The sequence below is a fragment of the Lentibacillus jeotgali genome, from assembly GCF_000224785.1.
GTDB lineage: Bacteria > Bacillota > Bacilli > Bacillales > Amphibacillaceae > Lentibacillus > Lentibacillus jeotgali.
In genome coordinates this window covers 1-57,671 of sequence record NZ_AGAV01000016.1, presented here as the reverse complement: position 1 = coordinate 57,671, position 57,671 = coordinate 1, and the positions used below count along the sequence as shown (strand labels likewise).

Here is a 57,671-nt window from a genome sequence, read left to right as displayed (position 1 = left end):
AAATAATTTTAGTAAAAATTCTATATATCTATATAATACCACAAGATTCGCCAAATAATAGCAATTTCCTTCGACAAATTTCGCATTAATGATAGAATTGTCCTTAAAAATCAGAAACCTTAGTTACCAAAAAATAACCCCAGTTGAATGCCAACTAGGGTTATTGCATAATAGATGAAACGTATTGTCATGTGGGAGACGAAGCAAATATATTTTCATCTCCCGCATCGCTCACTCATTGCCTGGTTGTGATACATCATTTGAAGCGTCATCCTGATTGCTGTCTTTACTTCCGTCAGATTCCGAGTTGCTGTTTTCTGACGAGTCAGATTCAGCATTGTCATTGTTAGATGAGCCGGATTCGCTTTCTTCTGCACCTTCAGAGTCTGCACCTTCCTCTTCAGATCCCTCAGAGTCAGTGTTTTCCTCCTGAGAGCCCTCAGAGTCTGGGCTTTCCTCTTGTGCACCATCGGAGTTGGATTCAGTATTTTCCTCTTCTGTTGCTTCAGATTGCTCACTCTCGTGCTCGCTTCCATCAGACGCCGCATTTTCGCCATCCGCTTTCTCTTCCTCAGTTGATACTTCATCAAGCGCGCTTAAAGGCTGATTAAAGAAGTCTTCTGGATTAACGTCTTCTCCATCTTTTCTGATTTCGAAATGGAGATGTGTCCCGTTGTCTTTACCGAATAGGTTTTCTCCAGCGGTTCCAATCGTATCTCCCTGATTGATTTCCTGATCAGCAGAAACCTCAACGTCTCCAAGGCTGGCATAATGCGTTGTGACACCATTAGCGTGTTTCAGTGTTACGACATTTCCCAGCATCGGATCTTCCTTGACTTCGCTTACTGTTCCACTCAATGACGCCAACACATCAAATGTTTCACCGTCAGCAGATGCAATATCAATGCCTGTGCTTTGATAGTAGCGGTCGTTGAATACGACGATTGCATTCTCCTGAGCTTCCTGGTCTGCGTTGTAGTCATAGTATTTAGTTACGATTTCTGCTTGATCCATGCTTTCGACGGGCGTTTGAATGACTTCCTGCTGATCCATGACCGGCTGTGCCTCTTCATCATGTTCGACTGGTGCGTATTCTTCTGTATTTTCTTCCTGGCTTTGGTCAATCTGGTTGCCTAGATTCTGGTACCATACCACCAGTGATAGAAGAAGTGCAGCTACTGTTAGATAGACTGCCGGAAAGAACCATTTTTTCCGGAAAATTCGACTCCATTTATTTTTTGGAGTGCCGTTGTTTTCTTCTTTCATGTCTCATCACCTCAACAACCATTCTGAGCAGAAAAATGGGAAACTATACATTTTAATCAAAAAAATTCCCGGTTTCGTGCATTTTTTCGGAAATCCGGGATAAAGTAAGGGGTTAATATGGTTGTTGATGGTGACGTTGACAGATTTTAAGATGGGGGATTTTGAGTAATTGGCACTTCAATCAGTGGGAGTTTTCTTTATCCCCCACTGATTGTTAGTTGACCAGAATCGGGCATTTACTGGCAGTTGCCCCCTACTTATCGTCTTTGTTTTCACCTCATCTCCGTAAAGTGGGGTCTTACTGACAGTTAGATGCGGAATAAGAATACCCGGGGCTTCCCGGGCATGATTTTGAACGATTTATTTCACGACTAATTTCGGTGCGGTGTCGGATACGGTGCTGATTTCGACTCCCTGATAATAATGCTTCACAATTTCCTTATATGTTTTTCCATCCTGCGCCATGCCGTTTGCACCGAACTGACTCATACCGATACCGTGACCGAACCCTTTTGTTGTGAAAATCAGATGGCCATTGTTTTTCTCGATGGAAAAGTCACTTGATCTTAATCCCAGCTCTTCGCGAACTTTCCGCCCTGAATAGGAATTATCGCCAATCTTGAGCTGATCGACACGCTGGCCTTCCGTCCTGGTGATTTCCATTGACAGTTGATCAAGCGACGGTAGATCCGCGCCGAGTGCGTCTTCCATTTCTTTTACCGTCAGCACTTTTTGATCCATGAATTTTTGTGTATTTTTATCCCACGGGCTTTCCACACTGCGCAAATACGGGACTTTATTTTCCCAGTAATCCTCCGAGTTCTCCGTATAGCCATTGCTGGTGGAAAAATAGGCGGCTGTAATGGGATTATTGTCATAAGTTAAAATTTCACCTTGAGTGGCTGCGACCGCTTTTTTGATTTTGGTCATTTCTTCATCGTAGTTGCTTCCCATTGTCTTTTTGAGTTCCTGTTCATTATGGTATACTTGATCACTTGTTGTGTCCGTCACATCAGGCTGATCTGAATTGTTTTGATGGAGCATGCGGTTGACGATAAACGTTCGTGCGGCGAGGGATTGCGCCTTTAGGGCTTCCATTTCAAATTCGGCCGGCGTTTCCGAGGCAACCACACGGGAAACATACGTCTCAAGCGGTACTCTTTCAACCTGTTCGGAGTTCGCCCGCATGACTTCGACTGCAAACGGGGAATCACCCATCGCAATCTCCACATCCTCACCGCTTTTTTCAACGGCTTCTTCCTGGTCGCCCGAGCTGGACATGAACGGCACAACGATTAATGTCGGAACCACCAAAATGAGCGTCATCATGCAAGACAAAAACAATATGGTGGATGCTTTCCATGATGCCGGAGACTTGTTGAGTGACACCGGGTTTTTATTTTTTTGCAGCAGCTGCAGGGATTGTGCCTGGCGTTTTTTCCGCTTTTTCCTGATTTGTGCTATGATGTTGTTTTTTCTCATGTACTGCCTCCTTAACCTGATAAAATTAATTGGTACAGCCTCTAGTATTCCTACTATTAAATTTATACAGTTGAGGAAAACAATAGAACCAGAGATTATGAAAAACAATCCTGCAGTCACACAAATTCGAAATAAGCCTGTGCGTTATGACCGCACAGGCTTATGATTGATTGTTATGTCCGGTTGATCCGCTTCATTTAACGTTTCATCATACAAGTGGCATGCAACATAGTGGTCTTTTTCCACCTCAAGCCACCCGGGTCTTTTCTCGGCACAAACATCCATCGCAAACGGACAGCGGGTGCGGAATACACAGCCGCTCGGCGGATCGATCGGACTTGGTAGCTCGCCTTCCAGGATAATCCGCTCTCGTGTATCCTCGATATCGGGATCTGGAATCGGGATGGCCGACAGTAGTGCCTGTGTATACGGATGGAGCGGGTTTTCATAAAGTGAATCACTCGAGGTCAGTTCCACCAGATTGCCTAAATACATCACACCGATCCGGTCAGAAATCTGTTTGACCATTGATAAATCATGGGCAATAAATAAAAAGGTCAAGCCTTTTTCCTCTTGAAGATTTTTTAATAGATTTACAACCTGTGCCTGGACGGATACATCTAATGCGGAAATCGGCTCATCGGCAATGATAAAATCCGGATCGAGCGCAAGCGCCCGCGCAATACCAATCCGCTGCCGCTGTCCGCCACTGAATTCATGGGGATAACGGTTGGCATGGTCACGGTTCAGCCCAACCTCTTCCAGCAGCTGTATCACCCTGTCCAATTGTTCCTTTTTATTTGGATAAAGCCGATGGACGTCCATCGGCTCGGAGATGACTTCCTTAACCGTCGAACGCGGGTTCAATGACGCATATGGGTCCTGGAAAATCATTTGCATCTGCCGGTAAAAATTGAACGTTTCTTTATCGTCCAGTTCGTGCACATTTTGATCATCATAAAAAACATCACCTGATGTCTTGTCATAGAGGCCCATAATCGTGCGGCCGACAGTTGTTTTGCCGCAGCCAGACTCCCCGACGAGGCCGAATGTTTCCCCTTTATTGATATGAAACGTTACATCATTGACAGCCTGCAGTACTTGCCCTTTTCGCATATTGAAATGTTTGGTCAGGTTGCTTAGCTGTAATATTTTCTCCGCCATTATGATTGCTCCTCTGCTTCTTGCCAGTATCTCGTTACAGCACAAAGCTCACTTTCATATTTTGTGCCTTTCAGTTCAATCAGCTCAATACCGCGTCCGGTTTGCGGCGAGTGCAGCATGTTGCCTTTACCATAGTAAAATCCGACATGATGTAATTTGCCTTTTCCTTCTTCATAGGCAAAAAACAGCAGATCACCCGGCTCCATCTGGTCATATGGAATGCTTTGCCCGGAGTTCGCCTGATCGCCGGCATCGCGCGGGATCTGATAGCCATTTGCTTTATGCATGGCATAGGTAAAGCCTGAGCAGTCATAGCCGAACGAACTCATGCCGCCCCAGAAATAATCCAGACCGACGTACGCCTCACCAGCCTTTAACAACTCAGTGCCCGGCTGCTTTTTCAAACCTTGATCGGAGCGAAAAATCGTTACATCATTTTTCTGTAAATAATTATAGCCATGAGGTGTGTTCACTTTAACACGGCTACCCGCTTTCGTTTCAACCGGCAAAATCGTCATATAACTGAGTTTCATGATGCTTTCGCCCTCCTCACCCTCCAGCCAGGCATGCGGTGAGATGACGGCAGCTGATTCCCCGCGTTGCCAGTCCTGCTTATTCACCTGTTTCAGCTGGTCGAGTGGCATCCAGCCGGGGTACCCGCGCTCATCTTTTACCGAGACCTGTGTCGGGATGACAACATGCGCCCAGTCACCCTTTGTTTCGGTAACGGTGACCGCTTCTCCATATAATGTTTGGGTCTGAATACGATTTTCATCGGACAGCGCGACAGTTGATTCATAATCGAGACTGCTAACCCAGCCGTCGATGTCAGTCGGATGACTGAGCCCATGTTCATCAATTGTCCGTGGCGACGCTGGCGACGTCCATATTGTTGCGACCTGAACTGCTGTCACCCAAACTTCTGCAGTATATGGACCAAACGTTTGTTTAACCATCAGATACACCCCCTCTTAATGCTTATCAAGCTGATTAGTGCTATCTTTGTAAAACTTATCCCCAAACCTCGCCTCAATATTTGAGGGGGGATCAGGAAAAATATCCACAATAACAGCTCGCCCTATAGGATTCTGTTCAGCTATCGCACGCCTGCTTCGACTGTCAGTGTTTTATCCGCTGTGTTTATGACGGCTGTTTCTCCCAATGGTACGGAAAAATGCGGGAAGCAGTGACCGATTTTAAATCCGGACATAACCGGACACGACAGACCGGAAAAATAATCATAAAAGACCTGCTCCAGGGAAAGTGATGATTTCCCTTCCGGCGGATCCGCTTCAGCAAAATCCCCGATCACGATTCCTGCTGCCGCATTCAATTTGCCGGCGAGCTTAAGCTGATTGAGCATGGAATCGACGCGGTACGGCTCCTCCCCGATATCCTCAATCAAAAGCAATTTTCCGTATGTCTCGATTTCGTATGGTGTGCCCATTGAACTGATTAAGAGTGACAGATTTCCACCGACAAGCTCCCCGTTTGCTTTTCCCGGTACGATGACATTCAGCAGCGAAATATGTTCTGAATAGTACAATGTGACAGGTTCGAACAGCTGCTGAAACATGCTTGCAGACAGTCTATCAAAATCACTATCCGCTATATCCGAAGCCGGCATCGGGCCATGGAACGTCGTCAGTCCGGTTCTTTGGCGGATGGCTGTATGCAGATAAGTGATATCGCTGTAGCCCCATATTATTTTGGGATTCTGCCGTACGAGCTGATAATCTATATCATCAGCGATGCGTGCCGTCCCATAGCCGCCGCGGGCAAAAAAGACCGCTTTGATTGAGTCGTCTGCCATCATCTGATGGAAATCAAAAAGCCGCTCTGCATCAGTTCCGGCTAAATAGCCGTGCTTTAGGCCAAGTGTCCTGCCGAGCTTGACACGTAGTCCCAAGTGTTCAAAAAATGGGATTGTTTCTTTCACACGTTTTACCTCAGCAGGGCTGGCCGGTGCTGTTATGCCAATTGTATCACCTTTTGTTAAACGCTTTGGTTTCATTCTGATCCATTCCTTTGAATACGCCCTATTATGTATAGAAGTGAAAGAAGAGGGCGGGACAAAAGTGCTTTGATGAAAAAGAAAATCCAAACTAAATAGAAAATATGATTGGTGATATAACCCGCTTCGGAAATATACTTCGCTTTCCGCGGGCGGCTGGTGAGCCTCCTCGCGCTTCGCACTCCGGGGTCTCACCTATGCCTCTTCTCCCGCAGGAGTCTACGTATATTTCCTACGCTAAGGCAGTATATTGTTCGTCTTTAGAGTTGGTTGTTTTAATTATGTCCCAGCCCGTTTAGCACTTCAGATTGGGTTGCACGGATTATTGCCGTGCTCGCGCGAATTTGGGCCTTTGTCGCGCGATTTCCCGCTATTTCCGCGCGATTCAGTGGCGTTCCCGCGCGATTAGCCGTCTTAACAAAATTGACAAAGAGAAGATTTCGGCAACTGCCGAAATCAGCTCTTTTTACTGCTGGATATCTGCCCATTTCAGCTCGAGGTAGCCGACCGGGTGGCGGACAATATCTTTTACGTCATCTTTGTAAATATAAACCTGGTTGTAATAATGAATTGGGAAAATCGGCATTTCCTCCGCCAGTATCTTTTCCGCTTCATACATCATTTCCCAGCGTTTTTCTTCATCCGTTTCCTGTTTCGCCTGTGAAATCAGATTATCATATGCTTCATTTGACCAGCCTGTGCGATTCATTGAAGAATCTGTAACAAAGCTTTCCAGGAAGTTAATCGGATCACCATAGTCAAAGATGAAAGAGCTTCTGGAGAACTGCAGATTCAGTGACTTTTGGTCTTCCAAGAAGACGTTCCACTCCGTATTGGCCAATTCAACATCCACGCCAAGATTTTCACTGAACATATTTTGCATCGTTTCTGCAATAGCTTTATGCTGTTCATCCGTATTGTATGTCAATGTGACCGGCGGCAGTTCATCATAGCCTTCCTCTTCCATGCCTTCTTCCAGCAACTGTTTTGCCCGCTCCGGATCGAAGTTTACCAAGTCACCGTTCACATCACGGAAATCCTCTCCCGATGGGGTGGTGAAGCCTGGTGATACAAATGCCTTGGCTGCTTTCTCTTTGTTTTTGGTAACATAATTAACGATATCTTCCTGGTTGATGGCCAAAGCGAATGCTTTCCGGATTTTTTTGTTCTGGAATGGTTCCTGTGTCACATTAAATCGGTAGAAATAAAGTCCTGCTTGTTCTTCAATGACAACATTATCCCCGTCAATCAGCTGATCAGCCATATCGGACGGAATCTCGGTTACATCCAGTTCATCGCTTTCAAACATCTGATACTCGGTATTGACATCGTTAACCATTGCCCAGTGAACTTTATCAAGACTTACGGTGTCGCTGTCCCAGTATTCTTCGTTCTTGGCAAACACCATTTCCTTATCGTGTGTCCATGATTCCAGCTTGAATGGACCATTTGCAACAAATGAATCTGCCTCTGCATACCATTCCGGATTTTCTTCAGCAACTTCCTTATTAACCGGGAAGAATGCCGGATTGGACACGACATGCAGGAAATAATTTGTTGGCGAGGTCAATGTAACTTCAAACGTCTTTTCATCGACAGCTTGAACTGCTACATCATCCACTGAACCATTGCCTGAGTTGTACGCTTCCCCGCCTTCAATAAAATAACCGAGAAATGCTGCAGACGAACCCGTTTCAGGATTCAGCAGCTGTTTCCATGCATACACAAAGTCTTCAGCCGTTACCGGATCACCATTGGACCAGTTGGCGTCTTCCCGAAGTTTGAAGGTGTAAGTTTTTCCATCATCGGATACTTCCCAATCCTCTGCCATCGCAGGCTGCGGCATGTCATCCTTGCCAAGTCGCGTCAACCCTTCCATCAGGTTATTCAGCACATTCCATGAAACAGAGTCAAAGCCGACCGGCGGATTCAATGACGTTGGCTCTTCGCCATTATTCATGCGCAATACTTTTTCACCGCCATTTTCTTCCGTTGCTTCCGCCTCTGAGTCTGAATTTTCCCCCTCGCTGCCTTCATTGCCAGTTGATGTCGTACATGCCGCCAGCACTAGCATGAAGGCTGTAAACATGATCAGCCATAAGCTTTTTTTCTTCATGTTCGTTATCCCCCCTTGTCAGTATTTATCGGCTGTTGCAGCCAAAAGCTGTTTAGCCCGGTCATCCTGGAGCCAGCAATCCACTTTGTGTGTCTCGCTAAGTTCCGTTTGGAGCGGGTAAACTTTATTACACACCTCCATGGCCATCGGGCACCGCGCTGTAAACGGGCACCCTTGGGGAGGTGAGAATAAATCCGGTGGTGTGCCATCAATCGGGATCAGTTTCTCTCCCTTAATGTCGAGTCGCGGCACGGATTTCAATAAGCCCCTTGTATACGGATGCTGCGGTTCGTAAAATACTTCTTTCCGTGTGCCTTCCTCGATAATTTTGCCTGCATACATGACAACGATGCGGTCAGCTATTTTTGCGACAACCCCGAGATCATGCGTGATTAAAATAATCGACACGCCGGTTTGCTCCTGTATGCGCTCGAACAATTCCAGTATCTGTGCCTGGATGGTCACATCAAGTGCTGTCGTCGGCTCGTCGGCAATCAGCAGCTCCGGTTCACAGATTAAGGCGATGGCAATCACAATCCGCTGCCGCATGCCGCCACTGAATTGGTGCGGGTACTGTTTGAATCGCTCCCTGGGGTTCGGGATCCCGACAAGATTCATCATCTCCAGTGCTTTCTCTTTTGCCTCGGCCCTTGAGATTTTCCGATGCTCTATTAAGCCCTCTGTCAGCTGTGTACCGATCGTTAATGTCGGATTCAATGCCGTCATCGGATCCTGAAAAATCATCGAAATATCGACACCGCGGATCGCTCGCATTTCTTTTTCAGGAATTGCTGTTAATTCTTTTCCTTTAAACGTGATTGTCCCGTTTGAAATTTTTCCGGGCGGAACGGGAATCAGCTGCATAATTGCATTTGAGGTGACGCTTTTTCCACAGCCGGACTCCCCGACGATTGCTAATGTTTCGCCTCGGTGCAGATCAAAACTGACACCTCTTACTGCTTTGACCGTTCCGCCATATGTTGTAAAGGTTACGTGCAGGTCATTTACATCCAGTATTTTTTCCATCGCTTCACCTACTCCCTCAGCTTCGGATCCAGTGCATCCTGAAGCCCGTCACCTAATACGTTAAATGCAAACATTGTAAATGAAATAAAGAAAGCCGGGAAAAACAACGTCCACCAGTATCCTGATAGAATGGCGCCCAATGCATCATTAGCCATCACACCCCAGCTCGCAAACGGCGACTGAATGCCCAATCCCAAGAAGCTCAGAAATGCTTCAGCAAAAATCGCATTCGGTACGGTCAGCGTCATTTGAACGATGATCGGCCCCATTGTATTTGGGAGCAAATTTTTCCTGATGATCCTTGGTGTTTTTGTGCCAAATGATTTCGATGCCAGCACAAATTCAAAGTTTTTGATTTGCAGAACCTGTCCCCTGACAATCCTGGCCATTCCGACCCAGCCGGTGACAGACAAGGCGATAATAATCGTCGTCAGGCTCGGTCCCATGACGACTAGGAGCAAAATGACGACCAATAAATAAGGCAGACCGTACAGAACCTCGATGATCCGCATCATGATACTGTCAGTGCGGCCGCCTTTATAGCCGGAAATGCCCCCGTAGATAACCCCGACGAAAAAGTCAATCAGGGCGGCCATTAACCCGACAAACAGTGAGATTCTGGCACCGTACCATGTGCGGGTGAAGACATCGCGTCCTAGTGCGTCTGTGCCAAACCAGTGATCCGCTGAGGGCGGCAGGAACTGGTTCGGGCGGTTCTGGTCTGTTACCGTATATGGTGATATCATTGGACCAATAACCGCGAGGATTCCCAACAAAATCAGGAAGGCGAACCCTGCCATGGCCAGTTTATTTTTCTTAAGACGCTTCCATGCATCTTTCCAGTACGAAAGCGATGGACGCGACACAGTCTCAGCCGCTTTTAAATCTTTATCGCGCCATTTAAACCAATCATCCGGTATATCGGCAGGAGAATGGACATGTTTTGTTTCATCGGTTGCAGACATATTATTCTCCTCCCTTGTTATGCAGTTTAATTCTCGGATCAAGCAGACCATAGGCAACATCGACCAAAAACAGCATCAGTATCAGAAAGGCACTATAAAAAACGGTAGTCCCCATAATCACCGGATAATCCCGCTGATTGATGCTTTCGACAAAGTATTTGCCCATGCCCGGTATGCCGAAGATCTGCTCAATAACAAATGTTCCCGTCAAAATGCCGGCGAGCAGGGTCCCCGTGATTGTTACCACAGGCATTAGCGCATTTTTGAGAGCATGCTTAATGATGACTTTCCAGGGTTTCAGTCCTTTGGCACGTGCCATTTTAATATAATCCTGTGTCAGCACTTCAAGCATGGTCGAACGCGTGAGACGAGCAATAATAGCCATTGGGCCCGTTGCCAGTGCAATGGTCGGCATAATCATATGTACCGGGCTTGACCAGGTGGCCGCTGGGAGAATGCCCCAATAGACTGCAAAGACCTGAATCAGCATTGTCGCAAGGACAAAATTGGGGATCGATATCCCGAGAACAGCAATCGTCATCGCCAGATAATCAATGATGCCGTTGTGTTTGAGAGCTGCAAAAATACCGAGTATGATTCCGGAAATAACGGCAACCACAATTGTGACAATCCCGAGTTCAAATGAAATCGGAAACCCTCGTCCAAGCAAATCGTTCACCGACTCAGTTGGCTGTTTAATCGAAGGACCAAAGTCAAACGTGACAATTGATTTTATGTAAAGCAAATACTGTATATAATATGGTTCATCCAAGTTATAATGTGCTTCAAGGTTAGCCTGAACCGTCTCGTTGGTGGTCCGTTCCTCATTAAGCGGCGACCCGGGTAATGTCACCATCAAGACAAATGTCAGGGTAACAATGATCCAAAGCGTTACAGCCATAATGGCAAATCGTTTTAAGATATAACCGAGCATTCTGCTACCCTCCTATGTCATCCAACTCTACTGTAAGCGATTTCAACTTATTTGATTTAAAGAAAGCAATTTGATAAAGGCATCAGTCTTCTAACTGTTATTTTTAATTTTCTTAAATTTTATCATATTACAATGAAATTGCAACAAAAAATTTGACGGGTGATGAAGACATACCTAGGATAAAAGCAGCTCCAGCCTCAATGTTGGTTCATAAATGAGGTACACTATACTATTATTGAAAACGGCACGCGAAAAAACAGATGGTTGCGCCATCTGTTTTTGCGATATCAATTATTAATTCAATTATAAGTTTAGCTTTCGATTTCAATTGCAACTTCTTCAGAATAAATATCAGTTTGCATAAATGGGTTAACGGCATTTCCGTTTTCATCCACTCGCTCAATGTTGGCTCCTAACCCGGCCAATTTGTCGGCAAAATTAACATAGCCACGGTCAAGATGCTTCAATTCTGTTACACGGGTATAGCCGTCAGCAACCAAACCTGCCAGAATCAGCGCTGCTGCCGCACGCAAATCTGTTGCTGCCACTTCAGCTCCTTGCAGATCGGCAGGGCCTTCAATGATCACACTGCGGCCTTCGATTTTCATTTTAGCATTCATGCGACGGAATTCCTCCACGTGCATAAAGCGGTTCTCAAACACCGTTTCCGTAATAACGCTTGTGCCGTATGCGTTCAGCATCAGAGCCATCATTTGCGATTGCATGTCTGTCGGAAATCCTGGATGCGGCAATGTTTTAATATCGGTTGAATGTAGTTTATCAGGACCAATGACACGGATGCCATCGCCCTGTTCCAAAAATGTCACACCCATTTCTTCCAGCTTGGATATAACGGAACGCAAATGTTCACTCTCTACATTTTCAATCAGAATATCCCCGCCGGTAATGGCGCCCGCAACCATAAATGTGCCGGCTTCTACACGATCCGGAATAATCACATGTTCTGCGCCATTAAGTTCTTCAACACCTTCGATACGGATTGTTTCCGTGCCTGCACCGACTACTTTGGCTCCCATTTTATTAAGGAAGTTGGCCAGGTCTACAATTTCAGGTTCTTTTGCACAATTTTCAATTACGGTTTTGCCTTCCGCGAGTGCTGCTGCCATCATAATATTCTCGGTTGCGCCTACACTTGGCATATCCAAATAAATTTTGGCCCCCTGCAGACGTCCGGCAGCTTCCACTTCCACGTAGCCATTACCAACGTGTACGTGCGCACCCATTGCTTCAAAACCTTTCAAATGCAAATCAATCGGCCGTGATCCGATAGCACACCCTCCAGGCATAGCTACTTTTGCATGCCCATAGCGTGCCAATAAAGGTCCTAGAACCAATACGGAGGCACGCATTTTTCGCACATATTCAAAGGGAGCTTCAGTCAGTAATTGATTAGCCGCATCAACGTAAACAGTATTATTTTCAAAATGTACATTCGCATTCATGTTTCGCAGTACTTCATTAATCGTATACACATCGGCCAGGACGGGAACATCTTTGATGGTGCTTTTTCCTTCGCTGGCCAGTATGCTGGCGGTTATGACCGGCAGCACTGCATTTTTGGCTCCTTCAACCCTCACGGAGCCGCTGAGTCGTTCTCCGCCTTTTACGATGATTTTTTCCATATTCTATTCCCCTTATAATCCAATTTCACTATATTAATATTCATTTATTAGGATAGGTGTGCCTATCGTCAAACGTTTGCTGTTCTGCGCTGCGTTTTGAACCACTATCTGCAGATTCATGGGTTGCTCCATCTGAATCGTTTGCTCCCATAGTGGTGTATACCCGTACATGATATTTTTAACCGCCGATTCTTCCACATTGTCGGTTTGTTCCCGAACATTCGACAGCTGCAGGGTATCTTTTAGTCGATCAAAAAAATAGTCACTACTTATATTACCACCAACTGTAGTGGTTAGACAAGCAAATTTTGTCGACCTTTTTGTGAAATATGTCGTATGTATGTCTTCTAAACGATCAGCGTAGTTAACAGCAGTTTTGTTACTCCATCTATCCCCTTTTAACACGGCAATCAGTTCTGCTTCGTATTTTGGGTTTTTAGGAATGACAACACTATAACTTTCGAAAAAGCCTTCCTGTTTCTGTACGCGCTTAAAAAAATATTTTACTGTGTTTTCATCTTCGGTACTAGAGACCTTATAACTATTTTTGTGCTTCAGTTTTTTCAGGATGCTGTCAATGGCATTTTCGTTCATTTTTTCTTTGATGGTCACCTGCCAACTATCAACGGATAAATCACTGCCAATTACCAAGGATGCCAGATCGGTCATTTCATCACCATCGTTGGCAAAAGCCGTTGTGTTTACGATCATCAATATAAAAATACCTGTTATGAGTACCATTTTACGCATAAAAATTCTCCCCCTTGTTCTGCTATATAATCAGTATGAACAAGGGGGAGCTTAAGCATACGGTTAGAATAATAGTTTTATAGAATAACTCAACTGCATCCTTAATCAGAATAGGTACAGCAAATCCTGTGACCATTGGATAAATTCAAGGAAAAATCTGCTCACACCTGTGCCGATAACGATCGCAATAAACATAATCAGCACTCTGGCTTCTGTTTCGCGGCCTTTTCGGATCAGCGGATCAAAATTGATTGTTGTGATAACCCGCCATGTGATATAAATGAAAATCAAATGCGATATCATACTAATGATTGCGGTTATACCTATTGAAGAAAACATACTTCCACACCTTTATCTGTTATCAAATCGATTACTTGTCTTTTATCAATTGTTACTTTGCCATGTATCAGGGCGTTTGTCAAATTAGGAAGCCCTTCCTAACGCCTTTTCTACTTATCGACAGTTTTTATTATTTCCCGGGAAATATCGACAGAAATATTGACGCATTACCAGACGAATACAAATGGTTCAAAGTCTCTACCGGCGGCGGTTCTGCTGAAAATTGATTTTTTTCTGCTGATAATGGTGGTTAACTGCTGATATTCCTGGCCATCTGCTGATATTACCGATTATCGGCAGATACATAATCCAGCATTTGCAAGTTTCGTTACCATCTCCCAGAGTTCAAACACAAAAAATCTCTTATAACAAGCTGTTACAAGAGATTTCTGCTTACCCCGCATCGACAAAGTGCCTAACACACCAAAGTGTGGCGGCTAAACACCAGTAAATGTCCCATTCGTTTAACTGATAATCAGCTGGAAAAACGTCCCCGTTGATTGGGTATGTTTACCGTGCAATATCCAATCGATTCATTGCGCGGTTGAGTGCTAATTCTGCCCGTTGGAAGTCAATATCGTCCTGCTTGGATTGGAGGCGGCGCTCAGCACGCTGTTTTGCTTCCTGAGCCCGTTCAACATCAATGTCAGCAGGCTTCTCAGCAGTCTGAGCCAGGATCGTCACTTCATCCGGACGCACTTCCAAAAAGCCACCACTAACAGCCAGATTTTTGGTATCATTTTCGAGCTTTAACCGTACCGAACTGATTGTTAATGGCGCAACCATCGGAATATGGCCCGGCAAAATACCAAGTTCGCCATTTTCGGCTTTACAGCTGACCATATCAAAACTGTCTTCCAATACTGGACCATCAGGAGTAACAACACTCACAGTCAGTGTTTTCAATGCAACCCCTCCTTGATACAGGTAAAAACTGGATGAGACCGCAGCGGCTGCTCAAAAAGTGCGATGAAATAACACGTTAACTGTCTTTTGAACATGTACCGGTACAATTTCAGGTTCATCTCATTGAAACTGAAGCTACTTTCACCCAGTATTACGTCTGCATGATTATTCCATATCTTTTCCTTTTTCAACAACTTCTTCAATACGTCCCACCAGACGGAATGCATCCTCCGGCAGATCGTCGTGTTTACCGTCCAGGATTTCCCGGAAGCCTTTAACTGTTTCACTTACAGGTACATATGATCCCGGTTGTCCGGTGAACTGTTCAGCAACGTGGAAGTTCTGAGATAGGAAAAATTGAATACGGCGTGCACGGGAAACCGTCAATTTATCCTCATCTGATAGCTCATCCATACCAAGAATGGCGATAATATCCTGCAATTCTTTATATTTCTGAAGTGTTTGCTGAACTTCACGAGCCACATCGTAGTGATCTTCACCGACGATCTCTGGGTCAAGAGCACGAGATGTTGATGCCAGCGGGTCCACTGCTGGATAAATACCTTGCTCAGATAATCCACGGTCAAGGTTGGTTGTTGCGTCCAAGTGTGCGAATGTGGTCGCCGGCGCAGGGTCCGTGTAGTCATCGGCAGGGACGTAAATAGCCTGGATTGATGTAACAGATCCTTTATCTGTGGTGGTAATACGTTCCTGCAGTTGTCCCATTTCAGTTGCAAGTGTCGGCTGATAACCAACAGCAGATGGCATACGGCCGAGCAACGCTGATACTTCCATACCGGCCTGAGTGAAACGGAAAATATTATCGATAAATAACAGAACGTCCTGTCCTTCTTCATCACGGAAGTATTCTGCCATCGTCAAACCTGTCAAGGCTACACGCATACGAGCACCCGGCGGTTCGTTCATCTGACCGAACACCATGGCTGTTTTAGAAATAACACCTGAGTCTTTCATTTCATAATACAGGTCGTTACCTTCACGTGTACGTTCTCCGACACCGGCGAATACGGAAATACCGCCGTGCTCCTGGGCAACGTTGTTAATCAGTTCCTGAATGAGTACGGTTTTACCAACTCCGGCACCCCCGAACAGACCGATTTTTCCACCTTTTGTATATGGTGCAAGAAGGTCAACAACTTTGATGCCTGTTTCCAGAATTTCCGTGTCGGTCGTCAGATTTTCAAATTCCGGCGGCTGACGGTGGATCGGATCCCGTCGAGTGTCTGCCGGTACCGGTTCATCAAGGTCAATGTTGTCACCAAGGACGTTGAAGACACGGCCAAGAGTGGCTTCACCGACAGGCACTGAGATCGCCGCGCCTGTATCTTCAATTGTCATGTTACGTTTCAGACCATCTGTAGAGTCCATCGCAATCGTACGAACTGCATTATCCCCAAGATGAAGCGCAACTTCGAGTGTCAGATCGATGTCGATATCATCTTCTTCGGGGCGGACAACTAATGCATTATTAATATCAGGGAGCTGGCCTTCGTCAAATTTAACGTCGACAACAGGTCCCATGACTTGTGTAATGTGTCCTTTGCTCATTGATTTCCCTCCTATCCTACTATCGAACTCCTCTAAGAGCTATTCAAGTGCTGCTACACCGCCGATGATTTCATTAATCTCCTGTGTGATTGCTGCCTGGCGCGCACGGTTATATGATAAAGTCAAGTCGTCGATAAGGTCGTTAGCATTATCAGTCGCATTGCGCATCGCAGTCATCCGTGCTGCATGCTCACTCGCTTTGCCGTCAAGCAATGCGCCATATAGTAAACTTTCAGCATACTGGGGTAAAAGCACTTTGAGAATCTGCTCCTGATCCGGCTCATATTCATACTGACTGGTGCTTGAAGAGCCTGCCATTTCTTCGATGTCGGTCAGCGGCAATAACTGCTTTGCCGTCACTATCTGTGAAATGGCACTCTTATAATGATTGTAATACATGGTCAGTTCATCAATTTCCTCATCTGCAAACATTTGAACTGTTTCAGAAGCAAGCTCTTTGATATCATTAAAATTCGGCTGGTCCGCCATTCCCAGAATACTTTTGGATACCGGCATACCACGTTTTTGGAAAAATTCATAGCCAACACGTCCCACAACGATGATCGTATATTCATCTGTGGATTGATGCCTTTTCTGAATGGTTTCATAAACCTTTTTTAGAACGCCGCTGTTATAGGCACCTGCCAATCCGCGATCAGAGGTGATCACAAAGTAGCCGGACTTTTTAACCTCGCGCTGTTCAAGCATCGGGTGTGCAGTATCCATGTTGCTATTTGCAATATGGGCGACAACTTCCTGAATCTTTTCGCTGTAAGGAACGAATGATTTGGCGTTTTCCTCAGCTTTGCTCATTTTAGAAGCCGAGACCATCTCCATTGCCTTCGTAATCTGTTTTGTCTTGGATGTCGAATCGATCCGTTTTTGAATATCTCTAAGTGATGCCAAGCATTTCACCACCCTTCCTTTACAGAGGTTGGAGGTTAGATGACAGAGCCAGGCAGACTTAAGCCAAAGCCCTTAATCCAAACTCTTTTATTGTGGTTGTTCAAAAAAGTCCGGTAAAAAAGACACGTCGAATTTCTTCATTGGCTTGATTCTCCGTTGCTCATGTATCTAAAAGCATACATTACGCTACTCGAAACTACGCCGCCTCGAACTTCTCGGTCCTTTTTAGCTTCCTTTTTGAACACGCTCTATTGCCTGATCATTTATTGGTCACTTGGTAAGAAAGTTTTCTTGAACGCTTCAACTGCTTCATTCATATCTTCTGCTTCAGCAAGTTTGCCAGTTTCACGGATGGTTGAAAGCAGTTCTTTGCGGTTTTCATCAAGCCATGTATGCATTTCTGACTCAAACCGGGTAATATCTTCAACCGGAACATCATCAAGATATCCTTTTGTCAGGGCATAAATAATCATGACCTGTTTTTCAACAGCCAGCGGTTTATGCAATCCTTGTTTCAGAATTTCCACTGTCCGAGCACCACGGTCAAGTTTTGCTTTTGTCGATTTATCAAGGTCTGAACCGAATTGTGCGAATGATTCCAGTTCACGGAACGATGCCAGGTCAAGACGCAATGTACCGGCAACTTTCTTCATCGCTTTCAGCTGTGCCGAGCCACCAACACGTGATACGGAAAGACCTGCGTTAATCGCCGGACGCACACCTGAGAAGAACAAATCAGACTGGAGGAAGATTTGTCCGTCCGTGATGGAAATAACGTTGGTCGGGATATAGGCACCGATATCGCCTGCCTGGGTTTCAACGAACGGCAGTGCTGTCAGTGAGCCGCCACCTTTCGAATCATTAAGCTTTGCTGCACGTTCCAGCAGACGTGAGTGGAGATAGAAAACATCCCCCGGGAATGCTTCACGGCCTGGCGGGCGACGAAGCAGCAAGGAAAGTTCACGATATGCTGCTGCCTGCTTGGTTAAGTCATCATATACTACAAGCACGTGCTTACCGTTGTGCATGAACTCTTCACCCATCGATACACCTGCATATGGAGCCAGGTACAAGAGTGGTGCAGGTTCTGATGCACCAGCAGATACAACAATTGTATTATCCAATGCGCCATAGCGGCGGAACGTTTCAACTGTGCTTCTTACTGTTGATTCCTTCTGCCCAATGGCAACATAAATACAAATCATATCCTGGTCTTTTTGGTTCAAAATCGTATCAACGGCAATTGTCGTTTTACCGGTTTGACGGTCACCGATGATTAACTCACGCTGACCACGTCCAATCGGGACAAGAGCGTCAATTGCTTTGATGCCTGTCTGCAATGGTTCGTTAACTTCCTGACGATCCATAATGGAAGGAGCAGGTGATTCAATCGGACGGTTTTTAGTCGTTTCAATCGCACCCTTGCCGTCAATCGCCTGGCCCAGTGGGTTAACAACACGTCCGAGCAGTTCCTCCCCTACAGGTACTTGCATAACTCTTCCTGTACGGCGAACTTCATCGCCTTCATGAATGTCTGTAAATTCGCCCAAAATGACAATACCGACGTTTCCCTCTTCAAGGTTCTGGGCCATACCCATAACACCGTTGGAGAATTCAAGAAGCTCACCGGCCATGGCGTTATCAAGTCCATGTGCACGCGCGATACCATCACCGACTTCAATAACGGTGCCGACATCTGAGACTTCTAATCCTGAGTCAAAATTCTCGATTTGCTGTTTTATCAGCGAACTGATTTCTTCAGCCTTAATGCTCATACCATTTCACCCCTATCTTCATTAGTCTGCTGTTACAATACGCCGTTCAATCCGTTTTAATTTGCCACTTATCGTACCATCGTAAATGGTGTTGCCGATCCTTAGTTTAAGGCCGCCGATGATTGACGGATCCACAATGGTCTCAAGTTTAACGGCCTGTTTATCAAAACGTTTCGCAAACGTGTTTTCAAGCTGTTCTTTCTCGCTTTCCGACAATTCGCGAACAGTATAAACTTTAGCTTCTGCAATTCCTTTTACATCGTTTACCATCTGGGTAAAATGGTCAGTCACAGCCGGCACGATTCCAATTCGGTGCCGCTCAGTCAAAAGGTACAGCGTGTTCAGAACATCATCTGAAAACCCTTGAAATACATCGTTAATGAATTGTTTTTTCGTTTCATTATCAACACGCGGATGTTCCAGGAATGGCACAAGCTTTTCGTTTTCAACAAAAATCGATTTCAGGACATCCAATTCGCTGGCCAATTGCTCCAGAGTACCTTTTTCATTGCCAATCTGAAAAAGAGCTTCGGCATAACGGCTGGCAACTACTTCACTCATTGCTTTCTCCTGCCTCTTTAATGTATTGATTAATCAGCTCTTCCTGATCCTGTGCACTGATTTCCTTTTCAATCACTTTGCTGGCAATTAGTACAGATAGAGAAGCGACTTTGTCCTGAAGTGTCTGTATCGCTTTTTCTTTTTCATTTTCGATTTCTTCCTGCGCTGATTCTTTGATGCGGTCTGCCTCGAGACGTGCGGATTCAATAATGTCCTGCTCCTGCTTCGCGCCGGCGCTTTTAGCATCTTCAATAATCTGCTGCGCTTCCTGTTTGGTCTGTTTCAATTGTTCAGCTGCTTCCTCACGCGCTTTTTCAGCTTCGGCACGGCTTTTTTCAGCAGCTTCAATTTCGCCTGTCACATATTCTTCACGTTGTTGCATAACGCCCATTAGCGGGCCCCATGCAAATTTACGAACCAATAGTATTAAGACAATAAAGAAGAACAGCTGAGTCAGCATGTCGCCAACCTGAAGTCCGCCGATTGCAGCGTTAATTGTTAACCCGGTGAATGCCTGCACAGAATTCACTCCTTTCACGTTACATATCGAGCTTTCGATTGTTTAGGCCTGAAGTACAAACAACGGCGAAGGGTCTTTGTAAAGATGATCTCCGCCATTATTGTTTTTAGATGTTGTTCAAAAAATTCCGGTAAAAATGACAATTCGAATCTCTTCCCGGTCGTCTTTATCCTCTTTCTTGAACACACATTTTTATTCCATACAGTTACATGACGATTAATGCGATAACAACCGCGATGATCGGCATTGCCTCAACCAGACCGACACCGATGAACATGGTTGTCTGAAGCTGACCTCTCAATTCTGGCTGACGGGCGATCCCTTCAACCGTACGACTAACGATCAAACCGTTACCTACACCGGCACCTAATGCCGCCAAACCTACTGCAATTGCTGCTGCTAGAGCTGACATAATATAAATCCTCCTCAAAAATATTATATTAGTTTTTTAGTAATTTCCTGTTTCAGCAGTCAGCTGCCGAAACGGGTTACTTAACAATAGTTATAAAACCTAGTGATCACTTGAGACTTTGTGCGAGATATAAACCATTGACAACATAGTGAAAATAAATGCCTGGATTGTGCCGATAAACAGGCTGAACCCTTGCCATGCCAACATCGGTATTGCCCCGCCAAAGAATCCTAAGATACTTGATGATGTCAAACCGGCCAACAGAGTCAACAGAACCTCGCCGGCATAAATGTTCCCAAACAAACGAAGCCCCAGTGTCAGGGTGTTTGAAAATTCCTCAATGACTTTGATTGGGAAAAATAATGGGAACGGTCGTAAATAATCTTTTCCATATTCTTTTACCCCGCGCGACTTAATGCCATAAAAATGGCTCATCACGATAACCATTGCCGCTAATGTCAAGGTAAGTCCGGCATCGGATGTCGGTGATTTCCACCACAAATCATGCCCGACGACGCCCAATGTCATGACACCGAGTAGGTTACTCACCAAAATATAAGTGATAAGTGTCAGGGCAAACGGCAGAAATACTTTCCCGGTTTTCCAATCCATCGTGTCACTGATGATGCCTTTTACAAAATCAAGGACCCACTCCATGAAATTCTGTGCACCCGACGGCTTCATTTGAAGCTTTCTCGTGCCAAGAACACACAGGACAAATACGATAAATGATGCAATAGCTATCATCAGTACGTTGGATAAGTTAAAATCAAGCCATGAAATCCCGAACACATCATGTACAATTGGTGCTTCATGATCCACTTTGCTTCACCCCTCTCCAAGCATTATTCTTCAGATTTAGACATAAAAAAATCTATCACAATGACCAGATAGGATGTCATTAATCCAACTATAACAAAAATCATGTCGAAATATTCCGGATAACGAAATGCAATAATGACAGCCAAAACGGCTGATGCCATCCTGGAAAGCGTTCCGATCCCTGTTGCCCGTTTGTTCTTTTGAGCCGACTCTGCAAACGCTTCTATTTTACGCTGCAGCAGCCATAAGTTGTAAAAACTTGCAACACCGCCTAAAAGAAGCCCCAGGAAAATACGCGGGTAAGGGGTAAAACCTGCCCCCAGCACAAATGCGGCGAGAAAGTAGAACATCCACTTGCGTTGCCTGTTAATCGTCATTCCATAATACGACATGATTTGACTCTTCTCCCAAAAATTCCGAGCATGATAAGTGTCCCCTGTATCAGCTCACGTAGCGGGAATGAGCCTTTGTAACAGAAGTGAGGTAAATCACAGCTAATGCGGAATATACATCCTATAATCTATGTAAGGTATTGTCTGCACGGGTATCTGTAACACCCACTGCACCCCTTACCATTCCCACTACGCTAGTTTACATTAGCCATACCCCATTGTCAATTAGTATATTGATGAAAAGGAATACCATCTGCTGCCAGTTTTACAGGCTCCGGATAAGCCATTTTTGCAGCGATTTTTCACCTTCTTCTTCATATTATATAGGAAGACTCAGACCGTTTCTATGAACATTATGTGAACAAAATTGTCGAGAGTCAGCCTGGCGATTGTGACCTTGGTATAAAAATTTTAGTCTGATAACCAGCCATCCTGCCATCATTGAGTTTCACATTGATGACAGCCAGATATTGGCCTGGCTCGCCCAGTTCTGACTGTTCAAGCTGTCCTTCATTTAGGCCAACCTTCACATCATCACGCCTCAGCAAAGTCCGCTCATACATCAGTGTGTCCGGATTGTAGAGTGTGACAGCAACACTTTCCGCCTTTTCAGAAAGGTAAAACTGATAAGTGTACATGTCATCGGAAAATGGCTTCAGTGAGAACTGGAAGCCCATTGCTCTCGGATAATCCGCTGTTTTATTGATGAACAGATATGGCAGATGAAACTTCTGATTTTCACCGTTTAATGTCAGCCAGCCCTGGTGGAGTCCTTCCTCAATCTGTCTGCTGTTAACGTCCAATTCGACCTGGAGCTTCTTGGTTTCCCCTTTTTCCAGTGTAAAGCTTTGCGGCAGTCTCCATGTCATACCTTTCTGTTTTTCCGGGATGGAAAATGTATAGGTCTGCTTCTGATCTGATTGATTCTCGATGGTCACATGTTGCGTTTTCGTTTTGTTATTGTCAGTGACCTTGCCGAATGACAGGAGCGACTTATCGATAATGGTCTTTGTATTAATTGCCTTTTCTGGCTGAATTTCACCTGCCCCCTGAATAATTGGCGCGAACGGTTCACCCTGTTTATTCCTGATGCGTTTGGCTGTTGTTTTCAAAGCACCAGTCAGTTGTTTGACCGACCAATTCGGATGCGCCTCCATCAGAAGTGCCATCGCACCTGTTACATGCGGTGCTGCCATGCTCGTTCCCTGCAGTTCCTGGTAACCTCCCGGGACTGTACTTAAAATATTGGTTCCCGGTGCGCTCACTCCGGGCTTCAAGTCCCAGTTTACGGTAACCGGGCCGCGTGAGCTGAAATCGGCAATCGTCTGTTTCGTTGTTGCCTCTTTCGTTTCCATGTACAGGTTTTTGTTTTGAGTGTTTTGCATGAGCCATTCACCAGCCTGCTTTGAAATCGATGCAATAGGGATATTAATCGACTTTTTATTATTGGAAATCCTCCCCCGGAAAAGCCCTTTTTCATTATTATAAATGACTGCAGCGACCGCGCCGGCTTCCTCTGCCTGTTTGGCCAGCTCGGAAAAAGGCGTTTTACCGCGTTTCATGAGCGCAATTTTCCCCTGAACATTTTGTCCCTTAAAAACAGCCATGTCATAGCTTTTACCAAGATCCCATGGTTTCGACCCATCCATTTCTGTCAGCGGGATTTTCTTGTTGCTCAGCGAATCAAACAGATATGGAACAGTTTGCGGATTGGATGTAGCACCAACAGAAAGCGCGTCGGCTGCTGTTGCCGGGGAACCAATCGTCCAGTTCTCTGGACCATTATTGCCGTTAGCGATCACAACCGGCACACCTAGGTCCTGTGCCCGGTTTACGGCAGCACTTGTCGGAAAATCCGGTCCATTGACACTGTTTCCTAACGAAAGATTGATGACATCCGCCCCGTCATCAACCGCCTGCTCCAAAGCAGCAATCACCTGGACTGAGGTCCCCCTTCCGCCGGGCCCAAGCGCACGGTAGGCGTAAATATCCGCATCAGGCGCAACTCCCTGCAATTTGCCATCAGCAGCAATAATACCCGCCACATGGGTTCCATGCTGTGTTGGCAATCCCTCTTCAGCGGTGGTTTCCATCGGATCATCGTCTAGGTCGACCAGATCATACCCGCCGGCGTAATTTTCAGCGAGATCAGGATGCTCGTAGTCGATTCCTGTATCGATCACAGCAACCTGAACCCCCTTTCCCGTGTAGGATGTATCATTAAGGGCAGCCGGAATAACACTGTTTTCATTTTGATTCAAAGGTTCAACCTGTTCACTCTGCGTTTCATATTCAGCAACAGGGTGCACCGCTTTTATAAACTCAAGTGACTCGATCTGCTCAAATCGATCCGGTTTCGCTTTCAGTGCCAGACCATTGAACAGCGTGTCATATGTATGTACCACTTCGATATAGGGATGATAGGTGTTAAAGTATGACTTATGCTCGCTCGGATTACCGTCTACTTCAATGATGACGGCTTCTTTTTCTGTCTTATTGCCTCCGGATTCAGCAGCTGCAGGCACGGCTGTGAGCATAATAAGAGCAATGATGCTAATCAAGACACGATACATGGCGGGTACTCCTTTTTGAATAAGTATATACCTAGCATTTGGAAAAGAGAGGGTAAACATACATGTGAAGAGATTTGCCTCAGGAAGAGGACGCACGGGAGAAGTTTCTGTTTTCGGGCTGATGTTCTTGCTCTCGAGCTGAAGTTTCTGCGCTCGGGATGAAGTTTCTGCGCTCGAGCTGAAGTTCCTGCTCTCGAGCCGAAGTTCCCTGTGCTCGGGCTGAAGTTCCTGCTCTCGAGCTGAAGTTTCTGCTCTCGGGATGAAGTTCTTGCTCTCGAGCTGAAGTTTCTGCTCTCGGGATGAAGTTACCACTTTCCATTCAAACAGAAAGGATCCGGCCGCTGCCGGATCCTGATCCTTATAACTCAGTTATTAAAATACGTCATAATCGCATCGGCTATTTTGCCTGACGCTTCACCATCGCCATACGGATTGGATGCTTTTGCCATGACTTCATGGGCAGCATCATCGCTTAATAATTCATCAGCCAGATTAAAAATATTATCCTCATCAGTACCGGCCAGCTTCAGTGTTCCTGCCTCAATGCCTTCCGGACGCTCAGTCGTATTACGCAGGACAAGGACAGGCACACCTAATGACGGCGCTTCTTCCTGCACACCGCCGGAATCCGTCATAATTAAATGGGACTTCGCAGCGAAATTATGAAAATCAATTACATCAAGCGGTTCAATCAGCGTAATACGGTCATCGTCACCTAAAATGCCGGTCGCTGTCTCTTGAACAATCGGATTCAGATGGACCGGGTAAATAACCTGAACATCGCCATGTTTATCAACAAGTCGCTTGATGGCCCTAAACATTTGCTCCATGTTGCTTCCCAGATTCTCGCGGCGGTGGGCGGTCACAAGCACAAGCCGCCGATCAACGATTTCATCGAGCACCGGACTTGTATATGCGTCATCAACCGTTGTTTTCAACGCGTCGATCGCCGTATTCCCGGTCACAACAATGCGGTCAGACGGTTTATTTTCGTCCAGAAGATTCTTCCTGGACTTGTCTGTCGGAGCAAAATGCATATCAGCCATGACACCTGTCAGCTGCCGGTTCACTTCTTCCGGATAAGGCGAATACTTGTCCCATGTCCGCAAGCCTGCTTCAACATGTCCCACTGCAATCTGGTTGTAGTAAGCCGCTAGCGACGCGGCAAATGTTGTCGTTGTATCACCATGCACCAGCACCATATCAGGCGCTGTTTCTTTCATGACTTCATCAAGACCTTCAAGTGCGCGCGTTGTGATTTGGGCAAGTGATTGTTTCTTTTTCATGATATTCAAATCAAAGTCAGGGGTGATACCGAAAATGGCCAGCACCTGATCAAGCATTTCACGATGCTGTGCCGTGACCGTTACAATCGGTTCAAAGTTTTTAGGACGTTTTTTTAATTCCAGAACGAGCGGAGCCATTTTGATGGCTTCTGGCCTTGTTCCAAAAATTGCCATCACCTTGATTGGCCTGTCCATCTTGCTTCGACTCCACCCATTATTTAGTTCCATACAGCCGATCGCCGGCGTCACCGAGTCCCGGTATTATATAACCGTGATCATTTAATTTTTCATCGAGCGCGGCAAGGAAAATATCAACGTCAGGGTGTTCATTTTGAATAACTTCAACGCCTTCTGGTGCCGCAACAAGGCACATCAGACGAATCTGCTTTGCCCCGCGTTTTTTCAAAGAATGAATCGCATCATTGGCCGAACCGCCTGTAGCCAGCATCGGATCGATGACGATCAATTCGCGCTCTTCGATATCAGAAGGCAGTTTAATGTAATATTCATGCGGCTTGAACGTTTCCGGATCCCGATAAAGACCCACATGTCCGACACGGGCTGCCGGAATCAGCTTCAGCATACCGTCAACCATACCAAGTCCCGCCCGGAGAATCGGGATCAGTCCGATTTTTTTACCGGCAAGCACTTGGGTTTGTGACTCCATTACCGGTGTTTCGATTGTCTTTTCCTGCAATGGCAGATTGCGTGTGATTTCAAATGCCATCAGCATCGCAACTTCGTCAACAAGCTCACGGAATTCCTTTGTTCCGGTATGTTTATCACGTATGTATGTCAGCTTGTGTTGAATTAATGGATGATCCAGCACGTGTACTTTTCCCATTTTTACCGATCACTCCTTGTCATTAGTGGCATCTTTAAAATTGTACTGAAAAATGGACGAGCTTTCAAGTGGCGTTGGGACTGATTATTAAAATGAAGATTTTTAGCAGCGGCCAAAAATCACGGTTATTGTTGTTTACCAGAACTACTTACCGCCTATGTGAATTCATACGCTGTTGCACGATTATGCAGACATTGCGCGAATTCGGGTCGGAGTCGCGCGATTTTTATAGGCCTCGCGCGAAATCATGACATTGCCGCGCGATTTTCCGCTGGTGATGCGCGATTTCAACAACTTTCCGCGCGAAATGAGCCGCTCTCGCCCAGCGAAAAAAGGACACCCCACCAAGGGGCATCCTTTTTGACTATGCATATATTGCAAAATTACCGGTCAGCGTCTGGACACGCTCTTCTGCTTCACGCAATACGTTTTCATCTTCATGATTTTTCAAAACCAATGCAATGATTGATGCAATTTCTTTCATTTCCGGCTCTTTAAAACCGCGAGTTGTCACGGCCGCCGTACCCATGCGCATACCGCTCGTGACAAACGGGCTCTCTTGGTCAAATGGAATGGTATTCTTGTTAGCAGTAATGCCGATATTATCCAGGACGTTTTCAGCAACTTTTCCGGTCAAATTCAATGGCGTCACATCAAGCAGCAGCAAATGATTGTCTGTTCCGCCTGAAACAACACGGAGGCCTTCGTTCGTCAGGGCATCACTTAACGCTTTTGCATTTTGGATGATCTGTTTCGCATAAGTTTTAAAGTCGTCAGTCAACGCTTCCTTAAACGAAACGGCTTTGGCAGCAATCACGTGCATTAGCGGGCCGCCCTGCATTCTTGGAAACACGTTTTTATCGATGAGTTTTGCATGCTCTTCTTTGCATAAAATCATGCCCCCGCGTGGTCCGCGCAAGGTTTTATGCGTTGTTGTCGTTACGAAATCAGCATGTTCGACAGGATTTTGGTGGAGTCCAGCTGCAACAAGCCCAGCAATATGGGCCATGTCAACCAGCAGATAAGCCCCAACTTCATCAGCGATTTCCCGGAATTTGGAAAAGTCAATTTCACGGGAATAGGCACTCGCACCGGCGATGATTAATTTCGGCTGTTCTTCCTTAGCCCGTTCGAGCACAGCATCATAATCCAGTTTCTCCGTTTCATCATCAACACCGTAATCCACAACGTTATACAGTTTCCCGCTGAAATTCACCGGACTGCCATGGGTCAAATGGCCGCCATGGTTCAAATTCATGCCGAGAATGGTATCTCCAGGATTCAATACGGAAAAGTACACGGCCATATTTGCCTGAGCACCGGAATGCGGCTGAACATTCGCATGATCTGCACCGAACAGTTCCTTTGCCCGGTCGCGTGCCAGATTTTCCACGACGTCCACGTGTTCACAGCCCCCATAATAGCGCTTACTCGGGTAGCCTTCCGCATATTTATTCGTCATCACAGAGCCCATTGCTTCCATGACTGCTTCGGATACAAAATTTTCAGATGCAATCAGTTCAATTTTGTCCTGCTGGCGTGTTTTTTCATCCTGGATTGCTTCAAACACTTCATGATCTGTTTGCTTTAGATGGTCCACTTGTTAATTCCTCCTTGTTTAACGGTGTAGAATTTTATATGCTCAACCAGATTTTCTGAGATGTCAACCTGATCTCCGCGATATTCATCAATTATCGCTGCCTGAACAGTGAAAATCGCTCAGTCGCCATTTATACCGGCCGTTTCACGATCATACACTGCACGCTTTCCGCCGATCAGTTTTGGTCGGGAGCGTGCTGCAGTGGTGCGGGCATTTCCGATCATCCGCTGGTCAAACCTGAGCGGCACGGCGACCGGCTTCAGATGCATGCCAATCATTGTTTCGCCAATATCTATGCCGCAATCTGCTTTGATAGCCTCGACAACCACCGGATTTTTCATCGTTTTATAGGCAAATGACGCCATCGCTCCGCCTGCACGCGGAACCGGAATTACCGAAACTTGATCAAGACCCAGGCGCTGCATTGTTTCTCTCTCCACAACAAGCGCGCGGTTCAGATGTTCGCAGCACTGAAACGCAATCAACACACCGGCCTCCGATCGCAGCGTCTCCAGCTCTTCAAACAGAATAGATGCGATATCTTCGCTCCCGGATGTGCCAATCCGTTCCCCGGCCACTTCGCTGGTTGAACAGCCGACGACAAATACGTCGCCCTCATTTAAGTGGCCGCTTCTCCGCCACTCATTGGACAAAGCTTCAATATTCTGTCTGACCTGCCCTTTGAAACTCATCACAGCTCACCTGCCTCTTGCTTTGATTGATGTGTTTCATACGCTGTCACTTTTTCAATCCGGTCCGCATGCCGGCCGCCGTCAAATTCGGTTTCCAGCCACGTCCTGGCGATTTCACGGGCGAGTCCCGGACCGATAACCCTCTCACCCAACGCCAATACGTTGGAATCATTGTGCCGGCGTGTCAATTCAGCACTATAGACATCACTTACCAGCGCACAGCGGATGCCCCTCACCTTGTTCGCTGAAATCGACATGCCAATGCCTGTTCCGCAAATAAAAATACCACGATCAAATTCCCCGCTGGCAACCTGCTCTGCTGCCGGGAGCGCATAGTCGGGATAATCGACCGAGTGCTCGCAGGAGCATCCTGCATCCTCATATTCAATATTCAATTCATCAAGCAACTTTATCACTTCATTCCGAATTGTCATGCCTGCATGGTCACCTGTTATCAATACTTTCATCGTCTGCACCTCCCCCGTTCAAAAACGTCAAGAATTTTTACTAGCTTAACATATTGCCATCACTTGTCATACAGTTTTCTAGACAATTCGTTTATATGTTTTTTCAGCTCTTCCAGTGTCTGTTTATATATTTCCACGCTTCCGCCAAACGGGTCCGAAATATCATAATTAATCAGACTGGCCTCAAGTTTTTGGATCTTTTCCCAATCATTCTGCAGATTGTTCTTAAGTTTCTGGTGGAGTGTATACTGATCCATCTTGTGCTGATTTTGCTGGATGAACTGGGAACGCTTTTCTTCATAATCAGCATACCGTTGTGTCAACTCATTCCAGATCTGCCTGTCAGCATGCGAAACATATTCTTTTAACGTAAAATATTTTTCCTGGAAATCAGGAAACTCGAGAATGAGTGACTGCTTATGCTGGGTTGTCATCGTCAACACCAGATCCGCCCAATCCAACAATTCTTTGGTGACGGGCTGGGACGTTGTATCAAGGGTTACTCCTTGATGGTTCAATGCTTCCACAGCATGGTCGTTGGGACGCTGGTGGTTTACAGCAAAAATCCCTGCCGACTGCACATCAGCTTCGGGCACTTTATATTTTAACAGCGCCTCTGCCATCGGGCTTCGGCATGTATTTCCAGTACAAACGAACAATATCTTCATTGGGTTGAACCTCCGATACCCCTGTGTAGTGAAACAGGAAATTCTTGCCTATTCTTGGGCGGGAACAATGTATGTGACATCTATCCAAACTATACCATAGAATTTTTGCATTGTCAGAAAAAATTCATTTCTGCTGTTTGAACTCTATTAAGCTAGATTTAAGTTTATAACATTATATTTAAGTGTTTGTAAATTTGCCCATTTACATTAAAAATTATGTTTAAATTGCTAGGAACACGGAAATAGACACCGTAAGCTCGTCACTTTTATGTTAATTAATTTGAAATAATTCGAAAGTTTTACAAAGCATTACCAAAATTTGCAAAAAGTAAATGGCGTTGATTTATCATCGTGGAGGTATCAGCTTGGATTCAATTACATCTTTTATTTATAATTTCAACACGATTATGTTTATATTATTTACAGTGATGTATGCCTATCAGATCGTGTACATGTTTGTCACAATTAAAGCCAAAAAGGCCTATAAATCGGGACCCGGGCTCAATAAGGGGCCTCTCAACAAATACGCAGTCATCATAGCTGCCCGAAATGAAGAACTCGTCATTGGACAACTGATAAAAAGTATAAAGCAACAGAACTATCCCGAAGATCTGATTGATATTTTCGTAGTAGCAGACAATTGTACAGATAATACATTCCAGGTAGCAGAACAGGCAGGGGCTATTGTCCGGGAGCGCTTCAATAAGACGTTGGTTGGAAAAGGATACGCCCTCGATTATATGTTTAAAACGATCAAGAAAGAATATTCATCCCGAAATTATGCAGGATATTTCGTCTTTGATGCTGACAATTTGCTTGATGAAAATTATATAACAAGGATGAACCAGACTTTTAATCAAGGATACAGGGTAGTCACCAGTTACAGAAACTCTAAAAACTTTGGCCAGAATTGGATTACTTCAGGCTATGCGCTCTGGTTTTTACATGAAGCTGAATATCTAAACCTTCCAAGAATGTTCCTTAACACCAGTTGTGCAATATCCGGAACAGGATTTCTGGTACATGCCGATTTGATTAAAGAAAATGGCGGCTGGATTCATCATTTACTGACAGAAGACATCGAGTTTTCCGTTTCACAGATTATTAAAGGCGAAAAGATCGGATACTGCAATAAAGCCATATTCTATGACGAGCAGCCTGTCACTTTTAAACAATCCTGGAATCAGAGGTTACGCTGGGCAAAGGGATTTTACCAGGTATTTGGCAGTTATGGCAGGCGTTTATTCAGAGGTATTTTCAAGGGAAAGCGAAACAGTTTTTCCTGCTACGATATGGCCATGACAATTTTGCCGGCTGCGCTTTTTTCATTTCTTAGTATTATAGTCAATGGATCCTTTGTTCTCGCTGGTGTCTTTGAAATAATAGACGGAAAGGCTATTCAGGCTTCCTTTATGGCCTTATTACAGTGCATCAGCTGGATTTATTCGATCCTGTTTATACTTGGTGTTATGACAACCTTGACGGAGTGGAGAAAAGTCCATTGTTCCTGGTGGAAAAAAATCGGTTATACCATCACTTTTCCATTCTTTATGCTAACCTATATTCCAATTGCCATTACAGCCCTGTTCAAGGACGTTAAGTGGAAGCCAATCGCTCACACAGTGGTGAAATCCGTTGATGATGTTCGATAGTTACAGTTGAACCGGTCGGCTGACTGGAATCAGAGGGTGGGACACAAAGTTTCATATACTAAAAATCTGAACAACGATTCGAACCAACTAAAAGGTTTGAATGATTGTTCGGATTTTTGCAGTATAAGGCGGTTTCATCTAAATTAGCGAAAGAAAGATGCGAAGATCCCTGGGAGAGCAGAGGCTCATCCCGGCCTGGTACTGCTGCCTATCCAAATAATATATTCAAGCCAAACCCGCAAAGAATGCTACCGCCCAATATTTCGCTGTAAACACCGAGCAGACCATGCATTTTTCTTCCTAAAATCATGCCAGCCCATGTGAGCAGCATACTGACAGTTCCAAACAACAACAAAGCAATGGCGGCCTTTGCTTCCGACAGTCCGAGACTGAGCCCGACTGAAAAACTGTCGAGGCTGACACTCAGCGCGAAAAAAAACAGCCCGACTCCGACTGGCTGAGCCAGACGTTTCGCCTCATGGTTAAATGCGGAAAAAACCATTTGTGCCCCAATGCCTACTAGCAGCAATCCGCCTGTCAGTGTTGCGTATTGTCCGATTTGCGTAGAGATTGCTTGTCCCAATAGAATTCCGATAAATGGCATAATGATATGAAATAACCCGATAACGGCCCCGACACTGGCAATGCGTTTAAGCCGGATTTGCTGCATTCCCATGCCAAGACTAACAGAGAATGCGTCCATCCCCAATGCAATTGCCATAAATATGAGTGATACAATTTCCCCTAGTTGATGAACCGACATTCACAATCCCCCTCGGACATGCTACTAAACTATATGTCTTTCCAAGGGAAAATATGCAGTCAGTCAGCTTACACAGAGGTTGGAACAAAATAAATATTGAACATTAAAAACTTGGTATAATGTTGGGACAAGGATTAGCCACCGCTCCGGAAAAATACTTCGCTGATTTAGACGAAAACGCCTTACACTGTAAAACTCTTTTGTTGCAGCATCGATCGCGATTTACTTATCCACATATGAAGTGGCTGCTTTTTTTAGCCGGTTCATAATAGCCTGACCGATATCTGTTTGTGGAAATGTCTCACACACAATCAGATCCACATCACCATTTTTGAAAATACGCAGTGCATCGTACAGGCTTGCCGCAATTTCCCGCAAGTCCGAACCGAGCTGAATCACCCGATCTGCCTGCAGTTTATCTGCCGTTGCTGTACTGACCATAGCACCGATACGCTTCTGTCCGTCCTGTTCCCTGTCAATGATGGCCTGTAGATCCTCTGGTGTTCCCGCCACCAGCCACATTGGTACCTCAGGGGCGTAATGTGTATATTTCATCCCCGGTGCTTTCGGGCTTTCCTCTGTATTAGCCAGAGCCGGATCAACCATCACAGAACCGACCGCCGCTTTAAGCTGCTCTTTTGTGATGCCGCCAGGTCTTAAAACGATCGGGACATCCTGTGTACAATCGACAACCGTTGATTCAACGCCAACACCAGTTGATCCGCCATCCACAAGCCCGGAAATTTTGCCATTTAAATCTTCCCAGACGTGATCAGCAGTGGTCGGGCTTGGTTTTCCGGAAATATTGGCGCTCGGGGCGGCTACAGGGATATCACATGCTTTCAGCAGTTCGCGTGCAACCGGGTGTTCCGGTATACGCACGCCAATTGTGGATAACCCTGACGTGACATTGCCGGCACATACACCATTACTCGGAAGAACAACCGTCAGTGGCCCCGGTGTAAATTGATCCAGCAGCTTCTCAGCTACGGAAGGCAAAGTGCTGACCAAACTTCGCAATTGTTCTTTTGTGGCAACATGGGCAATCAACGGGTTATCTTCAGGACGCCCTTTTGCCCTGAAAATCCCTGAGACGGCTGCCTCGTTTGTCGCGTCAGCTCCCAGGCCGTACACTGTTTCAGTCGGAAAAGCAACCGTCCGGCCATCCCTCAGCAGTTCAGCCGCCTCCCGGATTGCCTGATAGTCAGGGTTTTCTTGATGAATATTCCATCGTTTTGTCAGCATCGCTCATTCCCTCATTTCTATCATATAGCCGTTATGGACAGTGATTCCCCCTGCAAAACAAAGGATGGCTGTCCGTATATGTCCGATTGTTACGAGCATTCAGCAGGGAAAAACAACGCCCCACAGAATGCATTTTTATTCTAGCTGAACAGCTTTTTTGATGCAAAAAAATAAGCCTGGCGGAACTTTTCCACAGGCTATCCACAGACTAAAGGAGATGACTTAAACCATAACATGAAAACAGGTATTTGCTTACCTTTTGAAAAAAGCCATACTACGGCAAGCGGTGTCATGGTGGCAAATTCTGATAATTATTTATCCCCAGCGTCAACATCTTTTCCACATGAAGTGTGTATAATAAATAGGGTTATCCAGCTTTTTTAAACAAGTTACCCACAAGTGATTGTGCATAAGTGTTAATAACTGAAATACCATTCAACGGGATAAGTAACTATGAAACGTTATAAGTCCACCAATTTCCTTTATTATCCGGATGATTTGCCACAAACGCATTTTCTTTTTGCGGAGAAAACTGCAGTGCTTCAAGCAGTACGTCGACCATCGGCTGGTGGCTGTGGACAAATAATTGCCTTGCCTGCTTTTCTTTAGCCAATGCCAGAATTGACTCCAGTAAAACAGGCAATGATGTTGCTGCGCTTTTGGTCACGTACAGCTGTTTTAGCCAGTAAATATCTTCATCAACCGAATCTATGACAAAACAACCTTCAATCGTTCCATTAAACTCGACCACATAACCCTTTTCCAGCAACAGATCCCGTTTAACATCTTTGTTGTTTTCCAAAAATGTTTCGAGTTTTTCACTTATAGCACGATTCGCTGCAATCAGTTCCATTTTTCTCACCTCTATGATTTTAAGTTTTCCAGTATAAGGCCATGATGTCTTTTCTTCACATCTTTCTAGTAGACTATGCAAAAACTAGAAAGTCTATGACCTAACTAAACCATTCAAAGAGGAAAAATTTGACCTCAGCCTTTTCTTTTTCGTCTTTTTCATCCTGTGCTTCTTCATCTGCTTCAGCCTCTTCCGCTTCAGCAACACTGGTCCCGTTTGAGAAATCTAGAAAGCAAAGCGGTGGAAAGAGCACACACCACCAATTGGCACCCTTGCCTTCACCCAATGTAATCAGCACCGCCTCGTATTCACCCGGCGGATACATATATGAACCGTATAACTTGGCGGGAAACGTGATGTTTTCGCCATATTTAACCTCCAAGGACTGCTCTTTATTTTCCTCTTCCAGGGCATCTGCCGCGATATCGCGTATTGTCGGAATCTTTTCTTCTATTAATTTTCTGGCTTCATTGATATCGGTTATATCTTCAACCCACTCAGTGATGACAGCATTCACCTCGTCACGAACCTTCCGTTTAAGCTCCTGATCATCCGGCTTGTCGCTGTTGGCCAAAATCCGCAGGCGAATCGCCTCATCCGGAATCACCTTTATCTCAGACTGGGCACTGCCTGTCCCGGTCTCTCCATTAAATAGTTGAATCGGCATAATCAATAGAATTATCATAAATATAAGTGCAGAAATCGTAAACCGTCCCATTGCGTAAAACCCCTCTCCAACCTGATTTACAAACAGTATGGACGAGGGGTTCAATTTTCATACTATGAATCTATTATATTTTCGTTTAGATATCCTCTATCAACTATCGCCAAACTCACCCAACCTCCCGCGGACAATCCGGTCCTTTCCATTCATATCCCGAATAATTTCCATATCAATTTTCGGAAAGACATTTTGCAACATGGACTTGACAGCCTCTCTCTGATCGTATCCGATTTCGAAAAAAACATAGCCATCCTGTTTCATCACGTTCGGAAGGTCGCCAATAATTTCTTTGTATGCACCCAGTCCTTGTTCGTCTGCAAACAGGGCTTGTTCTGGATCGAAATTTTTTACCGTATCAGCTAGCGATTTTTTTTTCTCGGGGGCGATATACGGGGGGTTGGAAACGATTATATCAGCCTGAATATCCCAGTCGATCAGCGGCTTCAGATAATCCCCTTGGAGAAACGTAACATTGGCGCCCCATCTTTCTGCGTTTCGATGGGCAACATGAAGCGTCTCAGCTGAAATATCGGTTGCGTATACGTCTGCCTCAGGTAAGGCAAGCGCAAGCGTTACAGCAATAATGCCGGTCCCGGTCCCAATATCCACAATCGTGAGTGGCTCGTCCGGAACGGTTTGGATCATGTTCTGAATGAGTTCCTCTGTTTCCGGGCGTGGTATCAATGTGTGCGCATTGACTTGAAAATCCCTGCCGTAAAACGAGGCATACCCGGTAATATGTTCGACCGGCACCCCGGTTTCAGCATGCCGTTCAATTGCCTGCTGAAATGGTATTAATACTTCTTCCGGCGCAGGGTCGCGCATCTTCATGAAAAATTCGGACCGCGATACGCCTAAAAAATGCTGCAAGAGCAGTTCAGCCACTTTTGGCTCTCGGTTATTTCTTTCTAAAAAAAGCGAAGCCCGGCGCAGGACTTCGTGCAATTTCTGTTCGTTTTCCAATTTATCCCGCCTTCACGAGCACTTATCTCCCAAAGAACAGGAGATTACTGTCGTCAATGTCCAATTCTGTTCTACTCACCAATTTGTTCAAGTTTTTTCGCTTGTTCTTCCAGGAGCAGGGCGTCTATGAATTCATCCAATTTCCCTTCCATCACCTGGTCAAGCTTTTGAATGGTCATACCGATACGATGATCGGTTACGCGAGTCTGCGGAAAATTGTACGTTCGGATGCGTTCTGAACGATCGCCGGTTCCAACTGCAGATTTGCGGTTCTCATCGATTTCCTCCTGTGCCTCCTGCTGAAACTTGTCATAAATGCGTGCGCGCAGCACTCTCATCGCTTTTTCCTTATTTTTGATTTGTGACTTTTCATCCTGACAGGAGACAACAATCCCAGTTGGTTCATGCGTCAGACGCACGGCGGACATGGTTGTATTAACACTTTGGCCGCCGGGGCCGCTGGAAGCAAATGTGTCGACGCGGATATCTTTTTCATTAATATCAACTTCCACTTCTTCCGCTTCAGGCAACACCGCTACAGTTGCTGTAGACGTATGGATCCGGCCGCCGGATTCAGTTTCCGGGACACGTTGCACGCGGTGTGCGCCATTTTCGTATTTTAATTTGGAGTAAGCGCCGGTGCCGTTCACCATGAAAATAATTTCTTTATAGCCGCCGACTCCAGTTGTCGTCGCTTCGACAACGTCGATTTTCCAGCCCTGCGATTCAGCATATTTGCTGTACATGCGGTAAAGGTCGCCGGCGAATAATGCGGCTTCATCACCGCCCGCAGCACCGCGGATTTCCATGAACACATTTTTATCGTCGTTCGGATCTTTCGGCAGGAGCAGGATGCGCAGTCTTTCCTCAAGCTCCTGTTTTTTGTCGGAAAGCTCCTCAATTTCAGCTTTCGCCATTTCTTCCATTTCATCATCCGATTCGTCTTCAAGCATTTCTTTTGTATCTTTCAACTGTTCTTCAACATCTTTATAAGTCCGGTATGACTGCACAACTTCTTCTAGGTCAGACTGTTCTTTGGAATACTCGCGCAGTTTTTTCGTATCACTTATGACATCAGGGTCACTGAGCAATTCATTCAATTTAGCATATCGGTCTTCCAGTGATTGCAATCGGTCTAACACAACGGTCACCTCTTTTCGATTAACAGTATAATTATAATACACTCATAAAGGGAGGTCAAAATTATACAGATAGGCTTCTGCCGGTTTATGGCAACAGATTTGCATGACCATTCGTCGAGTGAATTGTTGGATCGGCTCATGTTGTCACAGAATCGGCTTAAATAATCATGAATTGGCTCATGTTGTCACAAATTCCGCTCAAGTTCACAAATTTTTTGCTCAAGTTGTCACAATTAGCTGCCGCTGCGAACAAAGCTAAAACGGACTGTGCCCAGCACTGGAGCCAGGCATGCCAGCACAATTATGTCGCTAAAAATTGAATACGATTAAAAAAGAGCGCCGGGGCACTCTTTTTTTAATCAAATATTTCGGTTACGGCTTCAGCATTTTTTTTACTGGGTTTATTCGGTACTTCATGGTGATGGCGGCATCTGGGCTCGTACGATTCCGACGCGCCGACCAGAATCACCGGATCGTTATATGATGCCGGTTTGCCATCAATAAGACGCTGCGTTCGATTGGCGGGAGATCCGCAAACGGGGCAAATCGCATTCAATTTTGAAATGGACTCACTCTGTGCCATCATGTCCGGCATCGGGCCGAATGGTTCGCCGCGGAAGTCTGTATCAAGGCCAGCTGCAATGACACGGACGCCTCTGTTTGCGAGTTCATTGGCTACCGAAACGATGTTATCATCAAAAAATTGGACTTCATCGATCCCGATGACATCGATATGATTGTGCTCGATATACTCCAAAATTTTCTCCGAGTTTTTAACAGGGCGTGCGATGATGGACGTGCCGTTATGGGACACAACTGATTCATCGGAATAACGGTCATCAATCACCGGTTTAAAAACTCGGACCGACAGATTACCATATGTGGCCCGGCGAACACGCCGTATCAATTCTTCGGATTTGCCGGAGAACATGCTGCCGCAGATCACTTCGACCCATCCGCTTTGACTCATCACGTACATATGCGGAAACTCCCTTCAAGGTATATTACTATTATGTAAGAGTTCGTTAAACATTATTTCAAACAAAATTTGATAACACTTTTAGTTAAAACTGGAAAAGTTATCTTGTATTAAAGCAAAAAACAGGCAACATGTAGACAAATTGCCTGTTTTTCATATAAACGAGGTATGGTCGGCCTCAGCTTTTATTCAATCCAGCTTCGACTCCTAGAAGCTGCCGTCATAAGCAATGGGCAGTCCAACACCAAAAACCGGGTGTTTTCCGGCCTCTTGCTTATGGGTCCGCTTCTGACCAGTCGCCTCAGCTTTTTATTTCATATTATATTTTTTCTTGAATCGGTCTACACGCCCACCGACTTTATCAGCTTTTTGTTTTCCGGTGTAGAATGGGTGTGAAGCTGAGCTGATTTCAACACGGATAAGCGGGTACGTGTTGCCATCTTCCCATTCAATGGTTTCTTCGGAGGTCTGCGTTGAACCGCTCAGGAATTTATAATCCGAGCTTGTATCCAAGAAGACAACTCTTCTGTATTCCGGATGAATTTCGTTTTTCATGTCTTTCCACTCCTTTTTGCCCTGAATCCTTATGCATTCAGAGTTATTGTAGAGCCGTTTACAGGTCTCAAACGTTATCTGATTATCTTAACTCATACAGAAAGATTATAACAGCGTCGTGTCTTGATTGCAATAGCTAGTCATTTTCTCTATTTTTGCATTGTTTGTTGCTTTGTGCTTCGCAGACCGTATATACTTCGCTTTCCGGAGGCTATTTGGTTCCTTTACGCTTCATCTCATCGTCCATTTGCTGGAAAAACTCTTCATTGTTTTTCGTTGACCGCAGACGTTTCAGGAACCGGTCAAGGAAGTTATGGGAGTCCTGCATGGTTTTGCGGATTGCCCATATTTTATCAAGATGGCCTTTCGAAACAAGCAGCTCCTCTTTCCGTGTCCCGGATTTCAGTATATCGATTGATGGGAAAATCCGACGTTCAGCAAGGCTGCGGTCAAGGTGCAATTCCATATTGCCTGTCCCTTTAAATTCTTCATAGATCACATCGTCCATCCGTGAACCAGTATCAACGAGCGACGTTGCCAACACAGTAAAACTTCCGCCTTCTTCAATGTTTCTGGCTGCCCCAAAAAAGCGTTTTGGACGATGGAACGCCGCGGGGTCGATACCGCCGGAGAGCGTCCGTCCGCTTGGCGGAATAACCAGGTTATATGCGCGTGTCAGTCTGGTGATGCTATCCATCAGCACAATCACATCACGTTTGTGCTCCACCAGACGCATCGCACGTTCCAAAACAAGTTCCGATACTTTGATATGGTTTTCCGGCACTTCATCAAATGTTGAGCTGACAACATCCACATCTTCGTGGACTGAACGCTCAATATCAGTTACCTCTTCCGGACGCTCGTCCACCAGTAAAATAATCAGTTTTGCCTCCGGATGATTGGTTGAAATGCTGTTGGCAATTTCCTTCAGGAGAACTGTTTTACCTGCCTTTGGCGGCGCCACAATCAGTCCGCGCTGGCCATAGCCGACCGGGGTCATCAGATCAATAATACGGGTGGATAAATTTTTGGTCTCACGCTCAAGATTCATTAATCGGTCAGGATGAAGAGCCGTGAGCGCAGGAAAGTGGACGCGTTCTTTTGATGTTTCCGGATCTTCCCCGTTTACCGCGTCGACGTGCAACAAGCCGTAATAACGTTCATTTTCTTTCGGCGGTCGCACCTTCCCGGAAACTTTGTCACCATTCCTTAAATCAAAACGGCGGATTTGTGATGCGGAAATATAAATATCTTCTGCACTTGGGGAATAATTAATTGGACGGAGAAAGCCAAACCCTTCTGAAGGGATAATTTCCAGAATGCCATCCATAAACAAATAGCCATCCTGTTCAGCCTGTCCTTTTAATATAGCAAAAATCAGTTCTTTCTTTGTCAGTTTTGAATAATACGATACTTTGTATTCCCTGGCCAGAGCATAAATCTCTTTTAAAGTTAATGTCTCCAGATGGGAAATCGTTAACGATGCCATTAAATCACCACACCTATTCATTTTTAAAGGTTATATTTCCATTGTGAAAAAGTGAATTTTTTCTCTTTCTATTTGAATGGTTAGTAGTTATAGAAGAGTTTGCAGGAAGCTAGAATGGAAGTTTTCCAATTTGTATTTATCATTGCCAGTTATCCCTATCCATAAACATCATCATACCCTTTTATAGCCTAATATTCAATACCATCAGCAAAATCAGCGGAGGATTTCTTTCTTCCCCCACTGATTGCTGCCAGAGTCATATATGGACAAAAGGAAGCCAATTAAGGTGCTGGCTTCCTTTCATATCATTAAGGCTGTATAACAAGATTAGGCTTTTTCATCAGACTGTGCGCGCCATCAATAAAGCGTACTGTGCCGCTTTTGGCACGCATCACGACTGTTTGCGTTGTTGCCTTTGCGCCTTTGAACTGGACGCCTTGCAGCAATTCACCATCGGTTACGCCGGTTGCCGCAAAAATGGCATCATCACCACTGCAGAAATCGTCCATATAATAGACTTTTTCAATATCATCGATGCCCATTCTCCTGCAGCGCTCAACTTCACCATCATTGGACGGGACCAGCTTCCCCTGGATCTCCCCGCCAAGACATTTTAATGCAGCCGCACTGAGGACACCCTCTGGCGCTCCACCAATTCCGAGCAGAATGTCCACGCCGGTGTCGTCGAAAGCCGTATTCATCGCTGCAGCCACATCGCCATCCGGAATTAATTTAATCCGGGCTCCGGTGGCACGGATTTCTTCAATTAATTCGGCATGACGGGGGCGATCCAGTACAATGACCACCAAATCCTCGACTGCTTTGTTTTTAGCCTTTGCGACCGCTTCTAAATTATCGAGTGTTGAAGCATTTATATCTATCTTGCCGACCGCTTCAGGACCGACTGCGATTTTCTTCATATACATATCGGGCGCATGCAGCAGTGATCCCCCGTCAGCTATCGCAATCACGGCCAGGGCATTCCATGTACCCTGTGCAACAATATTGGTGCCTTCCAGCGGATCTACAGCGACATCCACCTCAGGACCGGAACCAGTACCGAGTTCCTCGCCAATATAGAGCATTGGCGCCTCGTCTTTTTCACCTTCACCGATTACAACAGTCCCTTGCATCGGAATTGTATCAAAAACATCACGCATTGCTGAGGTCGCCGCATCATCTGCTTCGTTCTTTTGCCCACGGCCCATCCAGCGTGCGGATGATTGGGCTGCAGCTTCCGTAACGCGAACAATTTCCATCGTTAAACTTCTTTCCATATTTCCCTCTCCCTTATTTAAAAGAATATCCTCATCCCAAAAGGATCTACATATAAGAGGTTGTTCAAAAAGTCCGGTAACAATGACACATCGAATGTCGTCGTTGTTATCCACCTTTTTGAACACGCACTATAAAGGGGAATTCTCTACTTCTCTCTCTATTTGGACCAAAAGGGCGCTTGCGCTTTCTTTCTTTATTACGAGTTCTGAAATTGTTCTATCTCTTTTTCGTTCATTTCTTCCCGCCATACGTTGGCGCCGAGACTGTTCAGTTTTTCGGTGATTTTTTCATAGCCCCGGTCGATATGTTCGACACCAGTGATTTCAGTGACGCCGTTTGCCATCAGTCCGGCTATGATGAGTGAGGCACCGGCACGTAAATCGCTTGCTTTTACACGAGCACCTTCCAACTGGACAGGGCCGTTAATAATCACTGAGCCGCCTTCAACCTTAATCATAGCGTTCATGCGCCGTAATTCATCAATATGTTTCAGACGGGCCGAATAGATCGTATCCGTTATAACGCCTGTATTCACAGCCTTTGTCATTAAGGTTGTAAAAGGCTGCTGGAGGTCAGTAGGAAAACCAGGGTAAACCAGCGTTTTCACGTCAACACTTGTAAGCGGCTGCTTCGGTGCAATGTATAATTGCTCATCACTCTGCTCGATGGTGACACCCATTTCCTCCAGCTTTGCCAGTACAGACTCCAAATGCTGTGGTATCACGTTATCGATGATGACTTCGCTGCCTTGTGCCGCAGCAGCAATCGCATAGGTTCCAGCCTCAATGCGATCAGGAATAATGGTATGCTGGCAGCCATTCAAAGATGGCACACCTTCAATCCGGATCACATCGGTTCCGACACCTTTGATATTAGCTCCCATGTTTGTCAGCAGAGTGGCAACATCAATGATTTCAGGCTCTTTTGCGGCATTTTCAATAATTGTTTTTCCTTTTGCTTTAACAGCAGCAAGCATAATATTGATCGTTGCTCCGACACTGACAACATCAAGGTAAATTCTGGCTCCCCGAAGTTCATTCGCTCGGATGTAGATAGCGCCCTGCTCGTTGGTGACTTCCGCTCCCAGTGCTTCAAACCCTTTAATATGCTGATCGATCGGACGCGGCCCCAAATGACATCCGCCCGGCAGTCCGATCACGGCCTGGTTGAACTTGCCCAGCATCGCACCCATAAAATAATAGGATGCTCTGAGCTTTTTAACTTTTCCGTTCGGGAGCGGCATGGAGACCATATTTTCAGGATCAATATGTACTGTCTGCCCGTCCCAGCTTACCTTTCCGCCAATTTCCTCAAGTAAATGGCCGAGTGTATAAACATCCGAAATATCCGGCAGCCCCTCAATGGCAACGTGTGAATCGGCCATAAGTGCGGCGGGAAGCAATGCAACAGCACTGTTTTTTGCCCCGTTGATCCGTACTTTCCCATTTAATGGATGACCGCCTTCAATTAAAATCTTTTGCAATTATAGCACCCCGCTTCTAGACGTTGTACAGTTCTATTGCGGTCACAACAGCCTTATTTGTTAAACAGTCGTTTCCGCTTTCTTTGGCTAGCTTAAGCTCCTGGCGACTGACGGGCTTCCTGACCTGCGATAAGTCAAACTGGCACCTTTGAGGGTAGCCCACCCCGTACGCCTCTGGACATTCGCCTTCGCTACCCTTCTTATATTACACATTTTTTCCAGTTTTATGCATTTAATTTTGCTTATTCCAATCGGCAAGGAATTTTTCAATACCCTGGTCTGTCAATGGGTGCTTAACAAGCTGAGCGAGTACTTTGTATGGGAGTGTCGCAATATGTGCGCCATTCATGGCAGCATCTGTCACGTGCAATGGATGTCTGATGGATGCTGCAATGATTTCAGTCCCAATATCATGACGGTTAAATATTTCGGAAATCGTCGCAATCAGGTCCATGCCATCATGACCGATATCATCCAGACGTCCAAGGAACGGTGATACAAAGGATGCTCCTGCGCGTGCTGCCAGCAATGCCTGATTCGCATTGAAAATCAATGTCACGTTCGTTTTGATATTTAAATCACTGAACTTTTTAACAGCTTTAAGCCCTTCCAGTGTCATCGGGACTTTCACTGTGATATTTGGTGCAATTGCCGCCAGTTCTTTCCCTTCTTTCACCATGCCTTCCGCATCTTCGGATATGACTTCCGCACTGACGGATCCTGAAACCTCATCCGTAATTTCCCCCAGCCGATCGTGGAACGAAACGCCTTCTTTTGAAACCAGGCTCGGATTAGTTGTCACACCCGCCAGAATGCCAAGTTCATTTGCGGATCGAATATCGTTAATACTTGCAGAATCCAGGAAAAATTTCATTTGCCAACCCCTCGCTTTGTTAATATATTGATCAATCAACACCGGACGAATGCCCGAAAGTCTAATGACCTTCATTAAATTATGCAAAATCCGAAAATAACTACATTATAAGAATACCAACAAGAACACAATGTCGCAAGCTTTGATTCAGGCTGAGCACCTTTCATTAGTTGGTTGTACAGTTAACAGGGCATATTATGAGCCAATCAACCAATCAATTTCAATCCAGGCAACCGAAATTAAGAAATGCAGCAAGGCACATAATGTCTGCTGCACAGTGTATTTATTATAATAGTATTAGTTCATTCCAAAAAACCTTTTACAAAATCGCTGACTTCCTGAATATTAAATGGCTTAGCAAAAACTTTCCTGACGATACTGAAGCCATTTATCTCCTTTCTGATATCATCCAAACCGCTCATGACAATTGCCGGAACAGAAATCTGATCCCGCTCCAATCTTTTTAATACTTCCGATCCATCAACAATCGGTAATTTGTAGTCTAGTATAAGCAAATCGAATGAACGGGCATAAAGCTGGTCGAGTGCCTCTTTACCGGTTTCTGCTGTTGACACGCTGTACCCTTCATCGCTGAAAATTTCTTGTAATAACATACGTATTCCTGGCTGATCATCCACCACCAGTATCTCCTTAGTCATAACTTGAACACTCCCCACTTATGTAATTTCTTTGTTCTGCTCTTATTATTATTCTACAAATTTCCCCAAAATCCTTCTATTTAAAGAACGTTTCTTATGCTTATATGTATATTATGGCTATCGGTTTTAAATAAAGTAACGGGGACAAATAAGACCCGGATAGAAAACGGAAAAACCGTTCTTGACCCAGGTCTTTTGTCACGATTTTCAACTAAAATATCTCTTAGAAATCCTTGCAGGCTTCTCCGATAAACCCATGAAACAGCGGCTGCGGACGGTTCGGGCGTGATTTGAATTCCGGATGGAACTGGCATGCGACAAACCACGGGTGATCTGCGAGTTCGATTGTCTCAACCAGCCGGTCATCAGGGCTAGTCCCGGACAGAATCATGCCATTATCATGCATCTGCTCCCGGTAGTTGTTGTTGAACTCATAGCGATGACGGTGGCGTTCATATACTAAATCCTCATTTCCATAAGCCTGTTTTGTTTTCGTGCCATCTGCCAACTTGCAAGGATAACTACCAAGCCGCAATGTTCCGCCCATATCGGAAATATTCTTTTGCTCAGGCAGCAAGTCGATAATCGGATCCGGTGTGGCTGGATCGATTTCCGCCGAATGTGCATTTTCAAGACCGAGCACGTTTCTGGCGAATTCTACCGTTGCCAGCTGCATTCCGAGGCATATACCCAAAAATGGCTTTTTATTCTCCCGAGCATAACGGATGGCCTCAATTTTGCCGTTAATTCCGCGATCGCCAAAACCACCTGGAACAAGTACACCATCAACATCTTCCAACTCACTTGCAATTGACTCATTACTTAATTTCTCTGAATTAATCCATTTGACTTTAACATCCGTATCATACGAAAACCCTGCATGCTTCAAGGCCTCGACAACTGACAAATACGCATCAGGCAGCTCCACGTACTTACCGACAAGCCCGATGACGGTTGTCTTGGATAAATTTCGCACGCTGGCAATCAGCTGTTCCCACTCCTGCATGGCTGCTTCGCTACAATGAAGCCCCAGGTGTTCGCATGTCAGCTGATCGAGATGTTGTTTTTGCAGGGCAATCGGTACTTGATACAATGTGTCGGCATCAAGCATTTCAATAACCATTTGCTTATCGGTATCACAGAACAATGCGATTTTTTCTTTCATTTCTTCACTGATCGGCAGCTCGGAACGCAGTACAATCGCGTCCGGCTGGATACCCAATGAACGCAATTCCTTCACACTGTGCTGAGTCGGTTTTGTCTTGACTTCTCCGGCCGCTTTAATATACGGCACAAGCGTACAATGAATATACATGACATGTTCGCGTCCAATGTCACTCTTGATCTGGCGGATCGCCTCGAGAAACGGGAGTGATTCGATATCACCGACAGTCCCGCCGATTTCCGTAATGACCACATCAGCCTTCGTTTCTTGTCCCGCACGGAAAACCTGTTTCTTAATTTCGTTCGTAATGTGCGGAATAACCTGCACTGTTCCGCCAAGATAATCTCCTCGGCGCTCTTTCTTAATAACACTAGAATATACTTTGCCTGTGGTAATATTGCTGTATTTATTCAAATTAATATCAATGAATCGCTCATAGTGTCCAAGGTCAAGGTCGGTTTCCGCCCCATCCTCGGTTACAAACACCTCGCCGTGCTGATACGGGCTCATCGTTCCAGGGTCAACATTAATATATGGATCAAATTTTTGAATGGTCACCTTCAGTCCCCGGTTTTTCAAAAGCCGGCCAAGTGATGCAGCTGTTATCCCTTTGCCAAGCGATGAAACCACACCGCCAGTCACAAAAATGTACTTCGTCAATGCTTATCCCTCTTCTTTCTATATGAATTTGTTCCCATCTTGTTTGCTTTTGTGATTAGGTTATATCTATCCTTAATTGTTAAACATTAGAAGATTGCTTAAAGCGGCCTAAATAAAAAACGCTCCCCCTTTACTTATCCAGGGGGAGCGCAAGATGTTTATGAATTTACGAGCCCAATAAAGATTGTACGCATCGACATTTAAAAAGTCAAGCGGCTAGTTTAGTTATTATCTTCCTCTTCATCATCACTGTCATCGAAGTCGTCATCGTCGAAATCGTCATCAACTTCATCCAGTTCATCATCAAAGCCGATGTTTTCATTGTTTTCATTGCTTTCATCGCGTTCATCCAGCGGTTCATCTTCAAATTTGTTCGTCAGGATTTCAACATTATCATCACCAAGATCAAGTTCGCCTTCTGCAGGTTCCTCACGCGGGGCCTCTTCTTTCTTTTTCTTCTTCGCTTTTTTCTTTTTCTTTGGTGTCGGTGATGTTACGATTTCATCCATTTGTTCAACCGGATACCAGCGCTTCAGGCCCCAAACGCCGGGGTCAATAGTAAGAAATCTCCCATCCACTGTTAGATCCGTATAAAATTGGGCAATAAATTGCCTTTTCTGTTCGTCTGTATACCCCTTGAGTTCAACAACCTTGTTGTAAAGATCATTAAAATTTTGTGCTTTCTGCTCATCATGCAAGATTTCACCAGCCAGCTCAAGCATTGATGTCACTTCAAGTTCTTCGCGGCTGTAGTTTTTCAAGCTCACGGTACCGCACTCCCTTTATATATATTTCATAGTCAGGGCATTCTCGCCTGATTGTTAACATTTAGCGATTTGTTCAAATCATACCATTCATTATAAACAAAAATAGGCGGAATATGCCAGCGGAAAAACAAATTAATTAAAATCAGTCTAATTGAAACACATGTTATGTATAATCTCTATTAACTGGAGTCTACGTATATTTCCTCCGCTAAAGCAGTGTATGGTTCATCTTTAGAGTTGGCTATTTTAGTTATGTTATGTCCACCCCCCCTATTTACAAGCAACTGGACCTCCGCTTATCTCTCCCGATTTCCAAAAAATATTGAAGCGGGGTCTTTACTGCGCGTTACATGCGGGGGTAAAGGAATCGGCTTTGTTCCGATTCCTTACATCCTGATCATTCGAGCCTTACATATTCCGTCTGTATTGTCCGCCGACCTCATAGAGCGCATTCGTAATCTGACCGAGGCTGGCAGCTTTCACGGTTTCCATTAATTCAGCAAAGATATTGCCGCCGGATGCTGCCACTTTTTTCAGCTGTTCAAGCGCCGCTTCCGTCTGGCCTTTATGTCCATCCTGAAATTTGTGAAGCTCACTGATTTGATGTTCTTTTTCTTCTTTGGATGCTCGGGCCAGTTCCATCGAATTGATGTCATCCGCTGATGTCGGATTCGGGCTAACATACGTGTTCACCCCAACAATCGGCAGCTCGCCGGAATGTTTTTTGCCTTCATAGTACAAGGACTCTTCCTGGATTTTTCCGCGCTGATATTGCCGTTCCATGGCCCCAAGAACGCCGCCGCGGTCATTCATTTTTTCAAATTCCTGCAGGACCGCTTCTTCGACAAGATCGGTCAGTTCCTCCACAATGAATGATCCCTGCAACGAATTTTCGTTCTTAGTCAGGCCGAATTCCTTATTAATGATCATCTGGATGGCCATCGCACGACGTACGGACTCTTCTGTCGGTGTCGTGATCGCTTCATCGTAAGCATTGGTATGCAGTGAATTTGTATTATCCTGTATCGCGAGAAGTGCCTGCAGTGTCGTCCGAATATCGTTAAAGTCAATTTCCTGAGCGTGCAGGGAGCGACCGGATGTCTGGATATGATATTTCAATTTCTGGCTCCGCTCATCTGCACTGTATTTATCGCGCATCGTTATCGCCCAAATACGGCGGGCAACCCGGCCGATTACCGTGTATTCCGGGTCAAGCCCGTTGGAGAAGAAAAACGACAAATTCTGTGCAAATTTATTCACATCCATGCCGCGGCTCAAGTAATACTCAACATACGTAAATCCGTTTGCCAGTGTAAAGGCCAGCTGGGTGATCGGGTTCGCACCGGCTTCAGCAATGTGATAGCCGGAAATCGAAACCGAGTAGTAGTTCCGCACATTTTTATCAATAAAATATTGCTGGATATCACCCATCATTCGCAATGCAAACTCCGTCGAGAAGATACAGGTGTTTTGCCCCTGGTCTTCTTTTAAAATATCCGCCTGAACCGTTCCGCGCACGACTGAAATCGTCTCGCCTCTTAAGTTTTCATACTCCTCCCGGGTCGGTTCACGGCCATTGTCCTCCCTGAACTTCGCCAGCTGCTGATCGATCGCAGTATTGAAGAACATGGCCAGTATGATCGGTGCGGGACCATTGATCGTCATCGACACAGATGTCTTCGGATCGGTCAGGTCAAATCCATCATACAGTTTTTTCATATCGTCCAGTGTACATATACTGACACCGCTTTCGCCAACTTTCCCGTATATGTCCGGGCGGGGTGCCGGGTCTTCCCCGTAAAGGGTTACCGAGTCAAACGCTGTTGACAGCCGTTTTGCTTCACTGTCTTCGGATAAATAATGGAAACGGCGGTTGGTACGTTCCGGCGTGCCTTCCCCGGCAAACTGGCGTGTCGGATCTTCCCCTTTGCGTTTGAACGGGAAAACACCTGCTGTGAATGGAAACGAACCCGGAACATTTTCCTTCATCAGCCACGTCAGGCGATCACCCCAGTCCAAGTATTTCGGCAGCATGACTTTCGGGATTTTCAGCCCTGAAATAGATTCTGTGTTCAATTCCATTTCAATGTCTTTGTTGCGAATTTTGAATGTCATCGTATCCTGACTGTATTTTTCTTTTGTGTCATCCCAATGATCCAGTTGCTTTTTCGCCTCGGATGACAATTTTTCCTCGTACGTTTGAATGGCCTTGTCGATGGCTCCAGCGCTTTCATCATCGAGGGCATTTTTAGCACCTTCAAGCTGATAAAGTTTTCGTGCAATATCGCTTTGCTTTGCGGCATTTTCGTGATAACTGCGAACATGCTGGGCAATTTCCTGCAAGTAGTGACGTCGCTCATTCGTAATGATCATGTTTTGTTTTTCAGCAATCGTATGCCGGTCAAAATCAACGGCATTGTCCCAGCTGAACCTTTCATTCAGCGTGTCAATCATCGATGCGAATAACGCGTTTGTACCTGCATCATTAAATTGGCTGGCAATTGTGCCGAAAACAGGGAACATTTCTTTAGCTTCACCGAACAGTAAGTGGCTGCGCTGATATTGTTTGCGTACCTGATTCAGCGCATCTTCGGAACCCTTTTGTTCAAACTTATTAATAACAACAAAGTCGGCGAAATCGATCATGTCGATTTTTTCAAGTTGTGAAGGCGCTCCGAATTCAGCCGTCATCACATACATGGACAGGTCGGTAACATCTGTAATGGCTGCATCGCCCTGGCCGATGCCGCTCGTTTCAACAATAATGAAATCGTAATTGGAAGCGCGAAGAACATCGAGCACATCCTGAAGCGACTGGGACAGCTCTGTTCTTGACCCGCGTGTTGCAAGTGACCGCATGTAAACACGGTCGGTGAAAATCGCATTCATCCGGATCCGGTCACCGAGGAGCGCCCCGCCGGTTTTCTTTTTCGTTGGGTCGATGGAAATGATGGCAATTTTCTTATCCGGTATTTCATTGATAAAGCGGCGGATCAATTCATCGGTCAATGAACTTTTCCCCGCACCGCCCGTGCCGGTAATGCCTAAAACAGGTGCATTATTCGACTGTGACCGCAATTTACTAAGGACTGCTTGCTTTTCGTCATCATCATGGTTTTCGATATAGGTAATTAATCGGGCAACTGCCTGCCGTTCACCCGCTGTAAGTTTCTTCTGTTCCGCGTTCAAGTCAACCGACGGCAAGAAGTCGCATTCTTCAACCATACTGTTAATCATGCCCTGAAGACCCATGTCACGGCCATTATCCGGTGAAAAGATACTTGATACACCATAATCTTCGAGTTCCTTGATTTCACGCGGGATGATGGTTCCGCCACCGCCGCCATAAACGTTAATGTGGCTTGCACCCAGTTCATTGAGCAGATCAATCATGTATTTAAAATACTCCACATGCCCGCCCTGATAGGATGATACGGCAATCCCCTGGGCATCCTCCTGAACCGCGGCATACACGACCTCTTCAACTGAACGGTTGTGCCCGAGATGAACGACCTCTGCCCCGCTTGATTGAAGAATCCGGCGCATAATATTAATTGAGGCATCGTGCCCATCATACAAACTCGATGCCGTGACGAACCGGACCGGGTTGACCGGTTTATAGATTTGAACTTGTTCCATGATACCCCTCCTTCAAAAACTCATGCTTCATGTGTCTTATTTTTCGCCATCCTGGCAATTGACAGGGATTGCATCATAAAATGAATCTGGCGTTCAGCGTACTCTTTCAGGGTAAATTGTTTTTGCAGCATCCACCTTCTGAATCCCCACATCTGCCCCTGAACGAAAATATTGTTGGCGATAAGCGCCGCATCCTGTTTACCAATAGTTTCCGGCAGGCATGTGACAATCATTTTTTCGAGCATAGCGACCATGTCCCGCTCCTTCTGCAAAACATATTCAATCGATTCTTTCTTGAGTGACTTGACTTCCTGATACATGATGATGATTTTTTCCTGCATGTCATCCATCAGGTAAAAATACGATTCAACAACTTTTTCCAGATTGGCAAGCGATGGGTTCTGCCAGTCGCCGGAAGCTTCCAAACGCTCCCTGACCTGGTCATATATCGCATCACACACCAGGAACAGCACATCTTCTTTCGTCCGAATGTATTCATACAGGGTTCCGATACTGAAACCCGATTCCTTGGCGATTTCTCTTGTCGTGGTACGGTGGAACCCTTTTTCCTTAAATAAAGCAATTGCACCTTTGATCATCTGGTTGCGGCGTTTTTCAACCAGATCGGTATCTTTGACAGAAGAAACGACTTGGTTTTTTGTCATTTAGCCGCCCCCTTCCTCTTTCCATTGATTATAGATGTCTTTCGCACGTTTATATGGATCATCGTCTGCCTGAATAATCATGTCTGTACGTTCTGCGTATGCTTTCACATCACGCCAGATTTCTTCGCGGATCAGTTCATATACTTCGAGCTCCTGCTGTTGTTTCCGGCGCCTGCCTCCTTCTTCTGTCCTGTACAGGTAATCATGATGTTCATTGATTTTTTCCCAAAACATGTCAATTCCTTTATTTTCGGTTGTGATGATTTTAATGATTGGTGTTTTATGGGCGTCCTTAGACGTCATCATGACAAGCTCTTTCAGAAGGCCTTTCAGTTTTCCGACACCATCAAGATCAGCCTTGTTAATGACGAACATATCGGCTATCTCCATGATCCCGGCCTTGAATATCTGCAACACATCACCACTGTTCGGGGTCAGGACAAGTGCGGTGGTGTCAACGACCTTCATAATATCAAGCTCCGACTGGCCGACACCAACCGTTTCGACAATCACCACATCAAATCCGAATGCGTCACATATCCTGACCGCATCCTTGGTTGCTCGGGCAAGACCGCCCGGGCCAGTGCTCGTATGTCGTTTTCCTTCATTCGTTCAACGAGTTGGTGCATATGTTTGACTTCCTTTCTGCAGATTGGCAGTGTCCGGTTTGCTTGTTGTTGTGCTGCGCTCACGTGAATCGATGGTGCAGCCGATGCTGCGCCCTTTTGAAATTGTGAACTTCAGCGAAAAAATTGTGAACTTGAGCCGATTTTGTGACAACTTGAGCCAAAATCATGTGACTTGAGCCGATTCTATGACAACTTGAGCCAAAACGACCCCATTAAACTATTTCGTCAGCATCCGGCCAATTACAAGGCGCTGGATCTCGTTTGTTCCTTCATAGATTTGTGTGATTTTAGCATCACGCATGTAGCGTTCGACGGGATAGTCTTTCGTGTAACCATAGCCGCCAAATACCTGAACCGCTTCAGTCGTAACGCGCATCGCCGTATCACCGGCGTACAGTTTGGACATGGCCGACGCTTTTCCGTATGGCTTTCCTTCTGACTCAAGCCATGCTGCCTGGTAGGTTAATAGACGAGATGCTTCAATTTCTGTCGCCATATCTGCTAGCTTAAACGAGATACCCTGATTGACGGCAATCGGTTTGCCGAACTGCTCGCGTCCTTTCGCATAGTCTACTGCTGCGTCGAGCGCACCCTGAGCGATCCCCAGCGCCTGGGCTGCAATGCCATTGCGTCCGCCATCAAGTGTCGTCATGGCGATTTTGAATCCTTCACGCTCCGCACCAAGCAGGTTTTCCTTTGGCACGCGGCAGTTTTCAAAAATCAGTTCAGTCGTAGGTGATGAACGGATACCGAGCTTCTTTTCCTTCTTGCCGGTGGTAAAACCTTCCGTATCCTTTTCCACGATGAATGCACTGATACCTTTGTGCCGTGCTTCGGGATCCGTCATCGCAAAGACAATGTAGATATCGGCCACACCACCGTTGGAGATCCAGACTTTGTTGCCATTCAGGATATAGTCATCGCCATCTTTTTTGGCAACCGTTTTCATGCCGGCTGCATCACTGCCTGATCCCGGCTCAGACAACGCATAAGCTCCCAGTGCTTCCCCGGTTGCCAGACGGTACAGGAATGTTTTCTTCTGTTCTTCGCTTCCATATTTGTAAATCGGCCAGCTCGCCAGTGAAAGGTGTGCTGATAACGTTACGCCAGTTGACGCACACACACGTGACAGCTCCTCAACCGCAATCACATAACTGACATAGTCGGAATCGATTCCGCCATATTTTTCCGGCCAGGGAATACCTGTCAGACCCAGCTCAGCCATTTTGTCAAAAATCCCGCGATCAAAGCGTTCTTCTTCATCACGTTCGGCTGCCGTCGGTTCCACATCATTTTTAGCAAAATCACGGACCATCTTGCGCAGCATTTCCTGTTCTTCAGTCAGTTGAAAATTCATTGAATACGATCTCCCTTCAAAACGAATGATTCATTCGTCATACCGGATTGTGGGTAAAACTCAGTCAAGTAGGTTCTTTGCTATGACGATATGCTGGATTTCATTTGTTCCTTCATAAATTTCCGTCACTTTGGCATCACGGAAAAGTCGCTCTACCGGATAGTCCTCTGTATAGCCATAACCACCATAAACCTGTACCGCTTCAATGGCTGCTTTACGTGCTGTCTTAGATGCATACATTTTGGCCATTGATGCTTCCTTGCTTGATGGCACACCTTGTTCAACCAAATCTGCAGCCTGGTAGACCAATAGTTTAGCCGCTTCGACTTCGGTGGCCATATCCGCAAGCTTAAATGCGATTCCCTGATTCTCGGCAATTGGTTTACCGAATTGCTCACGCTCTTTTGCATAAGCCACAGCGTATTCAAGGGCTGCCTCACCAATTCCGAGAGCCTGGGCGGCAATGCCGATGCGTCCAACATTCAAATTGGCCATTGCAATTTTGAAACCGTCGCCCTCTTCCCCAAGGAGCTGCTCTTTTGGAACAACACAATGATCAAAGCTGAGCTGAACAGTATTCGAACCGTGCAGTCCCATTTTCTTTTCGGGTTTCCCAATTTCCAGACCTGGAGTATCTTTTTCGACAACGAAGGCGCTGACCCCTTTTGAGCCGGGTTCATCACTTGTACGGGCAAACGTGATATATGTATCAGCCTGCCCGCCGTTTGTAATAAAAATTTTGGAGCCTTTAAGTATGTAGCTATCCCCGTCTTTTACGGCTCTTGTCTTCAAGTTGGCGGCATCAGATCCGGCGCCGGGTTCTGTCAGGGCGAACGCTCCAAGATATTGACCTGAAGCAAGCTTGGGCAGATACTTGTTTTTCTGCTCCTCATTGCCGAAGGACAGGATCGGATTGGTGCCGACCGATGTATGAACCGACAGGATAACAGCAAGCGTCGCACTGACTTTAGCAAGTTCATTGATGGCAATGATATAACACGTGTAATCCATTCCACTTCCGCCATATTTTTCAGGAATCGGAACCCCCATTAGCCCGAGTTCGCCCATTTTACGGATAATTTCGACTGGGAACCTCTCTTCTCGTTCCATCCGCTCAACTTCCGGTTGCACGTCATTTACGGCAAAATCCCGGACCATTTTACGCATCATTTCCTGTTCTTCGGTTAAGTGAAGGTTCATATGCGAAGGCCTCCTTTTTCGTAAATCGTGGATGTTGAATCAGCTATACTGATAAAAGCCCCTACCTGACTTTTTGCCGTACCAGCCGGCGTTGACATATTTTCTAAGGAGCGGGCATGGGCGGTATTTGCTGTCGCCAAAACCGTCATGCAGCACTTCCATAATGTAAAGGCACGTATCCAGCCCGATAAAATCAGCCAGTGTCAGCGGGCCCATTGGATGATTCATGCCGAGTTTCATAACCGTATCAATATCCTCGACCGATGCGACACCTTCATGCAGGGCAAAAATGGCTTCGTTAATCATCGGCATTAAAATCCGGTTAGCAGCAAATCCCGGGTAATCATTCACTTCCACAGATGTTTTAGAAAGCTTTTTCGCCATATCGGCAACCGCTTCATATGTTTCATCACTTGTCTGCAGTCCGCGGATGACTTCCACAAGCTTCATCACCGGAACCGGGTTCATGAAGTGCATCCCGATAACCTGTTCCGCCCGGTTTGTCGATGCTGCGATTTCCGTAATCGGAAGTGATGATGTGTTGGTTGCCAGAATCGCGTGTTCAGGTGCATATTCATCCAGCTGACGGAACACGTTTGTTTTCACATCCATGTTTTCGACAATCGCTTCAATCGTCATATCGCAATCTTTGACATCCTGTATAGCTGTTGTCGATTTCAACCGTTTAATGGTGTCATTTTTTTCCTGCTCGCTGATGCGTTCTTTAGCAACAGACCTTGTTAAATGCTTATCGATGTTTTGCATGCCTTTCTGAAGAGCTTCTTCATTAACATCATTTAATAAAACGTCGTAACCGGACTGGGCGCAGACTTGAGCGATTCCTGAGCCCATCTGGCCAGCCCCAATCACCATAATCTTTTTCATAGTCATGATCTCGTTACCTCCTTTGGATTGAAAATGTGAACTTTAGCAAAAACACTGTGTAGCTATTCTCATTGCTTCGGTACTTCCACCATTATCGCGTCACCCTGGCCGCCGCCGCTGCAGATGGCTGCAACGCCGTGTCCACCGCCGCGCCGCTGTAATTCATGGATTAGCGTCAGAATAATGCGCGCACCGCTTGCACCGATTGGATGACCCAATGCGACCGCTCCGCCGTTTACGTTGATTTTTTCTGGATCAATATCCGCGATTTTCCCGCTCGCGAGGGATACAGCCGCAAACGCTTCATTAATTTCGTACAAGTCAATATCCTCTTTGGCGTAACCGGTCTTTTCAAGCAGCTTATTGATGACCAGTCCCGGGGTTTTCGGAAAGTCTTTGGATTCAACAGCCACTTCCGCATGGCCATGAATTACTGCCATCGGTGTTTTGCCAAGCTGTTCTGCTGCTTCGTCAGACATGACAACAAATGCACCCGCACCGTCATTGACGCCCGGGGCATTTCCGGCTGTTATCGTGCCGTCTTTATCAAACGCCGGACGTAATTTCGAAAGGACATCAACACTTGTATCCTTGCGTGGCGCCTCGTCAATATCAATTGTGATTGGATCACCTTTCCGCTGTGGAACCTCAAGCGGAACGATTTCTTCAGCAAATTTATCGTCTTCAATTGCCCTCGCTGCCCGCTGATGACTGCGATATGACCATTCATCCTGCGCTTCTCTTGTTAATCCGTATTCCTCTGCGGTGCTGTTGCCATAAGTGCCCATGTGAACACCGGCAAATGAACAAGTCAATCCGTCATGTACCATCATATCGACGATCTTTTTATCACCCATGCGATTTCCCCACCGGGCATCGGGTAAAATATATGGGGCGTTGCTCATACTTTCCATTCCGCCAGCAACAATAATGTCTTCATCACCAAGGCGGATCAGCTGATCGGCAAGGGTCACACTGCGAAGTCCTGATGCACATACCTTGTTGATCGTTTCGGTTTTGACTTCCCATGGGATGCCCGCTTCACGTGCTGCCTGCCGGGAAGGGATCTGGCCCTGCCCTCCCTGCAGGACATTGCCGATCATAACCTCATCAACTTTTTCTCCATCCAGCCCTGCTCGCTTAAGTGCTTCTTTAATGACTGCACCGCCCAGCTGTGATGCTGTGAACGGCTTCAATGCCCCTCCAAATTTTCCAAATGGCGTCCGTGCACCAGATACAATAACCGTCTTTCGCATACAATCGACATCCTTTCAATTTATATATTCATAGATTCATATGGTATCGCTTACTCTGTTGAGTTGAGCGGGTATTTGTTTTTTGACCGAACGCTCGCTCAGCACAGATCCAAAATGGAGAGGGGCGTTGTACAACTGCCCCTCAAGATATACTGACTTCAGGTTTGTGTCACTAATTCAGGCTGATCCTGTCCCGTCGGGATGGGTCAATCTGTCTGTTCCCGTATCGCGCCGCGCGATTCTGGTGCTGTGTCGCACGAATTTCAAAGCCCTCAAATCTTTAAGCAGTCTTCTGTTCATCATCCACCAGCACTGACAATGCCAGAATTTCAGCAACATCCATGGTACTGATGTCTTCCTCAACTTCTTTCGCTTTCGTCCCGTCACTGAGCATCGTGAGGCAGAATGGACATGCACTGGAAATCATCGTCGATTCAGTCTCCATTGCCTGTTCGGTGCGGGCCACGTTGATACGGTTTCCTGTTGTGTCTTCCGTCCACATCAGACCGCCGCCGGCACCGCAGCACATGCCGTTTTCACGGCTCCGGTCCATCTCGACCAGATCAAGTCCCGGGATGGATTTCAGAATTTCTCTTGGCGGATCATAAACGCCATTGTATCGTCCTAGATAACAGGAATCATGATAGGTGAGTTTCTGATTGATTTCACGCTGCGGTTTCAGCTTGCCATTCATGACGAGATCATACAGCATCTGAGTATGGTGATAAACTTCCGCTTCGAACCCGAAATCAGGGTATTCATTTTTGAAAATATTATAGGCGTGCGGATCAATGGTCACGATTTTCTTCACGTCATGCTTTTCAAATTCCTTGATGTTTTTCTCGGCGATTTCCTGGAATAAAAACTCATTTCCGATACGGCGCGCTGTATCACCCGAGTTTTGCTCTTTATTTCCAAGGATGGCAAAGCTGATGCCTGCTTGATTCATCAATTTGGCAAACGCAAGCGCGATTTTTTGGCTACGGTTGTCAAATGACCCCATTGAGCTTACCCAGAAAAGATATTCGAAATCTTTATCTTCTTTTTTCAATTCCTTAACGGTTGGGATGTATGCATCTTCATTCTGCTCGCGCCAT

General features: G+C 45.7%; 51 protein-coding genes and 1 pseudogene. 1 reads left to right on the top strand and 51 read right to left on the bottom strand.

The window, feature by feature from the left end:
• Positions 1 to 231: 231 nt before the first annotated feature.
• From spoIIQ to ON01_RS13400, 28 genes are all read right to left on the bottom strand, one after another.
• Positions 232 to 1,266, bottom strand: coding sequence for a stage II sporulation protein SpoIIQ (gene spoIIQ / locus ON01_RS13540; protein WP_010531601.1), 1,035 nt, complete (start codon positions 1,264 to 1,266; stop codon positions 232 to 234).
• A gap of 360 nt (positions 1,267 to 1,626) precedes the next feature.
• Complete coding sequence (spoIID, locus tag ON01_RS13535; protein WP_010531600.1) at positions 1,627 to 2,748, bottom strand: stage II sporulation protein D; 1,122 nt, start codon at positions 2,746 to 2,748, stop codon at positions 1,627 to 1,629.
• 144 nt (positions 2,749 to 2,892) lie between these two features.
• Complete coding sequence (locus ON01_RS13530) at positions 2,893 to 3,912, bottom strand: ABC transporter ATP-binding protein (protein WP_010531599.1); 1,020 nt, start codon at positions 3,910 to 3,912, stop codon at positions 2,893 to 2,895.
• Complete coding sequence (locus ON01_RS13525; RefSeq protein ID WP_010531598.1) at positions 3,912 to 4,868, bottom strand: C40 family peptidase; 957 nt, start codon at positions 4,866 to 4,868, stop codon at positions 3,912 to 3,914. Before ON01_RS13525 ends, ON01_RS13530 begins: the two co-directional genes overlap by 1 nt.
• 140 nt (positions 4,869 to 5,008) lie before the next feature.
• On the bottom strand, positions 5,009 to 5,926 hold the full coding sequence (locus ON01_RS13520) for a S66 peptidase family protein (protein ID WP_010531597.1): 918 nt from the start codon (positions 5,924 to 5,926) through the stop codon (positions 5,009 to 5,011).
• Positions 5,927 to 6,392: 466 nt separating this feature from the next.
• Positions 6,393 to 8,042 (bottom strand): peptide ABC transporter substrate-binding protein, encoded by a 1,650-nt coding sequence (locus ON01_RS13515; RefSeq protein WP_010531596.1) that lies wholly within the window; start codon positions 8,040 to 8,042, stop codon positions 6,393 to 6,395.
• Positions 8,043 to 8,060: 18 nt separating this feature from the next.
• On the bottom strand, positions 8,061 to 9,068 hold the full coding sequence (locus tag ON01_RS13510; protein ID WP_010531595.1) for an ABC transporter ATP-binding protein: 1,008 nt from the start codon (positions 9,066 to 9,068) through the stop codon (positions 8,061 to 8,063).
• Positions 9,069 to 9,076: 8 nt separating this feature from the next.
• Positions 9,077 to 10,033 (bottom strand): ABC transporter permease, encoded by a 957-nt coding sequence (locus ON01_RS13505; protein WP_010531594.1) that lies wholly within the window; start codon positions 10,031 to 10,033, stop codon positions 9,077 to 9,079.
• A gap of 1 nt (position 10,034) precedes the next feature.
• Complete coding sequence (locus ON01_RS13500) at positions 10,035 to 10,967, bottom strand: ABC transporter permease (protein WP_010531593.1); 933 nt, start codon at positions 10,965 to 10,967, stop codon at positions 10,035 to 10,037.
• Between the two features lie 311 nt (positions 10,968 to 11,278).
• A complete protein-coding gene (murA, locus tag ON01_RS13495) occupies positions 11,279 to 12,610 on the bottom strand; it encodes a UDP-N-acetylglucosamine 1-carboxyvinyltransferase (protein ID WP_010531592.1) in 1,332 nt (443 codons plus the stop codon).
• Positions 12,611 to 12,643: 33 nt separating this feature from the next.
• Positions 12,644 to 13,360: a YwmB family TATA-box binding protein gene (locus ON01_RS13490; protein WP_010531591.1), complete on the bottom strand. Its 717-nt coding sequence runs from the start codon at positions 13,358 to 13,360 to the stop codon at positions 12,644 to 12,646.
• A 105-nt stretch (positions 13,361 to 13,465) separates the two neighbouring features.
• Positions 13,466 to 13,699 (bottom strand): DUF1146 family protein, encoded by a 234-nt coding sequence (locus ON01_RS13485; protein ID WP_010531590.1) that lies wholly within the window; start codon positions 13,697 to 13,699, stop codon positions 13,466 to 13,468.
• Positions 13,700 to 14,209: 510 nt separating this feature from the next.
• Positions 14,210 to 14,605: a F0F1 ATP synthase subunit epsilon gene (locus ON01_RS13480; protein WP_010531589.1), complete on the bottom strand. Its 396-nt coding sequence runs from the start codon at positions 14,603 to 14,605 to the stop codon at positions 14,210 to 14,212.
• 165 nt (positions 14,606 to 14,770) lie between these two features.
• Positions 14,771 to 16,174, bottom strand: a complete 1,404-nt coding sequence (atpD, locus tag ON01_RS13470) for a F0F1 ATP synthase subunit beta (protein ID WP_010531588.1) — start codon at positions 16,172 to 16,174, stop codon at positions 14,771 to 14,773.
• Positions 16,175 to 16,213: 39 nt separating this feature from the next.
• Complete coding sequence (gene atpG / locus ON01_RS13465; protein ID WP_010531587.1) at positions 16,214 to 17,080, bottom strand: ATP synthase F1 subunit gamma; 867 nt, start codon at positions 17,078 to 17,080, stop codon at positions 16,214 to 16,216.
• 263 nt (positions 17,081 to 17,343) lie between these two features.
• Entirely contained in the window at positions 17,344 to 18,855 is a 1,512-nt protein-coding gene (gene atpA / locus ON01_RS13460; RefSeq protein WP_010531586.1) for a F0F1 ATP synthase subunit alpha, read from the bottom strand.
• Positions 18,856 to 18,876: 21 nt separating this feature from the next.
• Positions 18,877 to 19,416, bottom strand: coding sequence for a F0F1 ATP synthase subunit delta (locus ON01_RS13455; protein ID WP_010531585.1), 540 nt, complete (start codon positions 19,414 to 19,416; stop codon positions 18,877 to 18,879).
• The gene (atpF, locus tag ON01_RS13450; RefSeq protein WP_010531584.1) at positions 19,409 to 19,936 is read right to left on the bottom strand and encodes a F0F1 ATP synthase subunit B; all 528 of its coding nucleotides are present in this window, start codon (positions 19,934 to 19,936) and stop codon (positions 19,409 to 19,411) included. Before atpF ends, ON01_RS13455 begins: the two co-directional genes overlap by 8 nt.
• 205 nt (positions 19,937 to 20,141) lie before the next feature.
• A complete protein-coding gene (atpE, locus tag ON01_RS13445) occupies positions 20,142 to 20,348 on the bottom strand; it encodes a F0F1 ATP synthase subunit C (protein ID WP_010531583.1) in 207 nt (68 codons plus the stop codon).
• Between the two features lie 99 nt (positions 20,349 to 20,447).
• Complete coding sequence (gene atpB, locus ON01_RS13440; protein ID WP_010531582.1) at positions 20,448 to 21,170, bottom strand: F0F1 ATP synthase subunit A; 723 nt, start codon at positions 21,168 to 21,170, stop codon at positions 20,448 to 20,450.
• A gap of 23 nt (positions 21,171 to 21,193) precedes the next feature.
• Positions 21,194 to 21,562: an ATP synthase subunit I gene (locus ON01_RS13435; protein ID WP_010531581.1), complete on the bottom strand. Its 369-nt coding sequence runs from the start codon at positions 21,560 to 21,562 to the stop codon at positions 21,194 to 21,196.
• A gap of 377 nt (positions 21,563 to 21,939) precedes the next feature.
• Entirely contained in the window at positions 21,940 to 24,135 is a 2,196-nt protein-coding gene (locus ON01_RS13430; protein WP_010531580.1) for a S8 family serine peptidase, read from the bottom strand.
• A 365-nt stretch (positions 24,136 to 24,500) separates the two neighbouring features.
• Entirely contained in the window at positions 24,501 to 25,616 is a 1,116-nt protein-coding gene (gene wecB / locus ON01_RS13425; protein ID WP_010531579.1) for a non-hydrolyzing UDP-N-acetylglucosamine 2-epimerase, read from the bottom strand.
• A gap of 19 nt (positions 25,617 to 25,635) precedes the next feature.
• Entirely contained in the window at positions 25,636 to 26,265 is a 630-nt protein-coding gene (gene upp, locus ON01_RS13420; RefSeq protein WP_010531578.1) for a uracil phosphoribosyltransferase, read from the bottom strand.
• A gap of 364 nt (positions 26,266 to 26,629) precedes the next feature.
• The gene (locus ON01_RS13415) at positions 26,630 to 27,865 is read right to left on the bottom strand and encodes a serine hydroxymethyltransferase (protein WP_010531577.1); all 1,236 of its coding nucleotides are present in this window, start codon (positions 27,863 to 27,865) and stop codon (positions 26,630 to 26,632) included.
• 119 nt (positions 27,866 to 27,984) lie between these two features.
• Positions 27,985 to 28,557: a TIGR01440 family protein gene (locus ON01_RS13410; protein WP_010531576.1), complete on the bottom strand. Its 573-nt coding sequence runs from the start codon at positions 28,555 to 28,557 to the stop codon at positions 27,985 to 27,987.
• Positions 28,557 to 29,024, bottom strand: a complete 468-nt coding sequence (gene rpiB, locus ON01_RS13405; protein WP_010531575.1) for a ribose 5-phosphate isomerase B — start codon at positions 29,022 to 29,024, stop codon at positions 28,557 to 28,559. The genes ON01_RS13410 and rpiB overlap by 1 nt, the downstream gene beginning before the upstream one ends.
• A gap of 59 nt (positions 29,025 to 29,083) precedes the next feature.
• Positions 29,084 to 29,692, bottom strand: a complete 609-nt coding sequence (locus ON01_RS13400; protein WP_010531574.1) for a low molecular weight protein arginine phosphatase — start codon at positions 29,690 to 29,692, stop codon at positions 29,084 to 29,086.
• Between the two features lie 365 nt (positions 29,693 to 30,057).
• Between ON01_RS13400 and ON01_RS13395 the strand changes: the two genes are divergently transcribed.
• Complete coding sequence (locus tag ON01_RS13395; protein ID WP_010531573.1) at positions 30,058 to 31,344, top strand: glycosyltransferase family 2 protein; 1,287 nt, start codon at positions 30,058 to 30,060, stop codon at positions 31,342 to 31,344.
• Between the two features lie 208 nt (positions 31,345 to 31,552).
• Here the strand turns inward: ON01_RS13395 and ON01_RS13390 are convergent, their stop codons facing one another.
• The 23 genes and pseudogenes from ON01_RS13390 to ON01_RS13280 all read right to left on the bottom strand — a co-directional run.
• A complete protein-coding gene (locus ON01_RS13390) occupies positions 31,553 to 32,107 on the bottom strand; it encodes a manganese efflux pump MntP (RefSeq protein WP_010531572.1) in 555 nt (184 codons plus the stop codon).
• 222 nt (positions 32,108 to 32,329) lie between these two features.
• Positions 32,330 to 33,352: an L-threonylcarbamoyladenylate synthase gene (locus tag ON01_RS13385; RefSeq protein ID WP_010531571.1), complete on the bottom strand. Its 1,023-nt coding sequence runs from the start codon at positions 33,350 to 33,352 to the stop codon at positions 32,330 to 32,332.
• Between the two features lie 451 nt (positions 33,353 to 33,803).
• Positions 33,804 to 34,205, bottom strand: a complete 402-nt coding sequence (locus ON01_RS13380; protein WP_010531570.1) for a GNAT family N-acetyltransferase — start codon at positions 34,203 to 34,205, stop codon at positions 33,804 to 33,806.
• Between the two features lie 100 nt (positions 34,206 to 34,305).
• On the bottom strand, positions 34,306 to 34,923 hold the full coding sequence (gene spoIIR, locus ON01_RS13375) for a stage II sporulation protein R (RefSeq protein WP_010531569.1): 618 nt from the start codon (positions 34,921 to 34,923) through the stop codon (positions 34,306 to 34,308).
• Positions 34,924 to 35,022: 99 nt separating this feature from the next.
• Positions 35,023 to 35,892: a peptide chain release factor N(5)-glutamine methyltransferase gene (gene prmC, locus ON01_RS13370; RefSeq protein WP_010531568.1), complete on the bottom strand. Its 870-nt coding sequence runs from the start codon at positions 35,890 to 35,892 to the stop codon at positions 35,023 to 35,025.
• 71 nt (positions 35,893 to 35,963) lie between these two features.
• Positions 35,964 to 37,034 (bottom strand): peptide chain release factor 1, encoded by a 1,071-nt coding sequence (gene prfA / locus ON01_RS13365; protein WP_010531567.1) that lies wholly within the window; start codon positions 37,032 to 37,034, stop codon positions 35,964 to 35,966.
• Positions 37,035 to 37,389: 355 nt separating this feature from the next.
• Entirely contained in the window at positions 37,390 to 38,013 is a 624-nt protein-coding gene (locus ON01_RS13360) for a thymidine kinase (protein WP_010531566.1), read from the bottom strand.
• A gap of 309 nt (positions 38,014 to 38,322) precedes the next feature.
• On the bottom strand, positions 38,323 to 38,568 hold the full coding sequence (locus tag ON01_RS13355; protein ID WP_010531565.1) for a type B 50S ribosomal protein L31: 246 nt from the start codon (positions 38,566 to 38,568) through the stop codon (positions 38,323 to 38,325).
• Positions 38,569 to 38,779: 211 nt separating this feature from the next.
• Complete coding sequence (rho, locus tag ON01_RS13350; RefSeq protein ID WP_010531564.1) at positions 38,780 to 40,057, bottom strand: transcription termination factor Rho; 1,278 nt, start codon at positions 40,055 to 40,057, stop codon at positions 38,780 to 38,782.
• Positions 40,058 to 40,365: 308 nt separating this feature from the next.
• Positions 40,366 to 41,334 carry a class II fructose-bisphosphatase gene (gene glpX, locus ON01_RS13345; RefSeq protein WP_010531563.1) on the bottom strand — a complete coding sequence of 323 codons (969 nt, stop codon included), beginning with the start codon at positions 41,332 to 41,334 and terminating at the stop codon, positions 40,366 to 40,368.
• A gap of 197 nt (positions 41,335 to 41,531) precedes the next feature.
• Entirely contained in the window at positions 41,532 to 42,818 is a 1,287-nt protein-coding gene (locus tag ON01_RS13340; protein WP_010531562.1) for a UDP-N-acetylglucosamine 1-carboxyvinyltransferase, read from the bottom strand.
• A 232-nt stretch (positions 42,819 to 43,050) separates the two neighbouring features.
• Positions 43,051 to 43,692: a fructose-6-phosphate aldolase gene (gene fsa, locus ON01_RS13335; RefSeq protein ID WP_010531561.1), complete on the bottom strand. Its 642-nt coding sequence runs from the start codon at positions 43,690 to 43,692 to the stop codon at positions 43,051 to 43,053.
• Positions 43,693 to 43,994: 302 nt separating this feature from the next.
• On the bottom strand, positions 43,995 to 44,351 hold the full coding sequence (locus ON01_RS13330) for a response regulator (protein WP_010531560.1): 357 nt from the start codon (positions 44,349 to 44,351) through the stop codon (positions 43,995 to 43,997).
• A 223-nt stretch (positions 44,352 to 44,574) separates the two neighbouring features.
• Positions 44,575 to 46,176 carry a CTP synthase gene (locus tag ON01_RS13325; RefSeq protein WP_010531559.1) on the bottom strand — a complete coding sequence of 534 codons (1,602 nt, stop codon included), beginning with the start codon at positions 46,174 to 46,176 and terminating at the stop codon, positions 44,575 to 44,577.
• 221 nt (positions 46,177 to 46,397) lie between these two features.
• Positions 46,398 to 46,943: a DNA-directed RNA polymerase subunit delta gene (rpoE, locus tag ON01_RS13320; RefSeq protein ID WP_010531558.1), complete on the bottom strand. Its 546-nt coding sequence runs from the start codon at positions 46,941 to 46,943 to the stop codon at positions 46,398 to 46,400.
• Between the two features lie 408 nt (positions 46,944 to 47,351).
• Positions 47,352 to 50,582 carry a fused isobutyryl-CoA mutase/GTPase IcmF gene (icmF, locus tag ON01_RS13315; RefSeq protein WP_010531557.1) on the bottom strand — a complete coding sequence of 1,077 codons (3,231 nt, stop codon included), beginning with the start codon at positions 50,580 to 50,582 and terminating at the stop codon, positions 47,352 to 47,354.
• A gap of 20 nt (positions 50,583 to 50,602) precedes the next feature.
• Positions 50,603 to 51,247 (bottom strand): TetR/AcrR family transcriptional regulator, encoded by a 645-nt coding sequence (locus ON01_RS13310; RefSeq protein ID WP_010531556.1) that lies wholly within the window; start codon positions 51,245 to 51,247, stop codon positions 50,603 to 50,605.
• Positions 51,248 to 51,823 (bottom strand): annotated as a pseudogene (locus tag ON01_RS13305) (methylmalonyl Co-A mutase-associated GTPase MeaB); the annotation flags it as partial.
• A 270-nt stretch (positions 51,824 to 52,093) separates the two neighbouring features.
• Complete coding sequence (locus tag ON01_RS13300; RefSeq protein ID WP_010531554.1) at positions 52,094 to 53,233, bottom strand: acyl-CoA dehydrogenase; 1,140 nt, start codon at positions 53,231 to 53,233, stop codon at positions 52,094 to 52,096.
• 60 nt (positions 53,234 to 53,293) lie between these two features.
• Complete coding sequence (locus ON01_RS13295) at positions 53,294 to 54,433, bottom strand: acyl-CoA dehydrogenase (RefSeq protein ID WP_010531553.1); 1,140 nt, start codon at positions 54,431 to 54,433, stop codon at positions 53,294 to 53,296.
• 39 nt (positions 54,434 to 54,472) lie between these two features.
• Positions 54,473 to 55,324, bottom strand: coding sequence for a 3-hydroxybutyryl-CoA dehydrogenase (locus ON01_RS13290; protein ID WP_010531552.1), 852 nt, complete (start codon positions 55,322 to 55,324; stop codon positions 54,473 to 54,475).
• Between the two features lie 62 nt (positions 55,325 to 55,386).
• A complete protein-coding gene (locus ON01_RS13285; protein ID WP_010531551.1) occupies positions 55,387 to 56,574 on the bottom strand; it encodes an acetyl-CoA C-acetyltransferase in 1,188 nt (395 codons plus the stop codon).
• A gap of 280 nt (positions 56,575 to 56,854) precedes the next feature.
• Positions 56,855 to 57,671: (Fe-S)-binding protein (locus ON01_RS13280; protein ID WP_010531550.1), on the bottom strand; the 817-nt coding region annotated here is incomplete at its 5' end.

Bases quoted from the DNA above. Each gene is read 5' to 3' on its own strand.
- spoIIQ (WP_010531601.1), bottom strand. From the start codon at position 1,266: ATGAAAGAAGAAAACAACGGCACTCCAAAAAATAAATGGAGTCGAATT.
- spoIID (WP_010531600.1), bottom strand. From the start codon at position 2,748: ATGAGAAAAAACAACATCATAGCACAAATCAGGAAAAAGCGGAAAAAA.
- ON01_RS13530 (WP_010531599.1), bottom strand. From the start codon at position 3,912: ATGGCGGAGAAAATATTACAGCTAAGCAACCTGACCAAACATTTCAAT.
- ON01_RS13525 (WP_010531598.1), bottom strand. From the start codon at position 4,868: ATGGTTAAACAAACGTTTGGTCCATATACTGCAGAAGTTTGGGTGACA.
- ON01_RS13520 (WP_010531597.1), bottom strand. From the start codon at position 5,926: ATGAAACCAAAGCGTTTAACAAAAGGTGATACAATTGGCATAACAGCA.
- ON01_RS13515 (WP_010531596.1), bottom strand. From the start codon at position 8,042: ATGAAGAAAAAAAGCTTATGGCTGATCATGTTTACAGCCTTCATGCTA.
- ON01_RS13510 (WP_010531595.1), bottom strand. From the start codon at position 9,068: ATGGAAAAAATACTGGATGTAAATGACCTGCACGTAACCTTTACAACA.
- ON01_RS13505 (WP_010531594.1), bottom strand. From the start codon at position 10,033: ATGTCTGCAACCGATGAAACAAAACATGTCCATTCTCCTGCCGATATA.
- ON01_RS13500 (WP_010531593.1), bottom strand. From the start codon at position 10,967: ATGCTCGGTTATATCTTAAAACGATTTGCCATTATGGCTGTAACGCTT.
- murA (WP_010531592.1), bottom strand. From the start codon at position 12,610: ATGGAAAAAATCATCGTAAAAGGCGGAGAACGACTCAGCGGCTCCGTG.
- ON01_RS13490 (WP_010531591.1), bottom strand. From the start codon at position 13,360: ATGCGTAAAATGGTACTCATAACAGGTATTTTTATATTGATGATCGTA.
- ON01_RS13485 (WP_010531590.1), bottom strand. From the start codon at position 13,699: ATGTTTTCTTCAATAGGTATAACCGCAATCATTAGTATGATATCGCAT.
- atpD (WP_010531588.1), bottom strand. From the start codon at position 16,174: ATGAGCAAAGGACACATTACACAAGTCATGGGACCTGTTGTCGACGTT.
- atpA (WP_010531586.1), bottom strand. From the start codon at position 18,855: ATGAGCATTAAGGCTGAAGAAATCAGTTCGCTGATAAAACAGCAAATC.
- ON01_RS13455 (WP_010531585.1), bottom strand. From the start codon at position 19,416: ATGAGTGAAGTAGTTGCCAGCCGTTATGCCGAAGCTCTTTTTCAGATT.
- atpE (WP_010531583.1), bottom strand. From the start codon at position 20,348: ATGTCAGCTCTAGCAGCAGCAATTGCAGTAGGTTTGGCGGCATTAGGT.
- ON01_RS13435 (WP_010531581.1), bottom strand. From the start codon at position 21,562: ATGTCGTATTATGGAATGACGATTAACAGGCAACGCAAGTGGATGTTC.
- ON01_RS13430 (WP_010531580.1), bottom strand. From the start codon at position 24,135: ATGTATCGTGTCTTGATTAGCATCATTGCTCTTATTATGCTCACAGCC.
- wecB (WP_010531579.1), bottom strand. From the start codon at position 25,616: ATGGACAGGCCAATCAAGGTGATGGCAATTTTTGGAACAAGGCCAGAA.
- upp (WP_010531578.1), bottom strand. From the start codon at position 26,265: ATGGGAAAAGTACACGTGCTGGATCATCCATTAATTCAACACAAGCTG.
- ON01_RS13410 (WP_010531576.1), bottom strand. From the start codon at position 28,557: ATGAGTTTCAAAGGGCAGGTCAGACAGAATATTGAAGCTTTGTCCAAT.
- rpiB (WP_010531575.1), bottom strand. From the start codon at position 29,024: ATGAAAGTATTGATAACAGGTGACCATGCAGGCATGACAATTCGGAAT.
- ON01_RS13400 (WP_010531574.1), bottom strand. From the start codon at position 29,692: ATGAAGATATTGTTCGTTTGTACTGGAAATACATGCCGAAGCCCGATG.
- ON01_RS13390 (WP_010531572.1), bottom strand. From the start codon at position 32,107: ATGTCGGTTCATCAACTAGGGGAAATTGTATCACTCATATTTATGGCA.
- ON01_RS13385 (WP_010531571.1), bottom strand. From the start codon at position 33,352: ATGCTGACAAAACGATGGAATATTCATCAAGAAAACCCTGACTATCAG.
- ON01_RS13380 (WP_010531570.1), bottom strand. From the start codon at position 34,205: ATGGAACTGATTGCAGCGAATCGTGCTATAAGTGAAAAACTCGAAACA.
- spoIIR (WP_010531569.1), bottom strand. From the start codon at position 34,923: ATGGGACGGTTTACGATTTCTGCACTTATATTTATGATAATTCTATTG.
- ON01_RS13360 (WP_010531566.1), bottom strand. From the start codon at position 38,013: ATGTACGTGATGAGTCAAAGCGGATGGGTCGAAGTGATCTGCGGCAGC.
- ON01_RS13355 (WP_010531565.1), bottom strand. From the start codon at position 38,568: ATGAAAAACGAAATTCATCCGGAATACAGAAGAGTTGTCTTCTTGGAT.
- rho (WP_010531564.1), bottom strand. From the start codon at position 40,057: ATGGCATCGTTAACGATTTCCCATCTGGAGACATTAACTTTAAAAGAG.
- glpX (WP_010531563.1), bottom strand. From the start codon at position 41,334: ATGGAAAGAAGTTTAACGATGGAAATTGTTCGCGTTACGGAAGCTGCA.
- fsa (WP_010531561.1), bottom strand. From the start codon at position 43,692: ATGAAATTTTTCCTGGATTCTGCAAGTATTAACGATATTCGATCCGCA.
- ON01_RS13330 (WP_010531560.1), bottom strand. From the start codon at position 44,351: ATGACTAAGGAGATACTGGTGGTGGATGATCAGCCAGGAATACGTATG.
- icmF (WP_010531557.1), bottom strand. From the start codon at position 50,582: ATGGAACAAGTTCAAATCTATAAACCGGTCAACCCGGTCCGGTTCGTC.
- ON01_RS13310 (WP_010531556.1), bottom strand. From the start codon at position 51,247: ATGACAAAAAACCAAGTCGTTTCTTCTGTCAAAGATACCGATCTGGTT.
- ON01_RS13300 (WP_010531554.1), bottom strand. From the start codon at position 53,233: ATGAATTTTCAACTGACTGAAGAACAGGAAATGCTGCGCAAGATGGTC.
- ON01_RS13295 (WP_010531553.1), bottom strand. From the start codon at position 54,433: ATGAACCTTCACTTAACCGAAGAACAGGAAATGATGCGTAAAATGGTC.
- ON01_RS13290 (WP_010531552.1), bottom strand. From the start codon at position 55,324: ATGACTATGAAAAAGATTATGGTGATTGGGGCTGGCCAGATGGGCTCA.
- ON01_RS13285 (WP_010531551.1), bottom strand. From the start codon at position 56,574: ATGCGAAAGACGGTTATTGTATCTGGTGCACGGACGCCATTTGGAAAA.